General features: G+C 40.6%; 43 protein-coding genes and 9 pseudogenes (1 of these 52 running past the window's edge). 32 read left to right on the forward strand and 20 right to left on the reverse strand.

The annotated features are described in order from the left end of the window. A pseudogene (locus tag L3V35_RS23750) lies at positions 1–203 on the forward strand (hypothetical protein); the annotation flags it as partial. A gap of 310 nt (positions 204–513) precedes the next feature. Further along, positions 514–1086, forward strand: coding sequence for a DUF2913 family protein (locus tag L3V35_RS23755; RefSeq protein ID WP_237300742.1), 573 nt, complete (start codon positions 514–516; stop codon positions 1084–1086). A 932-nt stretch (positions 1087–2018) separates the two neighbouring features. On the opposite strand, the gene L3V35_RS23760 is transcribed toward L3V35_RS23755, so the two are convergent. The 5 genes and pseudogenes from L3V35_RS23760 to L3V35_RS23780 all read right to left on the reverse strand — a co-directional run bounded on the left by L3V35_RS23760 (position 2019) and on the right by L3V35_RS23780 (position 5765). Continuing rightward, positions 2019–2738 carry an endonuclease gene (locus L3V35_RS23760; protein ID WP_171388291.1) on the reverse strand — a complete coding sequence of 240 codons (720 nt, stop codon included), beginning with the start codon at positions 2736–2738 and terminating at the stop codon, positions 2019–2021. 187 nt (positions 2739–2925) lie between these two features. Beyond that, a pseudogene (locus L3V35_RS23765) lies at positions 2926–3562 on the reverse strand (IS6 family transposase); the annotation flags it as partial. A 148-nt stretch (positions 3563–3710) separates the two neighbouring features. Beyond that, a complete protein-coding gene (locus L3V35_RS23770) occupies positions 3711–4127 on the reverse strand; it encodes a GFA family protein (RefSeq protein WP_171388290.1) in 417 nt (138 codons plus the stop codon). 345 nt (positions 4128–4472) lie between these two features. Next, positions 4473–4694, reverse strand: coding sequence for a hypothetical protein (locus tag L3V35_RS23775; protein WP_171388289.1), 222 nt, complete (start codon positions 4692–4694; stop codon positions 4473–4475). A 150-nt stretch (positions 4695–4844) separates the two neighbouring features. Beyond that, positions 4845–5765, reverse strand: a pseudogene (locus L3V35_RS23780) (IS5 family transposase). 473 nt (positions 5766–6238) lie between these two features. Between L3V35_RS23780 and L3V35_RS23785 the strand changes: the two are divergent. Together L3V35_RS23785 and L3V35_RS23790 are read left to right on the forward strand one after the other, a co-directional pair. Next, positions 6239–7843 (forward strand): hypothetical protein, encoded by a 1605-nt coding sequence (locus tag L3V35_RS23785; protein WP_237300743.1) that lies wholly within the window; start codon positions 6239–6241, stop codon positions 7841–7843. Between the two features lie 1496 nt (positions 7844–9339). After that, the gene (locus L3V35_RS23790) at positions 9340–10350 is read left to right on the forward strand and encodes an AbrB family transcriptional regulator (RefSeq protein WP_237300744.1); all 1011 of its coding nucleotides are present in this window, start codon (positions 9340–9342) and stop codon (positions 10348–10350) included. Between the two features lie 102 nt (positions 10351–10452). On the opposite strand, the pseudogene L3V35_RS23795 reads toward L3V35_RS23790, so the two are convergent. Continuing rightward, positions 10453–10584: pseudogene (locus L3V35_RS23795) on the reverse strand (GNAT family N-acetyltransferase); the annotation flags it as partial. 522 nt (positions 10585–11106) lie between these two features. Here L3V35_RS23795 and L3V35_RS23800 point away from each other — a divergent pair. Further along, positions 11107–12903: an FAD/NAD(P)-binding protein gene (locus L3V35_RS23800; protein ID WP_237300745.1), complete on the forward strand. Its 1797-nt coding sequence runs from the start codon at positions 11107–11109 to the stop codon at positions 12901–12903. A 19-nt stretch (positions 12904–12922) separates the two neighbouring features. Further along, positions 12923–14095, forward strand: a complete 1173-nt coding sequence (locus L3V35_RS23805) for a YbfB/YjiJ family MFS transporter (protein WP_237300746.1) — start codon at positions 12923–12925, stop codon at positions 14093–14095. 119 nt (positions 14096–14214) lie between these two features. Here L3V35_RS23805 and L3V35_RS23810 read toward each other — a convergent pair whose 3' ends face one another. Further along, positions 14215–18489, reverse strand: coding sequence for a beta-prism lectin domain-containing protein (locus tag L3V35_RS23810; protein ID WP_237300747.1), 4275 nt, complete (start codon positions 18487–18489; stop codon positions 14215–14217). Between the two features lie 1449 nt (positions 18490–19938). On the opposite strand from L3V35_RS23810, the gene L3V35_RS23815 reads away from it, so the two are divergent. The 8 genes and pseudogenes from L3V35_RS23815 to L3V35_RS23850 form a co-directional block, all read left to right on the forward strand. Beyond that, the gene (locus L3V35_RS23815) at positions 19939–20529 is read left to right on the forward strand and encodes a winged helix-turn-helix domain-containing protein (protein ID WP_237300748.1); all 591 of its coding nucleotides are present in this window, start codon (positions 19939–19941) and stop codon (positions 20527–20529) included. Positions 20530–20973: 444 nt separating this feature from the next. After that, the gene (locus L3V35_RS23820) at positions 20974–21981 is read left to right on the forward strand and encodes an ABC transporter substrate-binding protein (protein WP_237300749.1); all 1008 of its coding nucleotides are present in this window, start codon (positions 20974–20976) and stop codon (positions 21979–21981) included. After that, positions 21974–23035, forward strand: a complete 1062-nt coding sequence (locus tag L3V35_RS23825; RefSeq protein WP_237300750.1) for an iron ABC transporter permease — start codon at positions 21974–21976, stop codon at positions 23033–23035. Before L3V35_RS23820 ends, L3V35_RS23825 begins: the two co-directional genes overlap by 8 nt. Continuing rightward, positions 23035–23802, forward strand: coding sequence for an ABC transporter ATP-binding protein (locus L3V35_RS23830; protein WP_237300751.1), 768 nt, complete (start codon positions 23035–23037; stop codon positions 23800–23802). Before L3V35_RS23825 ends, L3V35_RS23830 begins: the two co-directional genes overlap by 1 nt. Positions 23803–23822: 20 nt before the next feature. Beyond that, entirely contained in the window at positions 23823–24611 is a 789-nt protein-coding gene (locus tag L3V35_RS23835) for a nicotianamine synthase family protein (protein WP_237300752.1), read from the forward strand. Continuing rightward, positions 24608–25882, forward strand: coding sequence for an opine metallophore biosynthesis dehydrogenase (locus L3V35_RS23840; RefSeq protein WP_237300753.1), 1275 nt, complete (start codon positions 24608–24610; stop codon positions 25880–25882). Before L3V35_RS23835 ends, L3V35_RS23840 begins: the two co-directional genes overlap by 4 nt. Before the next feature lie 10 nt (positions 25883–25892). Continuing rightward, entirely contained in the window at positions 25893–26726 is an 834-nt protein-coding gene (locus L3V35_RS23845; RefSeq protein WP_237300754.1) for a DMT family transporter, read from the forward strand. A gap of 77 nt (positions 26727–26803) precedes the next feature. Next, a pseudogene (locus tag L3V35_RS23850) lies at positions 26804–27021 on the forward strand (IS110 family transposase); the annotation flags it as partial. A 490-nt stretch (positions 27022–27511) separates the two neighbouring features. Here the strand turns inward: L3V35_RS23850 and L3V35_RS23855 are convergent. The 4 genes from L3V35_RS23855 to L3V35_RS23870 form a co-directional block, all read right to left on the reverse strand. Beyond that, positions 27512–28810 carry an aromatic amino acid transporter gene (locus L3V35_RS23855; protein ID WP_237300755.1) on the reverse strand — a complete coding sequence of 433 codons (1299 nt, stop codon included), beginning with the start codon at positions 28808–28810 and terminating at the stop codon, positions 27512–27514. Positions 28811–29026: 216 nt separating this feature from the next. After that, a complete protein-coding gene (locus tag L3V35_RS23860; RefSeq protein ID WP_171388194.1) occupies positions 29027–29665 on the reverse strand; it encodes a ParB/RepB/Spo0J family partition protein in 639 nt (212 codons plus the stop codon). Beyond that, positions 29655–30911 (reverse strand): DUF3440 domain-containing protein, encoded by a 1257-nt coding sequence (locus tag L3V35_RS23865; protein WP_171388193.1) that lies wholly within the window; start codon positions 30909–30911, stop codon positions 29655–29657. Before L3V35_RS23865 ends, L3V35_RS23860 begins: the two co-directional genes overlap by 11 nt. 162 nt (positions 30912–31073) lie before the next feature. Then, positions 31074–32204, reverse strand: coding sequence for a carbohydrate porin (locus tag L3V35_RS23870; RefSeq protein WP_237300756.1), 1131 nt, complete (start codon positions 32202–32204; stop codon positions 31074–31076). A 236-nt stretch (positions 32205–32440) separates the two neighbouring features. On the opposite strand from L3V35_RS23870, the gene L3V35_RS23875 reads away from it, so the two are divergent. The 4 genes from L3V35_RS23875 to L3V35_RS23890 all read left to right on the forward strand — a co-directional run bounded on the left by L3V35_RS23875 (position 32441) and on the right by L3V35_RS23890 (position 36463). Then, positions 32441–33640 carry a ParA family protein gene (locus L3V35_RS23875; RefSeq protein ID WP_108167740.1) on the forward strand — a complete coding sequence of 400 codons (1200 nt, stop codon included), beginning with the start codon at positions 32441–32443 and terminating at the stop codon, positions 33638–33640. Next, positions 33640–34713 carry a ParB family protein gene (locus L3V35_RS23880; protein ID WP_105058899.1) on the forward strand — a complete coding sequence of 358 codons (1074 nt, stop codon included), beginning with the start codon at positions 33640–33642 and terminating at the stop codon, positions 34711–34713. The genes L3V35_RS23875 and L3V35_RS23880 overlap by 1 nt, the downstream gene beginning before the upstream one ends. Positions 34714–35532: 819 nt before the next feature. Then, on the forward strand, positions 35533–35709 hold the full coding sequence (locus L3V35_RS23885; RefSeq protein ID WP_171750932.1) for a hypothetical protein: 177 nt from the start codon (positions 35533–35535) through the stop codon (positions 35707–35709). Positions 35710–35824: 115 nt separating this feature from the next. Beyond that, complete coding sequence (locus tag L3V35_RS23890) at positions 35825–36463, forward strand: winged helix-turn-helix domain-containing protein (RefSeq protein ID WP_237300757.1); 639 nt, start codon at positions 35825–35827, stop codon at positions 36461–36463. Positions 36464–36531: 68 nt separating this feature from the next. On the opposite strand, the gene tnaA is transcribed toward L3V35_RS23890, so the two are convergent. Next, complete coding sequence (gene tnaA / locus L3V35_RS23895) at positions 36532–37947, reverse strand: tryptophanase (protein ID WP_237300775.1); 1416 nt, start codon at positions 37945–37947, stop codon at positions 36532–36534. 467 nt (positions 37948–38414) lie between these two features. Here tnaA and L3V35_RS23900 point away from each other — a divergent pair, with 467 nt between their 5' ends. Both L3V35_RS23900 and L3V35_RS23905 read left to right on the forward strand, forming a co-directional pair. Further along, positions 38415–39701 (forward strand): opine metallophore biosynthesis dehydrogenase, encoded by a 1287-nt coding sequence (locus L3V35_RS23900; protein WP_237300758.1) that lies wholly within the window; start codon positions 38415–38417, stop codon positions 39699–39701. Positions 39702–39792: 91 nt separating this feature from the next. Then, positions 39793–40221 carry a GNAT family N-acetyltransferase gene (locus L3V35_RS23905; RefSeq protein ID WP_171388189.1) on the forward strand — a complete coding sequence of 143 codons (429 nt, stop codon included), beginning with the start codon at positions 39793–39795 and terminating at the stop codon, positions 40219–40221. A gap of 120 nt (positions 40222–40341) precedes the next feature. Here the strand turns inward: L3V35_RS23905 and L3V35_RS25570 are convergent. Both L3V35_RS25570 and L3V35_RS23910 read right to left on the reverse strand, forming a co-directional pair. Then, positions 40342–40799: pseudogene (locus L3V35_RS25570) on the reverse strand (metal-dependent hydrolase). A 1455-nt stretch (positions 40800–42254) separates the two neighbouring features. After that, positions 42255–42596 (reverse strand): annotated as a pseudogene (locus L3V35_RS23910) (hypothetical protein); the annotation flags it as partial. 1322 nt (positions 42597–43918) lie between these two features. Here L3V35_RS23910 and L3V35_RS23915 point away from each other — a divergent pair. The 3 genes and pseudogenes from L3V35_RS23915 to L3V35_RS23925 all read left to right on the forward strand — a co-directional run bounded on the left by L3V35_RS23915 (position 43919) and on the right by L3V35_RS23925 (position 46420). Continuing rightward, complete coding sequence (locus L3V35_RS23915) at positions 43919–44944, forward strand: DNA mismatch repair protein (RefSeq protein WP_105058895.1); 1026 nt, start codon at positions 43919–43921, stop codon at positions 44942–44944. Then, positions 44941–45855 carry an AAA family ATPase gene (locus tag L3V35_RS23920; protein WP_171388188.1) on the forward strand — a complete coding sequence of 305 codons (915 nt, stop codon included), beginning with the start codon at positions 44941–44943 and terminating at the stop codon, positions 45853–45855. The genes L3V35_RS23915 and L3V35_RS23920 overlap by 4 nt, the downstream gene beginning before the upstream one ends. A gap of 135 nt (positions 45856–45990) precedes the next feature. Next, positions 45991–46420, forward strand: a pseudogene (locus tag L3V35_RS23925) (recombinase family protein). A gap of 3 nt (positions 46421–46423) precedes the next feature. On the opposite strand, the gene L3V35_RS23930 reads toward L3V35_RS23925, so the two are convergent. Both L3V35_RS23930 and L3V35_RS23935 read right to left on the reverse strand, forming a co-directional pair. Continuing rightward, positions 46424–46726, reverse strand: coding sequence for a type II toxin-antitoxin system RelE/ParE family toxin (locus L3V35_RS23930; protein WP_171388187.1), 303 nt, complete (start codon positions 46724–46726; stop codon positions 46424–46426). Beyond that, positions 46726–46986: a type II toxin-antitoxin system Phd/YefM family antitoxin gene (locus L3V35_RS23935; protein ID WP_171388186.1), complete on the reverse strand. Its 261-nt coding sequence runs from the start codon at positions 46984–46986 to the stop codon at positions 46726–46728. Before L3V35_RS23935 ends, L3V35_RS23930 begins: the two co-directional genes overlap by 1 nt. Positions 46987–47113: 127 nt before the next feature. On the opposite strand from L3V35_RS23935, the pseudogene L3V35_RS23940 reads away from it, so the two are divergent. Together L3V35_RS23940 and L3V35_RS23945 are read left to right on the forward strand one after the other, a co-directional pair. Next, positions 47114–47621, forward strand: a pseudogene (locus L3V35_RS23940) (recombinase family protein). A gap of 121 nt (positions 47622–47742) precedes the next feature. Further along, positions 47743–48687 (forward strand): hypothetical protein, encoded by a 945-nt coding sequence (locus L3V35_RS23945; RefSeq protein WP_237300759.1) that lies wholly within the window; start codon positions 47743–47745, stop codon positions 48685–48687. A gap of 760 nt (positions 48688–49447) precedes the next feature. On the opposite strand, the gene L3V35_RS23950 is transcribed toward L3V35_RS23945, so the two are convergent. Beyond that, positions 49448–49831: an ATP-binding cassette domain-containing protein gene (locus L3V35_RS23950; protein ID WP_237300760.1), complete on the reverse strand. Its 384-nt coding sequence runs from the start codon at positions 49829–49831 to the stop codon at positions 49448–49450. A 143-nt stretch (positions 49832–49974) separates the two neighbouring features. After that, entirely contained in the window at positions 49975–50256 is a 282-nt protein-coding gene (locus L3V35_RS23955; RefSeq protein WP_346730180.1) for a cysteine peptidase family C39 domain-containing protein, read from the reverse strand. 550 nt (positions 50257–50806) lie between these two features. Between L3V35_RS23955 and L3V35_RS23960 the strand changes: the two genes are divergently transcribed. From L3V35_RS23960 to L3V35_RS23970, 3 genes are all read left to right on the forward strand, one after another. Next, on the forward strand, positions 50807–50992 hold the full coding sequence (locus L3V35_RS23960) for a hypothetical protein (RefSeq protein ID WP_237300761.1): 186 nt from the start codon (positions 50807–50809) through the stop codon (positions 50990–50992). Between the two features lie 98 nt (positions 50993–51090). Continuing rightward, positions 51091–51591 carry a hypothetical protein gene (locus L3V35_RS23965; RefSeq protein ID WP_237300762.1) on the forward strand — a complete coding sequence of 167 codons (501 nt, stop codon included), beginning with the start codon at positions 51091–51093 and terminating at the stop codon, positions 51589–51591. Then, the gene (locus tag L3V35_RS23970) at positions 51566–53113 is read left to right on the forward strand and encodes a TcdA/TcdB catalytic glycosyltransferase domain-containing protein (protein ID WP_237300763.1); all 1548 of its coding nucleotides are present in this window, start codon (positions 51566–51568) and stop codon (positions 53111–53113) included. Before L3V35_RS23965 ends, L3V35_RS23970 begins: the two co-directional genes overlap by 26 nt. A gap of 153 nt (positions 53114–53266) precedes the next feature. On the opposite strand, the gene L3V35_RS23975 is transcribed toward L3V35_RS23970, so the two are convergent. Then, positions 53267–53629 carry an HlyD family efflux transporter periplasmic adaptor subunit gene (locus L3V35_RS23975; RefSeq protein WP_346730181.1) on the reverse strand — a complete coding sequence of 121 codons (363 nt, stop codon included), beginning with the start codon at positions 53627–53629 and terminating at the stop codon, positions 53267–53269. A 50-nt stretch (positions 53630–53679) separates the two neighbouring features. Further along, complete coding sequence (locus L3V35_RS23980; protein ID WP_237300764.1) at positions 53680–54240, reverse strand: hypothetical protein; 561 nt, start codon at positions 54238–54240, stop codon at positions 53680–53682. 537 nt (positions 54241–54777) lie between these two features. On the opposite strand from L3V35_RS23980, the gene L3V35_RS23985 reads away from it, so the two are divergent. From L3V35_RS23985 to L3V35_RS24000, 4 genes are all read left to right on the forward strand, one after another. Next, positions 54778–55026, forward strand: coding sequence for a hypothetical protein (locus tag L3V35_RS23985; RefSeq protein WP_237300765.1), 249 nt, complete (start codon positions 54778–54780; stop codon positions 55024–55026). Between the two features lie 19 nt (positions 55027–55045). Next, positions 55046–55873 carry a CPBP family intramembrane glutamic endopeptidase gene (locus tag L3V35_RS23990; RefSeq protein ID WP_237300766.1) on the forward strand — a complete coding sequence of 276 codons (828 nt, stop codon included), beginning with the start codon at positions 55046–55048 and terminating at the stop codon, positions 55871–55873. Between the two features lie 372 nt (positions 55874–56245). Further along, positions 56246–57031, forward strand: coding sequence for a hypothetical protein (locus L3V35_RS23995; RefSeq protein WP_237300767.1), 786 nt, complete (start codon positions 56246–56248; stop codon positions 57029–57031). Positions 57032–57333: 302 nt separating this feature from the next. Beyond that, positions 57334–57671, forward strand: the 5' portion of a protein-coding gene (locus L3V35_RS24000) for a Rid family detoxifying hydrolase (RefSeq protein WP_105058885.1). It continues 55 nt past the right edge of the window; 338 of the gene's 393 nt are visible here — the first part of the coding sequence; its start codon is at positions 57334–57336; its stop codon lies beyond the right edge, outside the window.

The following is a 57671-nucleotide window of genomic DNA, read 5'->3' on the forward strand; positions in this document are numbered from 1 at the left end:
ACCGTGACATATTTAATCAACAAGGATTTAAGTCTCAAGTCTGGAGACAATTCTCAGCACCAAGCAAGAAGAAGACACAAGCCAAAATGGAAAAGTATATTGAAATGATCGATGATTCGATAGTTTCATTGGAAAAACGAACAAGAAAAATCAACAATATCAATCAACTAAACAAATATTTGAGATCTCTTGCTTTCTATTGAGCCTGTGTTTAAAAAAAGAGGCTTAATCCTGACATTTTTAGCCAGTTTACAGTCAATCTGGCCCCTGTTTATCTCACGCAATTAAAGACCGTAAAAAAGCTCTCTAGGATAACGAAGTGATGTGACGGTATTCAGAGTTTAGAGCTATCTCGTTTTAGATTAGGGCTTTAAAGATTCAGTCCGAGAGGAGCATGGTGACTTTTAAATTATGAGTTTCTAGTTGAAAAGACTGACAAAAATCCCCTTTTGAAAAGATTAACAACACTTTTTTAATAAACTAAAACTTCCGTTAAATAGAAAGAATATATTCATGAGTCGAAACCTTAAACATTATCAAGCCTTTGATGAGATCGTGACGAATGCGCTTCTCGCCCTGTATTTAACGATAAGTCAGCAAGGGGGATATTGGACAGCGAAAAGAAGAAATGAATTTTTGGTAAAATTCATCAAACCAAAAATAAAACACCCTCAGTTTTCGATATGTAAAAATGAGCTAAAGACCATGCTCAGCATTGGCCGTAGTGCAACAGGTAACCTTGAAGAAAAACTATGGAATGCCAATCAAATGAACCTCGAGTATCAAGCCAAATTTTCGCAGGCTGATGAACTCTATATCATGTTAACGGAATTATTTGAGCAGCATCAGTTTCCATCTATGTTAGAAAATCTCGAAAAAGAAATGGAGCGGGATACGCTTTACATGAAAGAAAAAAGTATAGAGCAGGGGTTTGATGAAGATAATAACCAAATTAAACCACTGCCAATGAAGGTGAAAACCCATCGGTTGGAAGCGTTAATTGAAGCGCTGCAAGCCAAAGGCTTTTATCGCGTAGAAGTTGACCATGAAGATGAAGTCATTCACCTTTTATTGCATCGAGAGTGATAACGATTATGCAATTAAAGAGGGCCCTTCTATTTCTCGGTTTTACCTTGGGTAGACTGGTGCCCGACTAAATGCCCAACTTCAACCTTGAATGAAAGCTTTCCCATAGGACAACGCACCCCAAAGCTAGTCTGACCAAGTAGGTCATAACGAGGTAGAGTTTTTTCAATACGCAACTCTGGCTTACGCCTGAACCTTTTAACATTCGCATAGGGTCTTATTCATTTTGCCACCCAAATCCGGATTTAGGTCGAGTATAATGTACAGCGATACTCGCCATTAAAACAACCTGTAACACGGAGCCTTCCATCCTAATGGTAAGGTAAAAATTCACCCAAAACCTTAACGGACGCCAGTTTACAATGCAGAGACACAATCAGAGTTTAGGACTATTTATACTTTTTCTTTATACAGACACAAGTAATCAGCAATCTGCTCTTACGAGGCTGATGGTTATATGAGATATTCCGAAACACCCCCTTTGATTTACATTGTTACTGAAACTCAACTTGAGAGTGCTCTATCCTCTATAGCCACCAAGAACTTACATATTTACTGTGCATTTACTCAGAAAAGTTTGAACACTAAATTAATCAAAGATATTCAGTACAGCCACTTTAAATCCATAAGCTTTAGCGACGCTCAAACTCTCTACCCTCAAGAAACACTTTCGGTTAAAAACAGGGCAAAGTGATTGATGTTAATGAACAGTAAATTATGCGCCAGCTACACGCTAACAATAACCAAAGACTACTCGCTAACGCTTCCAAGCTCTAAATGTGAGGACTCTATGCCGTCCTACGGGCTACGCCCTACCTGCACAGCAGTAACAAAAAGAAAATACTTCGCACTTCCTTTTCCTTACCACTCGGTATTTTTTGATAACGTTAGATACGATTCGACAACTAAACCTTGGCATCATGTCGTGAAGATTAATGGCAGCGTTTTTTTAAGATAGTATTCACATTACCTTGAATAAGTTCGATACGATCAGCTCGTTTACATTCCCAGGTACTCACAGGAAATTGCTTATCCCATGCCATCATTAACTGACGTTGCTGCTTACTCATATTGTAACGAGCGTAAGTCTCTTCCATATACAAGTACGTTCGAGCAATACGACCACGAGCGCTCATCGGCGGCTCAACTTTACGCTCACTAATTTTCATCGCGCACAATCCGAAGTCAGACTGTTCGTTCGGTAGCATCGTAAAATTGTAATTGCTGCGCATCGCATTAACCGAACCAATTGCAGGAAACAAATTATACAAATCAGATTGCATCAGTCTGTATTCTTGATTCGCTTTGTTCGCGCAGCGTCGTCCTTTATAAGCCTGCCCTTTGCTATTGACGCATAACTCATCCCCTTCACGCCATTCAATAAATGTTCGGCCAAAGTTTTCGGCTGGGACGACATGTTCCCACTCCACTTTTTTTGCTCGCTTCTCGTATTTATCCGACTTAAAACCAGGAGGGGGAATGATGAATTTTTGACCATCAAAGCTGGCATTACAATACAATGTTTTTCGATGATCGAAATAAACACTCTGTTCTAACTGCTTTTTAGCCGTACTGAATGATTCAATATGGTTATTTCCTGCAAAGACATAAAGTGGAAATAACAACACTGTAGTAACAAAAGCTCTCTTCATACTGACTTCCTACCTTCCAAATTTATAATTTGACTCGGGCTTGAGGGGGGTCCCACCGCTCCCCCCTTCACGAGACAACAAATACCCGCCATGATCGGGCTTTTTTAACAATTGTATGGCTTGACGATAAGTGGTGCGCATCACGCGCCAATCGATTACCATCGAGCCGATAACCATCAGGGTTGTCGAGCTGCCCATTTTTAATCATCGACCACAGCTCCACACCAGCGAGTGTGGCTGTTGCACCTTCATTTGATTTCCATCCCAGGCACTAATGCATCTTACCTTTCACTTTCCGATGGCTCTGCTCGACAATGTTGTTCAGATACTTAACTTGAAGCACTTCAATCAGGTTAAGCATCTTCCCTGTCAGCCAGAGTTGAACATTGATGTTATGCAGCGCTAACGCGTTGGCAACACTCTTATCGATAACCACTTTTTCTGGTAATCCATTATAGCCGAGCCTTGGTAAAGAAGGCGCGAGCCGCTTTCTCATCACGGCGATTACAGAGTAAAAAATCAATGACATGACCGTACTTATCAACCGCTCGAGAGTAATATTTCCACTGACCTTTGGCGTTAATGTACGTCTCGTCCATTCGCCACGAAGAAGCGAAAGGCTTCTTTATTTTACGAACCTGGTACTCAAGCAAGGGGGCATATTTAATGACCCAACGGTTCAAGGTTGAGTGGTCAACATTGATTCCGCGCTCTGCTAACACCTCTTCTATTTCACGATAGCTTAGCTTATAGGAAATATAGTAACTAACGGACTGCAGGATGATCTCAGAAGGAAAATGACGGCCAGTGAACTTAATAGTCATAATGTTAAAGCCGATGAATGTTGAGGGTAAGCATAACCTACCACCCTTGTTTGCGACAAAACCGCCCAAAGTAAGTTAGTGCTACGAAACCCACTAAACCTCAATAGATTAGAAAAAGTATTTTAATATCTTAAACACTTGTTCACCGCTAGCTCGGCTGCTTAGGAAAAACCTTTACATTAGTTGATATTTGATACCAATCTAGCTTTTCGCTCACCCAAACATGTGCTTGAGGTTCGAAAATATCAGCTGCAGATAGCTCAGTTGGTTTGAGCTTTAATTTAACTGTTTCCGGTGCATCCGGATTGAAATGGTAAATTCTGTTTCCACAATTTGGACAGAACATCGCGCAATTACGATTGCCACTATCAGCTAAACGCTCCCAACTTTTCAGTTGACCAGAAAACTCTATTTTCTCGGCATCGACAACTGCTGTGATGCTAAATGGACTAGTAGACAGTTTTTGGCATTCTGTACAGTGGCAAGCAAAAACCATTAGTGGTTTTTCATATAAGTCATAGGTCACTTGCCCGCACTGACATGCTCCTTTAAGTGGATATTCCATTTATTGTTCCTCCTCGTAACATATGGCAGCTAACATCGAATTAAGTAACGAGCGACGCTACCGTCTAACCTAAGTCATTACACCGTAAACATAAAAATCAACTTGAATTGAAAAATCCGAGAAGTGTGTCTCTCCCCCTGTAAAGGGGAAATTTTAAATTTAATTTCAATAACTTAAGTGAGAATTATAGCCTAAAACCATTTTTATGTAGCTAATATGTAACTTTATAGTTCTACAGACTTAAACTTCACAACAAACTGTTTATGAAACATTTCTGGACAGCAATGAGCCAGCAGCCAAAAGAACAAACGCGAGAACTATTGGTTCTCGCGTAATCATTTAACCTTACTGGTGCGCTTTCTTGCTTATCGGCTTTAAAACTTTCATAACTAACGACTGTTTCCACATACCAATACCTGTTAAAGCAAGTGCTGGTATTAGACCCCATAGCGTAGCTGTAATATATGCTTCATAGCTTCCTAAGGGTGAATAGAAGGCCGCACCAACAAATAGCGCTAACGCTATGTGTATCCATCTCATAACTATTCTTATGTTCTTACCATTCATGACGCTTTCCTTCTGATGTTATTGTAAGTTCCATGATAAAGCTGCTTTATCTATAGTTCTTATAATTGCGACAAACGGTGTTTACAGAGCGTGAGTGGCTTTGTTGCGTAATTAAATTTAGAGATAGAGCCAACCCGTTTCGCGTATTTCTTAGTCAATACGACAAGTTTCAGGCATACCTAACCTAGTAAGCTTGTTCAACGCTTTTATCATCGCGTAAGTTTCACCCACCTGGGCATTGTAATTTCTTAAGCTCAATTTCCCTCCTAGCAACTCTTTAACTCGATACATCGCTGTTTCTGAGAGTGAACGTTTGTGGTACCCAGACCGCTCTTTCCAATACTTATTTGAGCCGTATAATTTCTGGCAACCCACGGCGAGATTCCGAGGGTGACCACGCTCCCAGAAGGCAGCCCCTTCTCTTGGGGGAATAAGTGCAATGGCTCCCTTAATCTTAATAGCAGCGTGACACGCTCTCGTGTCGTAAGTGCCATCACCAGACACCTCAAGGATACCTCGGCGTGTTTGTTTCAGTAAGTTCGGGAGTACTTCTCCATCTGTAACCGTCGATAAACTTAGCTCGGCAGCAATGATCTCATGAGTGTTGGTATCGACGGCAATATGGAGCTTTCGCCAGACTCTACGCTTGCCATCCGTAACGTGTTTTTTGACTTTCTATTCGCCTTCGCCATAAACCTTAAGGCCAGTAGTATCAATGGCTAGATGCTGTATCGCTCCTCTCGTTTTAGTCTTAAATGAAACCTCAACTTGCTTGGCTCTACAACTGATGCAGGTGTAATGCGGACAACTTAACGGTACATGGGCTAGCCTAAATATCGAGTCGATAAATCCTTGAAGCGCTCTCAATGGCATAGAAAAAACTCGTTTGACCATGAGTGCTGTCGTGATAGCTAAATCACTGAACCAACGCGGCCTCCCGCGCTTATTCTGTTTGCTTTGCGCCCACCCGCTTATTGCTTCTTCATCAATCCAAAAGGTCAGAGAACCACGGTTAATGAGTGATTGGTTGTATTGCTTCCAGTTGGTTGTTTTGTAACGAGGCTTAGGCATAGGACTACGAGAGAGAATGGAGGTAGCTGAGCAGATCGTAGGTTCTTGATTTAGTTCCATTGAATTACGCAACAAAGCCTAGGGAAGTTCAGGTTCAGATAGACGATCCGCATCTTTATGAACCTCTTCGGTTTACGCTGGATTTTATTTTAGATGTAAATAATATATTAATTATAAATTATATTATTTAATAAATTATCACTCACCACTCAAGGCAGGGCCATTAACGTACTGTATTTAATATAAAAATACCAAGATGAAAATTAATTACCAATAAATTTCACATTTCCCACCTTTTACCTACGCTATTTAATTTTTATATAATTATATAACATTAAAAAAGAACGAGGTCCCCTTCAAATAAAATTATTATCGAGGAGAGCTAGGGTTTTCTTAGCTATTATATCTCACTGACTTTATTAAAGAACGACCAATTAAAATTAAGTATTTTATTTATTATTTAGGTTGACGTAATGAAAATTATATTACCCCTTGTTAGTCTTTCACTTCTGCTTCTTCTTGGTTGTAAAGAAAAAGCGGGCTCTGAGGTGCAGAAGATATTTGCCGGTGAATTACTCCTCTCACCAAATGAAATGGTTGGTTTCTCAGAAATCGTGGAGAGCGAACCTCAAATACCTGCTGCAATGAACCCAGAGTTTGAGGTCATGTCAGGGAAAGAGTTCGTAAAACTGACCAAGGATAAAAAGATCGTTGCGCTCAAAAATGGTCAAGCGCAGCTAAAAAATAAACGGAATGGTGATTTATATCACTTAAAAATTGATTCAAATGACTTAGGGACAAAATTTTTAAACATAGCTTTCATCGATTTATACTCGGGACTTGTGCTGACTGAAGATGTACCCCTTACCGTAGGTCATCACTACGCCTTAGGAATGTCTAGCCGCTTCCCATTAAAGCAAAACGATGTGAAATTAAAGACCCCGATGGGGAAACTCGTCCAACAAGATGCCCTCGGTAATATCTTCCTTACTCCTACCGAGGAAAACCTTCAAGACAAAGAAGAGGAACTTTTAATACAAATCCAAGTGAACGGTCGGGAATACGCGAAATATTTTAAAATACAACAAAAACAGTTAAGTGGAAGCAAGCTAATTACTGATCCTCAAAAGCGTTTCTTGCCTGTCGGGGCAAAAGTCTCCCCTTTGGTTTCGTATATTAACGCGGACGGGAAGGTTCACCCTGTTAGAGCGGAGTTGTTAACTTATGTAATTGAAGGACAAAAACTATCTCTGGCAGAACTCCACGATTTTCTGTCAAATCCAAGGAACATAGGACGTCATGAGATCTTAGTTAAACACCCTAATATAGTCGAGACGGCGAGTTTAAATTATGAAATTGTAACGTTGGGCGATTTTGTGACAATGTTCGAAACCACTGTCAACCTGCCATCTTTACCAGAAGTATTACAAGCACATATCGATGTTCCATATCGTCTACTTATCACAAGCAACGGAGTAGATGTCACATCCTTAGTCGAAATCGAGGTAAGCCCTGACGGGGCTGGGAGGATTGAAGACGGTTTTCTTATTATGTCTGAAAACGCCTTAGTCTCTGTCTCGATTAACGGGAGTAAGCTTTCTTCGTACCTACCCCATCAGCCCGATTATTACAAAGTGAAGGTAGATAACACAGATCTACGTTTAAACCTTAATGTAGCAGATAGCCTCTACACGAGAAGGGATAAAGGCTTGCCCGTCCGTTTATTATTGAATGACGTTAATGTCACTAACCGTAACCTAGAAGTTGAATTCATTAACTCCAACGGTGAAAAAGTCCCCGGAAGTAAAGGAAAAAAAGCCTGGTCAACCTGTAATTTGAGTTTTTCTGAACCTCGGGCAATGGTTCTTTTTGATGACAAAATTTATGGAGTGCCAGGAAACCAAACGCATGAATCATTGTTCACGTTTGACTGCCGCGAAAGAGATTATATCAACCCCATCCAAGCTATAGATTTTGTGGCGATAAGCAGTATGGGGAGCAATGAGATAATAAACCGCTCTGGCGCACCTTCATTAAAGCACATCGAAGTAAATGGCGTTTATAGGATATCGTATTAATCACCTATAAGCTTGAGATTGATTACAACAACATCAAAACATCAGATACTCACATATATAATCAAAATCATCATTCAATGACTCTTGCCAAAAATATTGAATTAAATGGTCAACAGCTATCTTTCGAAGATATACCTTACCTAAAATTGGGGAGTCCAATAATGGTAAGTGCTATAAATGAAGAAGGTGAAAATACGTGTCATTCAAGGTCCACACTTAGATACGTCAATACCCGTAGGCTCAACTGGTCGCTTGGCATTTAAAAGAAAAGACGGGACAGACTATGAAATTAAATTCAATCGAACCACCTCTTTTTTAAGGTCTTATCAATACATGTCTACAATGTATGGTAATATTTTCTCGAAATCAGGGGGGAATATTTTACCAGTCCCGCTAACTGATTATCCATTGATTAACAAAAAAATAGACTAAGAATGTCGTCTGGAGCGGCATTCTTTTCTAAAAAATCACCTCAAACATCAAGATTAACGTTTAAAAACTTACACTATAAATAGCCTCCACCCTATTACATCGCACTTATCTATTTTTCGCTGATGATTCAATAACATTTTATATTCTTACAGATAACTATTAGATAAAACCTACCCCTCTATTGGAAGGGGTTGTGGTGTAAATTTTACCACGCGCTGTATCTAAATTAATACTCCAAGTACTGACAAGATTCTAGAACGCACCATCACATCAAGCAATCCCATAAAATAAATATCATTTAGAGACTGGAGGCATTTCGCAGACAGTATCTAACTCTAAATCCCATCATAAAATCTTAATGAAAATAAATTAAATTTAAATTATTACCAAATAGCCTTCATATTCGTTATTTTGATTTATATAATGATTTAAAATTTAACTAGAATCCCCTTTCTAAGGAGAACAATTTACTAGATTTAAATATATTTCCATTCAATTAACTTTAGTCGTTGAAATCATGGTTTTTCTTATAAAAAAAGAGTACGTTGCTATGATAAATAAAAAACTAGAAAAAACAATTCAAAAAAAAACGAGGTTTAGAGACTCTATTACGCTATCTTCGAATTAAGTTAAAAAGTAGAAAAAATAAAAATGCATCTCTCGATGTGAGATACCTTTCTGACCATTTAAAAAAAGACATTGGGGTATATGATAAGTACCGCTAACATAATTAATAAATCTTCGTCCTCTTGCTTACTGGTTATGTCGCAAAGTTTGGTTGACTACATACGCACTAATTTTTAGATGCAATTAGGCTGCTAGCACAAAATTAATCCCAAGCAGATAAGCCTTCAGGATTGTAGAGCTGTCTATTTTCATAGCTCCAGTTCTGCAAGCGGCAGAACTGGCTCCATCATCAGGTTCCTATCCCAGGCAAGGAGGCATCTTACCTTTCCGGTAACTTTGCTCAGCTATTAGACAATGGTCAATAACATAGATGTGATTAATAACCAAATTTCCGCTTTATTATCATCTTTCAAGCTGAACAAGAGGGAAACCAAAACATGTATCTAGCCTCATTCATAGCTTTGGTTGGCTCGCTATTATTTACATATTTCGGGATACCATTAGGTGCAATGTTCGGTGCTCTGATTGCTCTTTTATTAACGTCAAAAGCAGGGTTTACTCTAACTCTTCCCAAAAGCACATTGACTGGTGTCCAGTTAATCCTTGGGACCACAGTGGGCTCAATCGTCCCTGTACAAACTCTTTCCAAGGGTTATCCGATATTACTTTTTATAGGACTCGTCCTTTGTATGTCAGCACAAGTTCTCACCTCCTATATCTGGCTTTATAAGCGAGAGAAATGGTCAAAATATGAAAGCCTACTTGGGTCGGTTCCGGGAGCAATGGCCGCGGTTCTTGTCATTAATGAAAAGCACAATTCGCCTTCTAGTAAAGTAGTTTTCACTCACACAGTTCGACTCATATTCTTAATCATTGCTTCCGCTCTTCTTGTCTCAACGGACAAATCACCAATTCCTGGACCTGCTATTTCATTAGACAATCTTTGCATACTTCTCCCACTTTTCCTCGCCTACTTTTCAGGTTTACTTTTCGATAAAATTGGGACTCCTGCACCGTATATGGTAACTGGAATGTTAGCAACTATGTTTGTAAACGCAGGGTTACCGTCATACAATTTTCTTGTCCCGACAGAACTTGTATTTATTGCGACATCCGCTCTAGGGGCATTGATAGGGATCCGTCTAAAAGATATAACCGGTGCAGATGTCTTCTCTTATGCGCGAGCAGGGATCATTGCTACAACGTTAAGTCTTACAGTAACGGTTAGTTTTGCTTATATATTCAGTAAGCTAATTGATAAGGAGTTCCTAGTACTCTTGATGTCATGGGTTCCAGGCAGTGTTGAGTCTATGACTGTTGCTGCTATTTATCTTGGGCTAGAGCCTGCACTAATTATGCTTAGTCATATCATTCGCATGATAATCCTTCATTCTATTCCTCTCTGCTCCAATGTTTATAAACATTTACGAAGCAATTATGAAAGGTGACATTGGCTTAGTTTCATTAAAAAACCTCGGTTAATATTAACGCTATTCTCCTAGGTTAGTCCAAGTAACCTGAACTCTGTAAACGCATGCGAGCCTTTGGGGTCAATTCATATAGCCAAGCCAATCAATATGACCACTTCCCCATTCCTTTGCACTCATTGGTTTTATATAAAGCTCATCGACCTGTTCAACAGCAACACCATAATTCGTGTGTTCATGAAGCCTTAACCAAGAGTTGCTTCCCTTGGTTTACTCGCCACCTTAGGTATTTTAACTTTGGTGTCGTAACTCACACTTATTTACAGAACTCCAAGTGTGACTCACCAAAACCCTAGTCATAAAGTTTGGTGCACTTATGTTATTCCAAAAAACATTTTAATCACCATTCCCAAAAACCCACTTCATATCTAAGCCATTCAACCTCCTCATCGGCACCATGCCATTTATGTCAGTTAGGAGCCTCGAAGGTATTAATAACGAAAGAAGCCACCGAGAGGTTTTATGTCTAAATTTTTGTTCAGATTAAGTGCAACTTCGTTGAATTGATCACTACCGACCGAATAATTTTGAGAGAAACTCAAGAGCAAGGGGCATAAATTATTATTACTTCGATGTGTTTCTATTCTTACGCTGTTAGCCTAAAGATTTGATGGGGTAGAATATGACCCCGACGCTGATGAAAATAGGCCATTTGCTCGAAATTATCCGAGGTTTAAATCAGGCTCACCGTGACATCTTTAATCAACAAGGCTCCTTATGAAAAATAGTACGATTGGCATCATTGGTATTGGCCCTCGAGGACTAAGCGTTTTAGAGCGTATAATAGCCCTCTCAATAGATCCCCCCCATCAACCATTAGATATAAAAGTATTTGACCCAAACCTTCCAGGCTCTGGGTGTCATAATGTCAAACAACCGAATCATTTACTCGTAAATACAGTCAGCTCTCAAATCACTATGTTCGCTGATGAGAGTGTGAGTGAAGCTAAAAATATAATTTCAGGGCCTAATTTTTATCAATGGTTGTGCGAAAGACCCAAAGATGAGCTAAGTCCTAAAACAATATTGCCGAACGAATACTATTCTCGTGCTCTTTTTGGTGAGTATCTGAATTGGGTATTTCACTACCTTGTTGATATGTCCTTTTCACATATCACGATCGACTATGTACCTTCTGAAATTATTGATATCACCAAATTAGATGATAACTCTTGGAATTTGCTTGATGACCGAAGCCTTATCACCAATGTTGAATACCTCTACTTAACTACAGGGCACACGAAAGCCAAATATATAAACCCTGATACTGCCCAAGAAATTTTTAATCCATACCCATTAAAAGAAAAACTAAAAAATATCACTTCAAATCAAACGGTCGCTCTCCAAGGGCTCGGATTAACGGCTTGTGACATTCTGGCAGAGTTGTCGATTGGGCGTGGCGGAGAATTCATCCGCCCTCAAAAAGGTTGCCTTCAATATTTACCTTCTGGAAATGAGCCCAAAATCATCGCCTATTCACGCTCTGGTCTGCCTTTGTCCGGAAGAGCGGAAAACCAAAAAGGAACATCTAAGCAGTACCATGCTAAGTTTCTAACACCTGAGAAGGTCGCCAACTTTAGAGAACGAGGGGACGTCAGTTTTATAAAAGACATACTGCCTTTGCTTATAAAAGACATGGAGTATGCGTACTACGAAAGCTACCTAAGCCAAAAGAAAGGGCTTATTGCGGCCCAAAAATTTTGTAACCAGTTTCTATACTCACGACTGAATGAACAGAAAGTGCTCGTTGCTAAAACCATTTCGATTGAAGATAGGTTTAGTTGGGAGAAACTTACCGCACCAGTCCCAAGCTACGCGCTTGCCTCTCCAGACGTCTATATTGCTTGGCTGATAGATTTCCTTGAAGCCGATATTAAAGAAGCTAAAAAAGGGAACCTCAGTAGCCCAATAAAATCGGCTAGCGACGTATTACGTGACTTAAGAGATCTCATTCGAAGTGTTATCGACTTTAAAGGCCTGACGGAAGAATCACATCGTTGGGTTGATTCTGTGTTTATTCCTTTGATGAACCGGCTCGCCGTAGGTCCACCAAAAGAAAGAATAGAAGAGATGGTCGCTTTGCTAAAAAGTGGTGTACTCAAGTTAAATCTTGGTCCTTCGCCAGACGTAAGACATAGTTCGAATACAAACTTGTTCACTCTCAAATCAACAATGTGGCCTGAACTACAAGAACAAGCCAACATAAAAATTCATGGAAAGATCACAATACACAGCCCGGAAGACGATGGGACTGAGCTCTGGAAAAACCTTTTAGCTAAACAATATACAAGGCTTTACTTCAATGGAAATTATCATCCCGGTGGGATTGATGTAACACCAAACATGAATGTGATCGATGCAAACGGAATCGAGCAAAATAACATTTGGGCGCTGGGCATTCCGACAGAAGGCAATAAATTTTACACCTTTATCATACCTAGACCTGGTGTTAACTCTACGGCGCTTGTCGATGCAGGTAGGTCGGTCCGGGCTCTCTTTAAACAGTTGTCTTAGGCCCAGGCTTAAGATGAAGATGTCACAAGTTAAACTATTAAACCGCACCTCTTTCGCAGGGCTAGTTGCAATATTAGTCGGGAATGGCATTGGACGCTTTGCCTACATAGCCTTAATGCCTGTGCTCATTCAAAACCGTTGGTTCTCAAGCGAAGATGCCTCCATTCTTGGCGCTGCAACGCTCATTGGTTATATCTTAGGGCCCCCTGCTTCAAGTTTTTTACAGACATATTACTCAATAGCTACACTCATACGTGCCTCTCTGTTATTAAGTAGCTTTAGTTACCTTGGCTGTGCTTTGAATTCTGCTCCCTTTGAATGGTTTTTGACATTGAGAACCATCGCTGGAATATCGGGAGCTGTTCTTATGGTACTCGTCCCACCAATGATCGTTCGCCTTCACCCCCAAGATATGAAAGCAAGAATCAGTGGCGTAGTGTTTTCAGGAATTGGTTTGGGTGCGATGATTTCAGGCACGTTCACACCTCTACTTATCTCTCAAAGTGTCGAAAGCGCATGGCTTGGTATAGGAGCGATCGCTTTCCTCGCGACTGTCTTAACATGGAACACATGGTCTCTCGAGGTTAAACCAAATCACGGCGCTCAAAGTCCCTCTAGATTGAGTGCCTTATCTAAATATGAGCGTGTAAGTATTAGCTGTGTACTTTTAGCTTATGCCTTTAACGCCATTGGTTACCTACCGCATTCTCTCTTTTGGGTCGATTATCTTGTTCGTGAGCTAGGAATGAGTTTCGCGAGCGGGGGTTTTTATTGGGCAGTCTTTGGTATAGGAGCTGCGGTTGGACCAATCGTGACCGGTATATTAGGTGATAAGTTCGGACTTAAAAAAGCACTATTGGTGGCTTTTTCGTGTAAAGCTATAGGGGTAGCACTTCCCTTGCTAAATACCAATATGATTGCACTTTTTGCTTCATCTCTACTCGTTGGTATGTTTACCCCTGGCACCGTAACACTCGTATCAACTTACACCTTAGAAATTGTTGGGACACAACTCCATACGAAATTTTGGGGGGCAATGACAATGGCCTTTGCTATATCGCAAGGCGTAGGTGCCGTTGTGATGGCTCATTATGCCCCACAACTCAACAGCTATAACGCCCTATTTATAATCAGTGCGAGCGCACTCATTTTATCGATAGTCTGCATTACATTTACATCAACCAAAAAGTAACCATAACACTGCTCAAACGATCAGTTAAAAAAGAAATCGATCATGAAACTCTCCCCCATTTTTTTCTAGAGTTGGACGACCTTGGTATTATACGTCAGACGTAATAACTTTTATCGCTCTCAGTCTTCTATCACAGCAGACGGCAAAGCGTACGCTCCTTTCTGTATCACCTTTTCGGCATAATCAAAGCCAACCCTAAATCGAAAAACCCCAACTGGGTTAATCGACTTGGCTCCCAGTTTAGAGAAAGCTTTCCCAGCTTTGGTTCGAAAAGAAGAAGTCTGTGGATTGGTGGTGATACTGACCCGATTGTGACTGATGTCTTCCTCTGGAATAGAACCGGGTGCCTCTCCCACCAAGTAGTGAGCTCGCCCATCTTCGCTGTATTGGACTCGCCCTGAAGGAGCCTCTGTCGCGGTTCTCCTGCGGATCTTATCACCGCTTGTCGCGTATCGATATTCGAGCGATACTGGTAAGGTGATATTACCGTCGGCTTCAAAGAACATAGTCGGGCGCTTGTCCAATCCCTGAAAAGCCGTCTCTACCGCTTCGGTGATATCTGACAGAGCATGACACAGCGTCACCGGGTCTCTTTCGGCTATCACTCCCACCACAAAACCTACAGCGCATCCTGCCACTGAAGATACGATATCTCCGGCCAACCAAGCCGCAAAATCTTCCTTATCCTTGGTCGCAATTTCAACAACATAACTCCCAGAGGCGGGGGTCGCTTTTAATGATATCTCCGGTTTGAAAGTAGTGCCCGGCGTCTTACCTCTCATCACTTTTTGCGTTTTCCACAAATTCAGTCTTGCTACCAGGCTGCCGGTAAATTTTTTGTAATAGATATCGTGTGAGCCCATGTAGCGCCAGTCGGTACTGTTGACCGACGTGAGCTGAAATGGCAGCTTACCGCCATGCTTTCTCACCAGCATTGGCAGAATATCAAAGCCAGCTTGTGATGCCTTCGCGTCTTTAAATTGTGGCATACTCCCGCTGACCACCTTTAATGCATCTCGGAAAGCAACCGACATCCACATCGTTGGCATATTACAGTCAGTGTCTGTATCGGTTTTGCAGTAGCCGTTAGCCGATTTTTTCCACGGATTGCCTTTCAGTGCTGGGCTTGGGGCATTGATAATCACTTCCAGCTCAAATACATCAACCAATCCCCTGAGATCCTGACTAGACACATCCAGCCCTAAGCGCAACAGCCAGGAAAATTTGCCATTACCACCAATGTGCTCATTGACGGTGTAGTAGTCCGGCCAGCCCTCCAACGTCGCAAAGCTGTTATCAGCAAATTGTATTGTTTGTTTGTCGACATTAGGATGCTGAGGTAAGTCAGCCAGCAAGGACGGCAACGCAGCGGTATGGAGCGATGGGTCAATCAGAACCGCATCCCTAAAACGCGCGCCAGCATCTCCCGGTGATTGGCACTGACTGACGTTAACCTCAAAAATTTTACAACGCCACCAATTGACCAAATGACCCAATTCTTCGAAATAAAATTTATAAAAATCCGCACTGTTGCGTGATACCAGATCAGAATTCATAACGATCATCGCGTGTTGATCGGTAAAGACCAGACCGGCAGGACGCTTTCCTATGGCTGTAGAATCCACCCAATAGGGTTGGCGCTGCTGATAGTACGCTGGGTCAGCAATGACTTTATACAATTCGTTGGTGACCTGATCGCGTGTCCATGATGTATAAGCAGGGTTGGATTTAGCCACATCTTCATATCCTGTTCCAAAAGAATGATTGAAAATGTTCGCCAGTTTTGTGGCGAAGAGGCTGCCGCCACTCGCATACTCAATCTCAGTCAGAGAATTCGAATCAAAGACCGTCGGGGCGGCTAAGAACGAAGCGAAGTTGCTATTCTGAGGCGTAAACTTTTGCTGGACATTGATTTCCTGCTCACTATCGCCTTGCCAGAAGTCATAGTTAATACGTTGAGCTTGAGAACGCCAGTCAACCAGATTTTGATAGTCAGACTGGATAAGGTTTACTTCACCCGGTTTATCTCGCCACAGGCCCGCTTGACGAATGCTCTCAATCACCTCATCGCCTAAATCATTGATGGCATCGGACACGACGTCTTGTAAACCTTCGCCAATAGTTGAGTCATTACTTAAATCAGTCAGCACGTCGGTCAGAAACTTTATTTCCTTTTGGTTTAACGTCCCTGGTTCAGTGGTGAGCTCGACCACCCCTTCGACTGCTTCTCCCACTGGACCCGCTAACCCCAATAACATGCGTCTGAGATTTTTCGCAGAAGGGTGGCGAGCATAATCGACAATGTGTTTGATTTCTGGGCCAACTAGTGGCAGATCTTCAATCGTCTTCAACAGAACATGCTCCGGGCTGGCATCATTAAGGTACTTCGTCATTGCAGCCTGATAATCCGTTTTGGCTTGTTGCGCGCTTTTATCGTAGCCCGCTTTAAGTGTTTTAAGGTCATCTAAGGTCTTACTTTCTTCCAGAAGTAGACCCGCAAAATGGGTTCCATCATTCTGAGCCCATGTTTCATGTAATTTATGCCAACGGCTCCCACGCGCCAGTTGCACTTTTTCCCGGGATGATTCTAGAGTCGCTTCATACTCTTGATTGAGAGCGTCAAGTGCATCTCGTAAATCATTATACTCATCGGAAGTGACGCCACATGCTACCGCCATCCACCATACCCACGCCCACGCACATTGCTCCCTCTTATCACGTTTTTTACTGGCGACACGTTCTTGTAAGGACGAGATGCGCGGTAGGTAAATGTCTTTAATCCTTTTCGCTTCATAGGCTTCCATCGTCGTGAAAAGGGTCTCCATATTGCTCAATGTAGCGTCGATGTTGGCTTGCACTGTCTGGTGGCGGAATGTTTGTCCCAATGAGGTCGCTTTGGCACACCAGTGCCCGGGTATATCGATTAAGGTTTGATTGCAAGTGACGGGCCGAGCACGACGGACAATGTCTGGATAGTCATTAATATTACGTCCTTCCTCAAACCACTCGCCGCCAAGGAAGGTCCAGATTTTCCTATCTCCAGTCGAAAGTCGATGGACTTTCCCGTTGGGTAAATAGACTGTCACTGGTGACTCCGTCAAGCTAACATCCACAATGACGCGCTTGCCTTGTTCGATAGGTGAACGATGTGTGTAAGTCTCACCCGCACTTGTTCCTGGTGGGATGAACAGGGCTTGCCCGTTAGATGCTAAAGCCTGTATATAAGCTTGTGAATTATTTGATACGGAATAGGTCATAGTCTGTTCGAAGGCTTCGGGTAGCACTAGACTCGCTAAGGTTCCTGTCCCTTGAAGATTCCCATCGAATTTAAGAATTAATTGATTGATGTTGCTAAGATATCCCGCAATCCGATTGGCATTGGTTCCCATGTTTTGCAAAATGAAAGGATTAGTAATCTCGTGCTGCTGGGTGTAATCAAGCTGAGTGACACAGAGTTCTCCATCTATAGAGTAACATTGGGGCTCCCCTTGCAAGCTATCCGAATACCACGAATTGAGCTCCGATGAATTGCCTGCAAACCATTTAAACTCGCTGTTTTTGGCCAAATGGCATGAGTCATCCAGGCTTTCATAGCCAGTGAAACCTAAGACGTTTTCATGGTTTTGCACTGCTGGGCGAGTAACAAAACCGTTATGGCTCCCACACTCAAGAATGGTCAGACGATCGTAATTTAGCTCGTGCGTTGGCACATCAATGATCGTTGTCCCATCGTAGGTCAATAAACCAATCCGTTTTGAGGTCGGCATAACTGCATACAAAAAACCCTCGCCAGCCTGACTAAGTGCTCTTTTTATTTTTAACTGAGGAAAATTTTCAGAAAAATCGTCACTTGGAGGGGCACTGTCTAACCGGGGATAGTTAAATCTGAGGCCATCAATAAGCCAGCCATTAGACCAGAATGAGATACTAATTAAATCTGGTTGAATCTCGTGTTCACTTTTGACAATGTTGGACGAAAAATCAGAACTGCCAAAGGATTTTTTATCTCCGTTGTTATAATGAAATTCGATTTTTACTATCGATGGTTCATCAGCACTTCCCCAATAAAAGTTGCCGCTATATATGACCATTTTATTTAAACCAGCGGTATCTAAGGACGAAATGATGCCGCCCTCACCACCGATCTGATAGATTTTTTCTTCAGAGTCATAAGTGTAAACAAATCCATCAATCGCGGCCCCGTGACGAATTGACAACTCATTGAGCTTACTCATCTCAACATTGACTGCGTATTTGGCATCAGTTCTGCCAAATTCATAGTGAAAAAACCTTTCGTTCGGAGGCTGAAACGCTGAAGAAATAGTGCTGAATACCAAAAAAAATATCCCAAGAAACGTCTTTGTTCCTAAGAGAAATCTGCGTTCAATAACCATATGTCCCTCCAGCTTCCCCGTAGGGCGAATAACATAACTTTATTGATAATGAAATTAGAATAGCGAACAAATAAAGAGACATAATTTATACATAATTATGTCTCTTTATCATAAATCTTAGTTTTCTCGTAAGCGTCTTCAAATCATTGAATTCCTAATATCGACACAGATATCGCCAAATAAGGCGGCATCTATCATTCTGAGTGGTATTCGGTGAGACGGACTATTTCTTCGATTTGAAGGCGCATTATTGGTCAAGCGGCTGCAATTCTTACCGGAAGGGAGCGAGGTAGTAAGCGATAACCCAACCTATAAAACATGGGAAATCAGCAAAAAAGATTTAGAATATAAAGATTTCCAAGAAAACAGCACTTCCTCATAGCTTCTGCAGAGAGAAAGTACTGTTATAGTAATCAATTATAAACAACCTACTCTCGTAGGTTTGATGCTAGGATGAATAACAGTCCCATTAGTATGAGCTAAATATATTCGTTCATTTTCTAGAACGCATACAAATTCTGATGATGGTTCAACTTGGCTTCTACAAGAAGACGGGTATTTTATCATCAATGGAGAATGTACAATCAGCGGCACTGCAACGAAATCTAATTTTTACTATAACGTTGTTAATGCTGAAGCAACAGGTTGTACTGATTTAGCTAAAAATGGTACTAATTATAATGGGGTTGTAGTTGCCTTCAATTATAAAGGTCAAAGATACCTCAATGGTCTGTTCAAGAATAGTTCAGGAATTCTGCAAGCAAATGTAACCTCAAGCTAAATTTTCTCCAATATACGAATGTAGTTGTCAGGTGAGGAGTTAAACAACTACATTCACTGCGTATCGGAACCTTTTACTTGATTATCGTCACAAAAACTAATTAAATAATAAATTATTCACATCTTGCCAAGTATCGAGCTGCCATTTTCATCAAAATGAGCGACTTCCACGCTTGATAAAAAACCTTTAGAAGTTTCAGTGACCCTGATGTAATCGTAGAACTTCACCTGTGTCCGGCTCTCTCTTCACTGATTTGTATAAAAACTCATTAAATCGTGCCGAAACCAAGCAATTACTCTATATTTATTTTTTATAAAAAATAGAATAATGTCTCTTGATTAGTACCTATATATGTATTAATTTAAATATTATTGTCACACGAAGAAAGGAGATTAAAATGATGAAACTTAGCCCTTTTTACTTCTTTATCTCCCCGAGAATGTCTTGGTATATCCTTGATCCATCAATAAAAAACAACTCAGAAACCTCTAATAACTAATTGGAGTGTAAGTATTTAGCATTATAATCTATGGTTATTTAGCCTACATTTATGCCAAATAAATTATAATCTACATTCATCTCCTTGTTGATAACTTGAAATCATCATCAAAAGACGGGGGGAACTAACTTCGAATTTCACTGATGATGTCATATTAGATGGTAAAGTTATGCTACGACCAAAACTTGAAAACTTAAACGCCTCTATTGGAAACTGTTTATTACAACGTAATGAATCAGGCGCAGAATTAATTCTTAGTAATAAAAAATCATTTTCTATCACAGCACCTGAGAGTTGTATACTTGAGACTCTCATTAAGAATGATAAGCTCATCTCTACCAAAGAAGAGTTGGTCATTTCCGCTTGGGGGAGCCCGGATATCATTGGTTCCAACTCTTTACCAGTTGCGATTACTAATCTAAGAAAAGTCTTAAAACTTGATAATATCAAAATCGTTAATATTCCAAGAAAAGGTTACAAACTTAATATCCCTGAATCTGAAGCTTCGCTAGACTTACCTAAACAGATAAAATTAAATCACTACCCTAAATACGCATTTTGGAGTATTTATTCAACGATCTTAATTACAATAATAATAGGTGGTTATTTCTCTTTCTGGCATGAATTTGAGATTGTCAATGTAAATGTCAATAATCAATCTAGTCAAATATGTTTAACTAAAAAAGATGAACTAGAATTAATCTTAACATCTTCTGAAAAACAAGTCGCTTTTACCGCAGCCTCTCAGACGGTTCCATAATCTCTCGTCATTTATAATTATGCTAAAGAGTACAACATATAATCACTGGCTCTAGTGTACGATTTATTTAAGGTAATTAAGTAAATCGTACAACCCTTTATCACTCTCTAACAACAAGGTAAAAAATTTTTCAAAATAATTTTATAGTTAATGACACCTATATACTAAGGCACAGTCCTACTCTCTTAAAATAAAATGGCCATTCACCTCAAGCTTTGCCTCTCCGACTTCCTTGGAATTAATTATCAATAATTAATTTAAAACGTTATAACATAACAATTAATGTGAGTTGTGTTTTATTAATTAGAGATAATATCAATGAAATGTAGTTGTAGTTATCACTTGAACTTGAAATACCTCAGCATTGCAATTTTGGCTTTGAGCTGTATTACCAAGGCTTTTGCTTCGATTCACGTCAAGGACGTACTCGGAAGGGAGATAGATTTGGAAAAACCAGCAAGCAATATTTTCCTAGGGTTTTATTTTGAAGACTATCTGGCCATCGTGGGACCAGATGCGTACAAAAAAGTGGCTATTTTCCCAAAAAATTCTTGGAAAGATTACCGTCAATCTCAATGGGCAACATATAAAAAAATCATTCCAGAGTTAGAAACGATTATCGATTCAGGCTCTCTTTACACTGGTACTTTTGATTTCGAGAAGCTCTTATTAACTAAGCCAGATGTTGCGCTTATTGCGGCATGGCAATATGAGGCTCTTGATGAAAAAGTTGAAATCCTTGAAAAGAGTGGCATCAAAGTTGTAGTTGTGGACTTCAACGCTCAAACGCTTGAAAACCACGTTGCTAGTGCACGTATTATAGGTCAAGTAATGGGCGCAGAAGAGCGCGCAGAGACTATTGCAACAGAATACGAAAGCGCCATTAACCTGGTAAAACAACGTGTTATGAAACATCTGGAAAACAAAAAAGTACGCAGTGTGTATGTTGAAGCGGGTACAGGTGGGCCGAGTGAATACGGTAAATCTTACTCAACGACAATGTGGGGCAACCTTTTGAACATGGCGGGTGCCGATAATATCGCCAGTGGGATGTTTGAAGGTTCTGCTCAGCTAACGCCCGAATATGTTTTGAGTCAAGATCCAGAGGTAATCTTTATATCCGGAGCCCACTGGGCTAAGCATAGCGACAGCGCACTGCTTGGCTTCGACAGCACAATGGAAGAAGTGCAGGCTAGATACCGCCCATACCTAAACCGTCCTGGATGGAAACAACTCACTGCGGTTCAAAATGGTGACGTTTACGGTATGTACCACTCAGGAACTCGTACTATTTACGATCACGTCTTCTTATTATACCTAGCGAAGTCGATTTACCCAGAAGCATTTAAAGACATTGAACCTAAGACATTACACCAAAATTTTTTTAAGAACTACATGCCGCAAGCGCTCAAAGGCACTTTCATGATTCAGGTGGAAGTAAACCATGAATAAAAGCATTAAAATGACGTCTAACCTTAATTCCAGCGGCGGTATTTATCAACGAATGCAGAAGCAGCGGAGTAAGATTTTGCTGGTCACCTTTCTGGCGATGAGCCTTTCCGCTTTGTTTGATATTGGTACTGGATCATCGTGGCTCGGTGTTGAGCAAGTTCTTGAAGCTCTCCTTGGTGGCCCCTCTGGTGACAACTTATCAACACTCATCGTCTGGCAACTTCGGCTCCCCATCACTCTCACCTGTATCATGGTTGGTGCCTCACTCGGCCTCGCTGGCGGCCTGATGCAAACCCTGCTAGCCAACCCCCTAGCAAGCCCCTATACCCTTGGCATCTCCGCCGCTGCTGGATTCGGTGCTGCCATGGCTTTATTAACCGGTTTTTCAGTGTTTGGTTTGCATTGGTTAGGCGTGCCGTTTGCCGCGTTTTTGACGTCTGGATTAGCGAGCCTAGCGATCTACCTTATTGGTAAGAGTCGAAATATGGACACCAAAGTACTCATTTTATCGGGTATTGTCGTTCTGTTCTTTTTCCAAGCTCTCCAGTCATTAACCCAATATTTAGCGTCACCAGAGGTGCTACAACAAATTGTTTTTTGGTTATTTGGCAGTTTGTTGAAAGCGAGTTGGTTGTCCTTCTTTGTTTCAGGAGTCGTTTTCATGTTCAGTTTATTCTTTGCGCTGTCGAAAGTGTGGGCACTTACCGCCCTCACTTCGGGCGAAGATCGCGCACTGGCTTTGGGGATTAAGGCAAGCAAGTTAAGGCTACAGATGTTTCTGCTTTGCTCCTTATTAACTGCGGGCGCAGTGTCGTTTGTCGGAACCATTGGTTTCATTGGCTTAGTAGCCCCTCACCTCGCAAGAATATTAGTCGGCGAAGATCAGCGTTTCTACTTACCTTTGGCCGCATTGATGGGCGCGTTGCTTTTATGTACCTCGTCCCTTGTTGCTAAGTTGATCGTACCAGGCACTATCATTCCAATTGGTATCGTCACATCCTTGATAGGTGTCCCGATACTTCTTTATTTTCTAATAAGCAGGAGGTTTATCTAATGAAGTCACTTTCAATAGATAATCTCGCCGTCACCGTAGGAAGAAAACTCGTTTTGGAGAAGGTAGAAGCGCACTTTTGGGGCGGAGAATTTTCTGCTATTTTAGGCCCAAATGGTGCAGGAAAGACGACCTTACTCAAGGCCGTCATGGGCATTATTCCTTCTGATGGGAAGGTTAATTCCAGTGGAGGGGACGGAAAAAAGTTAGCACCTAGCGCCTTCTCGTACCTGTGTCAGCTCAACAAATCATCCTGTCAATTAACTGTTTTTGAGTTTGTGTTGCTTGGCTTTGTGCATCAGCTGGGCTGGAATGTCACATTTGAACAAGAACAAAAAGCAGAATCCATCCTTATCTATTTAGGTCTGATAAATCTCGCTCCAAGACAGTTTTCTCAGCTCAGTGGCGGTCAGCAACAGCTAGTTTCCTTGGCACAAGCGCTGGTTGCTGAGCCCGACGTCTTGCTTTTAGATGAACCAACAAGTGCCCTAGATCTTAGGCATCAAGTTCAAATTTTAGACCTTGTTCGTCAATATACACGAGCAAGAGGTATCATCACCATTGCAGTACTGCATGATCTCTCTCTTGCAGCTCGGTACTGCGACCACCTTCTTTTGCTTAGTGATGGCGTCGTACAACACAGTGGTAAACCACAAGACGTGCTCGATTCTGAAAGGCTCAGCCAGATATATCAGGTTCAGGTGAACGTAGGTTGTTGCGTACATGGGCATACTCACGTCACCCCAATTCGGATCCTTGACACTGATTAAAAGCGTAATTGGAATTTATTATGACAATGACTAACAGGCATTATCAATTATTACTCGCTATATCTACATTTGAATCTCAGATCCAAGCTCTGACGCACTACAGTCTTGAAAATTGTGAGTGTTTTGCCCTTTTGCAGGAGAAACTGGATGAATTATCTTCTTGGATTTTGCAAGAAAAACCTCAGGCCATTAGCAAAGAGTTGGAGGTTACCCCTGAGCATGACCGTCGAATTAAACAACTTCGTGAAACTACCATAAAAGCCTTGTGTATGTTGGAGAAGCATCAATCCCAATGTGCCAGAGAGCATCAGCTCAATCTCAGTGAATATTTATACCAACTGTCTGAAAACACCAAAATTGAACTAAAGAACGCAGGGATTGGAAACAACTCACGAGTGCTGTTTATCGGCTCTGGTTCGTATCCGATTTCTGCATTCACTATATCTCAGTTTACCGGTGCTGTAGTTCATGGCCTCGATATTGATGAGCAAGCAGTGACGATGGCGAATCAACTAGACTTATCTCACTTGTCGACCACTTTTAGCTGCAAAGATCTAATTACTGAGTTCGTCTCTTTTCGACCAACCCATGTCGTAATCGCATCTTTAGTAGAACACAAATGGGAACTACTTAAGCAACTTCAACCCCACCTTAACCGCTCTCACCGTATCTTAGTCCGGTTTGGCAACGGTTTGAAATCCGCATTCAATTACCCTTTTAACCCTAACCTCATTGAAGGATGGGGAACAAAACTGATCCCAAACGATACAGCTATATATGATACCGTTTTGATGGAGCGAGCAGAATGACGGCTTCATTAGGAAAAGTATTAATCGTAGGCACAGGTCCAGCCGCATTTCAGACAGCAAAAATCATTAAAAACCAGTGCGAACAATTAGGGTTAGTAAACCGCTCATCCGAGCGCTGGAAAGCCATGTTCGAAAGTTTACACAACGAAAGTATTGCACATGTTATTGCTGCAAAACCCTCTTTGGAGCCACTGGCTGGACAAGTGATATTTGATGCTATTTTTGAAGATTTACGAGCAGTAGGTGGAGAATGGGATACATTAGTTATAGTCACACCATCTCATGCTTATGCAGATGTTCTGGTAGCTTTACCCAAATCTTGTTTAAGCACTATAAAAATAGTGGTTCTCATTTCATCCTTATTTGGAGGGCACCAGCTTGTAAAAGGTTTTTTTGCAGAGCTGAGTTTAGCCCCTAATGTGCTAGTGTTTTCCAATTACTTTGCAGCCACTAAATTCATAACTGGACAAGCTGGGATTCGTGTCATTACAAAAGCAGTAAAAAAACGTATTTATGCATACTCCAGTCAAGCTGAATGTGCAGTCCTGAATCTGTTGGCTCAAACTTTAGCAGATGTCAGTGTCGCAGTTGTCGAGTTGGAAAATGGATTTAGCGTCGAGGGACGAAACATTACCTCTTTCGTTCACCCCGCATTTTTCATTACACCATTCTCGCTCAATCATATCTTAAGTGAGACGAGAGAAGTTAAGTACATGTACAAACTTTTCCCTGAGGGGCCGATCACAACCGAAACCATTCACACTTTGGTTGAACTATGGCGCGATATATCAAGATTGCTGCTGCACTTTAACGGAACACCATTTAATTTGTTACAATTTCTCAATGATGACAACTACCCTGTGCATCCAGAAACCATCCATCGTAGTCAAATTAAAAAATTCATGTCGCTCACACCAATAGAGCAGGAATATTTAGTTTACGTACGATATAGTGCGATTCTGATAGATCCTTTTTCTAAACCGGATACCAATGGATGCTACTTCGACTTCTCTGCCGTGCCCTACACCAAAGGCAAGGTAGAGGAAGGCGAATTGTATTTACCTCGAATACCCAGAGAAGATATACAGACTCTTTACTGGCTTCAAGTATTGGGTATAGAACATGGGATTGCATTACCGAGCATCAACCGTGTATTAGCCATGTTCGAATCTTGGTTAAGAGAGTCTCAACTCCCTAACCTCTTGATTGAAGAATGTCACACTCAAGCGCAAAAATACCTCAAGTGGGTACGCCGAGCAAACGAGCTTTAGAGAGAGACTCATGAGTAACGGTGTAACGTTAGCTATATTTTCTGCTTTTATTTTTAGTGTTATGAACGCACTTATTAAAGCGGCCAGCTTAACGATTCCTAGCTCTGAAATTGTCTTCTTTCGAAGCGCCATAGGAACGGTTCTGATTTCGTGGTTAATGTGGCAAACAAATATCAGGTTTTCTACCACGGGTATTCCATTGCTTCTGCTCCGAGGTCTGTTTGGGGCGTTTTATCTGCTGGCTTTTGTATACACCATTGCCCACATGCCTCTAACGGATGCCATCATTTTGGCTTACCTGTCCCCGTTCTTCGTTATATTGCTTTCCAGCCTGATTCTAGGCGAAAAGCTGCCTAGAAAAGCGGCGCTCCTTTTGCCTCTCGTTTTAGTCGGAGTCGCTTTAATTGTTGATCCTTTTAACTTTGACACGTTTAATCTCTACGCACTAGCAGGGATAGCAAGTGCTTTTTTCGCAGCGGCAGCCTCTATTACTATTCGCCACCTAAGCAAGACCCACCATATTTACGAGATTGTTTTCTACTTTCTTTTCACTGCTATGCTGGTATCAGGTTACTTAATGAAAGATGAGTTTGTGATACCACAGGGCCTTGCCTGGATTTATCTGATTGCCATTGGTGTTGTATCACTGATTGGGCAAGTTTTTTTAACAAAAGCATTCAGTCATGAAAATGCTGGAGTGGTTGCAGTCACCCGCTATATCGGTCTGGTCTTCAACTTACTTTGGGGGGTTATTTTTTGGCATGAGATTCCAGACTGGATGACGGCATTAGGCAGCATCACTATTGTATTCGCATGTATATACCTTTCTTTGAAGAAACAATAGCTCACTTAAGTAATTAATGGCTCCTTGTATATAAAACAAGCCCAAATAGATAAACCTTCGTGGTGGTTGATTTAACTGAGTTATCCCACGTAATGAGAAACTTACTGCAAACCTTATACTGTGACTTTATCAACATTAGCGGCAAAATTCAGTGCATCACTACACCTGAGCCAACAGAGTCCGAGTGACAAGGCGATTAAGAATATCCCTAGCTTTGACCCGATCTTAACTGCTTCGATTGTTAGTGAAGTTAGTTCTGGTGAAAACATTTCAGAATGGTCGGCAATTTTCGGCATGTTTTAGTCACTGATTGTGAGTACGACGTTAATCGCCTTTCAAGCCTATGTAATTGAAAAGGTACTTATTGAATACGCAACTGAGTACAATAGCTGATGAAAAACGATGAACTACCCTTACGACAATCTTATTACGTAACAAGTTCATTGAAACCGTGACTTTGAATAGACACTAAGGAGCGGAATACATCATGGCGCAGGTCGCACAGATGACCTAGAAATAGTTCGATATATGTTACAACTTGCTTTGCGCCCAGCCATACTGCATCTTCATCAATCTAAAAGGTCAGAGAACCACGGTTAATGAGTGATTAGTTATATTGAACCCAATCAGTTGTTTTTTTAAGAATTTTAGGAATAAGGCTACGAGAGAGTGTGAATGTAGATGAGCAGATCGAGGTTCTGAATTTAGTTTCAATAAATGACGCAACAAAACCAGTTTTAATGCGGGTAGTTAAGTGGCACGGTGTGCCACTTAAGTAATTAAGGTTAAACTCCCTCAAAAACGGGCAGTGCTTCGAACATAACTAATATATTGATCACAATGATGACCACACCGTAAATAAATACACCAACCAACACCAACTCTCCTCCCGGTACTTGGTAAGGCTTTGATTTTTTATGACCTTCTTCATTATCCTCAAAATTGTGAGAGGTTACTTGCAGCCTCGATTTCCTTGCTAACAAGGCCGGTACTATACATGCCCAAATTGCAGCGGCCGATGCAGCATAACCAATTGCAGCAAGAAAGCCGAAAGGAAAGAGAAGAGAGAAAATCAACGGCGGAATAAATGTGACCGCCCAAGTTTTGGTTCTGCCTTTCGAAGTGGCATCAAATTGGAATAAATCGGCTAAAAAATCGAATACCCCCAAGCCAACTCCTATAAAACTCGACAAAATAGCGGCCGCGGAAAAAGCGCTAATGACATTTGATAACGTCTCTTCTGCTAATACTGCTTTTAGGCTAATGAGTAAAGTATCTATATTGCCACCTTCGGCAATGATAGGTCCGAAACTTACTCTTGGTAAGTTCCCATAAATACTCATTAACCAAACGGTGTAAGTAAAAAGAGCGATGATCGTTCCACCTATGATGGCTTTTTGTGCGAGCCTTTCCTCACGGTAGTAATCTCGTAATGTTGAGACGCTATGGTGGTACCCAAACGCAGTCAAGGCAATGGGGAAAAAGACCCAAACGTATTGCGCATACTCAAATTTCAGATGAGCAGTATCAAGCAAAGTACTGAGATTAACATTAAACCAAAGGCCTACGGTGCCAAAGCTAAAGCTAATGATCATAAAAAGCATTAGCACAATCGAAATACGGTCGACCATTTTTGTTGAATGCCAAACTAGCCCGGAAAAGATAAAAACGAAAAGGATGGAGGCTAGTTGGGGGGCAATACCAAAATATTCATTCAAAATTAGTCCTGAAGAGGTGATATAGGCATACAGCAAGATCCCCCCAACAAAGTAAATCATTAGGTTATTAAAGAAATTAACCTCTTTACCTAACAAATCTTTCGTTATGGAAGAGAAAGATGACCGGTAAGGGTAATCTTTTAAAACTTCGAGCAATAAACAACCACTGGTTGTCATGATAATCATGGTGAAAACCAAAGCCATTAAAGCCCCGATGGTCCAGACTCCAGCCCCAGCGGCTGGGAGCCCAAGCATACCAGCACCAACGCAAATACATGCGACGATGCAAGCACCTCCAATAAGTGAAGGCGGCTTGGTTGTTATTGCTGGTTTTGCACTGTCCATAACCTGTTTTGTACTATCCATAAGTGGTTACCTTTCATTAGTCCGACATTGCTTTTATGTATGAACATCACCCCATCCGTTCTATCTAATTCTTCTGAAGGATGACTATTAAAAAGCGCTAGAATCTGAACTCTAGCGCTTAAATCTTAGAAAAAAATAATAATTACATACTAAATTAGGCACATAATCTGACTTAAACAGAATAAAGTTCGTCTTGGTTTTCATCTTACTAAAGGATTATTCCCATGAGCGGGAAAAATCCTGATCTTTAAAGGCTGCAGCCAGGCCTGTGACCTGCTGCAATCGTAAAACCTCGTCTTGGTCCATCCCAAGTTCGTAACAAATTTTGTTATTCGTCCAACCCATTTCTTTAAGCTGAATGATAAGGTCTGCAGTGAGCTCTACTTGATGGGAGCCTCGCGCAAGGTTATGACGAACAGATGCCGACATACACTTTTCTTCAGGTAAATTAAGTACCACTGCGGGGATATAACCTTTTAAGGCTTGTAACTCTGGGTTATTTAACAGTAATTGATAACGATGGAAGCCATCGATAACGACGTATTTTTTCGCTGCATTCTTTAAACGATTGACCAAAATAGGCATAGTTACGCCATTTTTCTCCATCGACGTTTTTAGGAGGTTACTTTCTGGAGGCGCCATTTTATTCGGGTTGTATTGGTTAGCTTCTATTTCATCAAGTGGAAGCATTTCAACATGACAAGCCGGCGGTAAATCAGGAATAAGCTCGATGAGTACTTTGGCGGCTTTATTGTAAATTGCTACCTTATCAATTACTTGTTTGTTCGAGTGATTGATAGATTTCAAAGGCTTCTTGGGACGATGCTGATAAGCTAGAATAGGCTCACTTTTCATTAGTATTACTCTCTTCTCCATAGAGGGCATGGTATTGCTTTGCTAAGGACTTGTTGTACCCAAAAGAGAGTCCTCGGCACCAATAATCATTTTTAATCAGTACTTTACAAATTCTTCTCCAACTAGGAACTTGCTTCCTAGATTCCAATTTACTCTCTGCGTAATCGGGGATGCAGGTCACTCCTTTTTGAGGACCGTTTTTACGCCACCATTGTAAGAATTTAAAAATTCGATCACGATAGTGTTGTTCAACATGTGGCGGCATAGTTTTTAGAAGGTATTTACTGTATTGCCGGTAGCTAAGCCCCGGTGGTAATTCAAAGCGATAATAACCAAGGATACGGCCCTGATTTTTTGAATACCGAGCGCCAAAGTTACAGCCTTCAACTCTGGCTACTAATTTTTGCCAGGTATGAGGCTCCAAAATTTGATATAACCAAAGCCCTTTTCTTTGCTCATCCCCAAAAGGTTGGCAAAGCCGTTGCTGTGAAAGAGGAACGCCAGCCTTATGCATTAAGTCGTAAATACAGTTGTAATCCCAATTGAAGCGCGAGTTAGCGATCCAAATATCTGGAGTTCTCCAATCATAAAGAGGGTAAGCCATGTAGACATCGCTCTGCATTTGAGTCGTCCAATATTTATCATCTAATTTCTTTTTGGCACGATTTTTAATGGTTTTAAAACGATGTAAAGACTCATCCGCTCGTATACCAATGAGCACAGCAATTGGCGAGTCTTTCTTTTGTTGGTACCAACGAGCAAATTTAAAGACGAAATCCTCAAACTCCATACCTTTTTTAAAAAACGGAAAATACTCCAGATCGGAAATCACGCCTTCATGTTGTGGTATCTCTCTGACCCATTGCGCTTCCTTATCAGGATCCCAACAAAGCCATTTAGGCTGAAATTGTGAAATTGAATTTCTTAAGCTCAGCGGTAAACAAACCCAGTATGGATTTACTTCACCACGAAGTACCATACGCTCAATAAAAGCATGAGTTTCATGGTATTGGGCTTCGAAATCGACAATGAGTACATCAACAGGTAATCGACCACGTTTTTTTGATTCTTGGATAGTTAAATTTAAAAGAACACCAGAATCTTTCCCACCGGAAAACGAGACATAAAAGTGGCTAAAGTTATCGAGAAGGTACAATATTCTTTGGCGCGCTCCTTCGAGCACATTGTAATCCAGCTGAATCTTGTCTCGAGAGAAGGAACCTTTTCTTCTGCCCTTGGTAATCATAGGTCCGCCAATTTATTAATATTCAAATAAAAATATATAAATCCCGTGCCTTTTATAAATTAATTATTGGTAATTAATTTAATTTCTAAGCACCGATTTAAAGCTTCACAGTAAAGGGCCTCTCTTCCGTTTGTGGTGTAGGGAAGAGCGGCTTGGCTTACATTAAAAACTGAAGTGAATATTACCTCTTAAACCAACAACCCAGCTGTCATCAGCTTTTGAGTTATTCGGTAAAGAATAAAGATATTGCACGTTAGGGGTTAGGGAAATCGGCCCCCAATTCATTCGGTAATAAATTTCTGAGTTATAAGATTCGTCCACTACCCTAGGGCTATTAGGTTTAGCCCAACCAACAGCAATACCAAGCAGACCAGGCCCTACCCCACTATATCCGGTGCCCAACACGACAGAAGATTTGTATAGAGCCTCAGGTCCTTGCGCGACACCGGCTCTGAAAAATGGTATCCATGAGCCCGTTTTATATATGGACGACCAATTTGCGCCATAGTTTTCGCTAGCTTGCTCTTTTCGCCCATCACTGTGCCAAACGGTTAGGTGTGAATTCTTCAAATAAAAATCGTCTTTCGACTCCACCCAACCTATTTCTAGGGACTTAAAGTATTGATTATCATTAATGAACTGTTCAACACCATCGAAAGGCTTAGTCGAATCAGCTTTTGCATCAGAGAAACTTGCATAAAAATAATAATTTTCCGACATCATATGGCGTAGAACGCCGCCGAATGTTGATTCATCTGGGATTGGGATGGAACCGGAACCGGTACTAAACTGTAAGTTAGAAAAACCATAGTAAGGGTTACCCAACTGATAAGTATCAACATAATCAGTCGCATCTAAAAAACCAACCATCATATCGGTAGATTGTTTATTAAAGGTTTGTGTCCAATAAAGATTCGTTAACCTTAAACCTATATCACTAAAAGCGGGTTGGATTAAACCAAACCCTCCGACATTAGCCATGACAAACTCATAGGGCGTACTATCTGTATAACCGTGCTTATGATCGACCCTCAGCTGCAAAGCTCCAGTATCACTCTCTTTTTGATATGCAAGCCAATTTAATGTAATGCGTGCTATGCCAGCCGCTGCGCTGCTCTCCTGATCCGACAAGTTTTCACTCGACGTTAAACCAAACACATAGTAATCCACCGCACCCTTTAGAGCCTTCTCTTCAGCAGCACTCGTCCACGTTGGTGTGATAAAAACGCCAGCACCGACAAGCGTTAACCAAAAACGCTTGGCTTTCTCCGTAAATGGGACTTTTTCTCTCATATCAATAACTTCCTGTTGTTGTCATGGGGTTGTACGACTCAGCTCAACTTTATTTTTATTCAGTCGATTATTAATACGGATTTGGAAAATGAATACTTGTAATTAATAAATAATTTAAGTGTTCTGCTTTATTGATTTGTCATAATCATTTGTTAAAATAAAAAATCCCTCAATTTTAGATACCAACATCAAAAAATGAGGTATATACTATTTCTCATTCCTATATGGAGGCAGAAATGGAAAACCAACACACTACAACCACGTTTCAAGCGCTTAAAACCGGTGCAGACGCTTATATTCAACGTCGCAATCAACGTTTACTGGCTAATCACCGCAAAGAGTTGCGTAACTTCACCCGAGCAGAGGCATCAACCTACCTTGGCATTGATGCAAAAACGCTTGATCGGTACGTTACTGCCGCTGAGATAGATCCTCGTCGTCATGAAGACTCCCAATGGTCGATCGATATCGCGGAAATGTACAAGGTACGTAACCTACTGCCAAATAATCTACGTAAAGACGATAAGTTTATACGCAGTGAGCAGCAAAAAACGCAAGTGATGGTTATCCAGAACCAAAAAGGCGGGGTTGGCAAAACCGTTTCTGCCGCAACTATCGCATCAGGTTTAGCGACCGAGTTTCACCAAGAGTACCGTATTGGTTTAATAGATATGGATGGCCAAGCCACACTTTCAATGTATTACGCCCCCGAAGCCGAGCAAGAAGGTAACTTGTCTGTTGGTGATCTGATGATGAAAACCTTCGATCTTGATGAAGGTGAAACCGTTGAACAAGTTATCTCTGAAGCCTTTCTTGAAACGACTATCCCAAACTTACGCATTTTACCTGCAGCACAAAGTGATCGGGCGATGGAAGGTTGGTTTCATGAGCAAGTGTTCGGCCAAACCTTAGCTTCACCTTATTCACTACTAAAAGACATCATAGATAACGTTAAAGACGAGTTCGATATCATCATTATCGATACCCCACCTTCGCTCGGCTATGCGACCTTTAACGCGTATTTTGCCGCAACGAATGTAGTGTTCCCTTTGTCGATTACAGAGAATGACATTGATGCTACCTGCTCTTACTTCAGTTACATTCCACAAGTGTGGGCGCTGTTAGAGAACGCAAACCATGAAGGCTACGACTTCATGAAAATACTACTTACTAACCATCGTGATAGCTCAACCACGACCGAATTAATGAATAACCTGTACGATCAGTTCTCTCCTTACTTGTACTCTAAAGAGTTTAAGCACAGCGAAGCTGTCCGCCAGTCATCTTCCCTACTCTCGACCGTGTTTGACCTGTCCAAAAGTGAATACCCGAAAAGCAAAGCAACCTTCCAAAGCGCGCAACAAAACAGCTATGAAGTGACAAGCCAGATCTTGCGCGATCTTCTCAACGTTTGGCGTGAACAGGAGAACAAATAATGGCGAAAAAACGTGGCGGTAGCCCTCTAGGCAATGCTCCTGGTTCAGCGCAAGCACAACAGTCCGCGGCCAAAGCTAATTTAGACACACTCACAAATCAACTCAGCACTGAGCTAGAAAAAAGTGGACAAAACGCTGAAGATTACCTTAGAGCGACATTCGGATTAGAGTCCGTTGGCCAAAAAATGGTTTGGCAACTAGCTTCTGGTTCAACAGCGACCTTTAACGAAGTGACATTGTCACACGATCAGGTTAAGCAGAACTCTTTTGTGACTTTTGATGTTAATGGCCGTGACCAATCTTTGCTAACCAAAGAGTCATTGGAAGATTTAAACTCGTTAGAGTTTCAACAGTTTTACCCTGCTGTTGGTCGCGAAATAGATGGTCGTATCGATGTGCTTGATGGCTCTCGCCGCCGTGCTTGGTTCTTATTTCAAGAAGGCCGCGTAAAAACATTTCGAATTCTCGTCACCCAAGACGAACTGTCTACTGCCGATGCCAAAGCACTAGCAAAACAGTTGCAAACCGCAAAAGAGCACAACCAGCGCGAAATTGGATTACAGTGTCAAACTCTCATGAAGAACGGCGAACTCACTCAAGAGGATACGGCAAAAATCTTAAATATAAGCCGCCAAGCAGTAGGTCGAGCGCTAAAAGCAGCCAGTATTGACAGTAAATTGATTGCACTATTCCCTGTCGTTAACGACTTGTCTCATACTGATTATTCACTGCTAGCTAAAGTGATGAAAGCCTTTACCAATGATAATAAAGCTTTGAGTAATTTCATAAAAAAAATAACCAGTAAAGCTGTCAATGCTCAGCCTGAGCAGAGCCAAGAAGACGCCAAAGACGAGCTGATTACTTGCATTAAAACTGAGTTAAAGATTGTTGAAACCAAACAACAATCAGACAAAGCTACCGTGACTTTGTTAGCTGAATTCGACAGCAAAGGTATGTTCGCACGTAAAAGAGTGAAAGGCCGTAACTTCTCGTATGAATTTGGGCGATTATCCAAGGATGTTCAAGCTGAACTTGATGAAGCTATCCAATCAATACTAGGTAAACATCAGTAACCCTCTCAAAAAAGGCTCTATTTCCTCGGAGCCTTTCTCCTTCTCTATAATCACTAGAATCCTACAAAAAATAGGATGACTACAAGTAACACGACTAAGCCATTAATAACAAAATAGGTTTGGGGAACTTCATTATTAGACTTAGCATGACTTCATCCTCTATATCCAAAAAAATTGGCTAAGTGCAGAGTGCTTGACTCGAGGTGAGCCAACGTTTAAATGGTGGTTAAAACCTGACAAAAAAACCATTAATTTATGGCTAATAAATGAACTCAAAGACCTTGAGTTAATCCCACCCTAAAACAATCTATATTTCCGATTCTTGCGCTACAAACTGGGGAAGAAAAGCAAAATAATGCTACTTTCGGGTTGAGAACATCGACAAACACGCTATCCCAAAAGATTTTACGAGGGAAGTGACTAAAAACCGTAGCAAAACCGTCTGAGCGACACTATAAAGCATAGCTGGAAGGCGTAAAGAAGAACCACCGTAACAAACATCAACAACTGATTATTTTCTAGTATTCTCACCCTCCTTTTATTTCCTACTACACTAAAAAAAACCATGACCTCATAAGGACTGCTCTTTTGAAGGATTCTATCCTATACAAATAAAGAATTTATAATTTCATATACTCACCCAGCTAATAACGTATAAGTTAATGTTATTATACTGGTTTATCTATAAATAATATAAATCAGTACAAACTAATGGTTAAACACGTTTATTAATAATCATTTTTTATTAAAAATTCAGAATGTATAACTATAAATTGAAAGGGTACGATATGAATACATTCTCAAAAGGAGTTTTGGGGTATGGAGACACTTATATGCCGTTCTTTCCAATCATTTATCGACTTCTGCGACAATGATATCGTTGAGGGCAAAAATGTTCATTGCACCTTTAAAGCCTGTAAGGATAAAGACTGGCGTTGGATGCAAATCTACTTAGAAGAAAAAAGAGGTAAAGATCTCACCTTTAGCTTAATATGAAATTGGTGGCACAATTTCATTTTTTAAAAAACTCACACTTCAATTCAAAATATGAAACATTATATTAAGTCTAGATATAACCTAATAACCCCCCCTAAGAATATGGAGAAATGCTATGTTAAGAGCACAATTGGACAACGTAAAACTACCTATAGGTAATTGCGTATTGCAAAGAGACGAATCGGGGGCTCAACTCATTCTCAGTAATCAAAAATCATTTTCAATCACCCTGCCTGAAAGCTGCATATTAGAAACTCTGATCCAAAAAGAAGAATCTATCTCGACTAAAGAAGAGTTAGTCATTGCTGCATGGGGTAACCCGGATATCATCGGCCCTAACTCTTTGCCAGTCGCTATTACCAACCTCAGAAAAGTATTAGAACTTGATAGTATAAAGATCGTTAATGTTCCAAGAAAAGGTTACAAGCTCCATATCCCTGAGTTTGAAACTTCTCTAGACCCACCCAAACCGATAAAATCACTTCATTCTAACCATTTCAAAAGAACATCCAATAACTACCTAAGACTCTATCAATGGGCTCTTGTGGTCTTATCTTCTACTACCCTCTCTGTACTAATAATCAGCTATTTCTACTTTTGGCACACATTTGACATCGTCAACGTCAACGTCAACGTCAATAAGCAATCGAGCCAAATCTGCCTAGCTAAAAAAGATGAACTTAAATTCATCATCTTAGCCTCTCAAAACAACTTAGTTTATCAGCCCCTAGAAAGCTATCACACTAACCCATAACCCTCATTACTCTTTAATTTTTCAGAAAAAGAGAAACAGCCCCTTTGCTGTATGCAAAGGGGCACGACTTAAAGTGCAGGTTCAAATGTAGCGTTAAAGTGTCTCAATACCTTAGGCTCATAAGTAAACTTTAAACCTGCAATCGATGAAGCACGTTTCTTTACTTCTTTAAAAGCGGCAATAATGTAATCAAGGTGGGCCTGTGTATAGGTTGCTCTGGGAATAGCTAAACGAAACAATTCAGCTGGGCAAGGAAGCTGCTTTCCTGTTTCAGGATCACACCCTAGTAATAAAGAACCGATTTCTGCACCTCGAATTCCTGCCACCTTATAAAGCTCACAAGACAAAGCATGTCCCGGAAACTGTTCTGGTAAAATATTAGGTAATAATGCACCAGCATCAACAAAGGCAGCATGCCCACCCGCTTGCTGGCAACGAACCCCTAACGCTTCTAAGCCATTAACTAAATATTCGACTTGCTGCAAGCGTGACGCTAACCAGTCTTCTTCCATTCCATCATAAAGCCCAACAGCCAAACGTTCCATCGCCCCACCTTCGAGGCCTCCATATGTTGGAAAGCCCTCCAATAACACACATAACGTTTTGCATTCCAACTGCACATCTAAGAAGCTATCGTCTTTGAAAGCGAGTAGCCCCCCAATAGGAACCATTGCATCTTTTTTTGCTGACATAGCAAAAATATCGGCATATTTAAACACTTCTCTAGTGATCTCTTGAATACTCCACTCTGAATAGCCTACTTCACGCTGCTTAATAAAATAAGCATTCTCAGCAAAGCGGGCGCAATCCATAACAACAGGGATATCATAAGATTTCGCTAATTCATAAACAGCCTTAAGATTTCCAATAGAGACTGGCTGGCCACCTGCAGAATTGCAAGTAATCGTGCTCACAATATAAGGCACGTTTTTAGCTCCAACCTCTTCGATTCCAGCTGCGAGCGCTTTCAAATCAAAGTTACCTTTAAAGTCTGCTTTAATTTTAGTATTAAAAGCTTCAGGTAAAGGCACATTGATCACTCGACAGTTATTGTGTTGGGTGTGCCCTTGTGTGGTATCAAAAAAGTAATTTGAAAATGCAGCCATTTTGTTTCGTTCTAGCCCCTTATCTCGCTCACATTTATTGATCAAAGCGGGGACATATAGCTGTTCAGCTCCCCGCCCTTGGTGTGTGGGGATGGTAAAATTATAACCAAAAATATTTTTTACCGCTTGACTAAGTGTCCTGTAGCTTCGACTGCCACTGTACGACTCATCACCTCTCAACATTGCAGACTGCATGGCTTGCGTCACTGCACCTGTACCACTATCAGTCAGCAAATCGATAAACACATCGTCACTCTCTAATAAAAAAGGGTTGTACCCTGCTTTCATCAGCGCCTGCTCTCGTTCTCGCTCCGTTGTTCTTTGAACTGGTTCAATAACCCTGATTCGATAAGGCTCCGGCAAATAGTGTGAATCCATCGGATGTTCTTGATTATTGCTACTTACTGACATAGGTATTTCTCCAGACATTTTTATTATTAAATGAGTGCTTGGGGAAGGCATAACTAAAACTCTGTAGTCAGTACATTCCACCCTGGTTAATTACGGATTAAGGCGCTTCTAGCTTTTCTCAATCCAACCTCATTAAAATTAACCCAAAAAATGGGTTTGGATATTAATTTCAGCGTAAATTAACTATTAATAAACAAGGTATATTAAGTAAAAAATGGAACTGGAGAGGCCAAAAAATTGCGCTTTCCCAAGAAAGAAAATATTCAAATTCACGCGCAATTGGCAAGAAGGAGAGTAAAGCTAAGTCATTAATTTTTATTATTAATAATAATTAAATAAAAGATATATTCTCTATAGTTTTACTATAGAAAATCATGGTATTGATAAAGAAAATAAAGATACCTTTCTGGTAAAATAGAGATAGCGATTTTATTATGATTCTAGGCAATACATTAGTTGTAGGCGCAGGACCCGCCGGCATTCAAACCAGTCAGATTCTTTCTCCTTTTAGCAAAAAAATAGCTCTCATAAGCAAAAGTTCTCATCAATGGGAGAATAGAAAAAGACTAATGCGACAGCACGAAAACGTTGCTAACTGTGAAGTAAGTAATCCACAATTAGCACCACTAGTTGGTCTTATTAAATTTGATGAGCTTTATACAGACTTATCTCCCCTTCCCTCTTCCTGGGATACGTTAGTCCTAGCGACTCCCGCTCACGCTTATTGTGATGTGCTGGCTTCTTTTTCTGAACTCTGCTTAAAAAATCTAAAGCAAATCATCCTTATGTCATCCATGATCGGTGGGTGTCTTATTCTAAAAGGGATGTTAAAAAAGAAAGGGGCATCTCCAAATATCATTCTTTTTTCTAGCTACTTTGCAACGTCTCATTTTTCATATAATCCAACAACACAGCACCCCCTTACTGTCACGACTAAAACTGTGAAAAAAAGGGTGTATATTTATCTCTCCGAACCCAATGAGGTATTGTTTAATGCTTTAAGAAACGCCTTAGAAAAAGTTGAAGTTCAAGTCATCCTATTTGATAACCCATTTAGTGTAGAAGGCAGAAACATCGCAACTTATGTACATCCTGCTTTTTTAATCAATACGTTTTCTTTAGATCATATTATTTCAAACGAAGAAGACATTAAATATATGTACAAGCTCTATCCCGAAGGCCCTATCACCATGGGGTTGATCAAAGAATTACTACATCATTGGAAATCAATTTCTCGACTACTAGAGCATTACTCAGCGGAACCAATCAACTTGCTTCAGTTGCTCAATGATGAAAACTTCCCTATACATGAGGTTACAATTCCAAGGAATAAAATAGATTCTTTCAATGAACTTAGTGAGATGGAGCAAGAGTACCTACTCTATGTCCGATATAGCACAATACTGATAGACCCAGACCCTTTTTCAGAATCCAACACAAAAAAAAACACTTTTGAGGTTTCAGCTAAACCTTATCTCAAGGGAAAGGTTAGGCAAGGACGACTACAACTACCTAGAGCACCATTAGAAGATTTGCAGACACTTTACTGGCTTAATCACTTAGTTCAACAATCTAGCCTTGTTTCTTCTATCACCTTTCAATCAATAGAAGTATTTGAATCTTGGGTAAAAGAAAGAAACCTACCCAGTACATTAATCCAAGCCTTAAAACAACGCGCTTATGAATACTACGTTTATGCGACACCTTCTCTCAGCCAATAAATTATCCTTAATTACTATAAGCATAGAAGGTGTTTGCTTAGCATTTTACTGTTTTGCTTCACAAGAAGTAACGAAGGAAAAGGAGATTAAGGTGCGAATAAGAAAAGCAACTATCAACGACATATCCTCTATCAATGCTCTATGTCATGAACAGCTGGCAGGCAGCCACAGTAAAATTAGGCATTACAACAGAGAGCAAAACGAATACAGCTTGAATGATTACAACTTAAGTAATCTAAGAATTATTGACTTACTTTTCACCGAATCCTTGATGAAAGAAAAGATCGAGAATAAAAACATTTATTTTTTTGTCGCTGAAACAAAAAAGAAACAAATAGTAGGCTACCTAATAATCAGTGTTCATTATCCTAAAAAAAAGCCAGTAATCCAACAACGAGCTCCATCTTTCTATGCTTATATCGAACGGTTCTATGTATCGTGTCAATATCACGGACAAGGTATTGAACTAGCACTACTCAATAGTTTTGATTATTGGAAAAAACACAAATCAACCCACTAATATTATCTTTCAAAATACGGGGAAAAGTTGTCAATGCTCAGGCTGAGCATTGACAACTTTTCCCCGTATTTAAATTAGTCTAAAACGATTAGCTTTCCATTCAAGCGCCTCAATCACACCTTATTGATACATGCATCCCCAATCAAAAAAGAAAAGGTGAAAACCAGTCCCACAAGTAAGGTGGGAGAGGGTAGTACACACCATCACCCCTCCGGCCGAAATAGCATATTCAATTGGGTAGCCTGTCCGAAATATTCCTCCAAACAAATAAAAACTTCTGTCGCTGTAAGGCTAGAAAGGGACCCCAGACACTGTCATCACATCAATCAAGATATGGCTAGCGCCGCCCCAAGCAAATGCCATCCCGATCCCGTAGGAATCCTAAACCGAAATAAAGGCGAGGGCAGCGAGTAACCATGAGTAAATACATGCGTAGAGCCTCGATGCTTGATGTGTCTATTACCAAGCTTAAGCACGTATTCAAACCAATTGGGGGCAGTTACACCTTCAACACAATGAGGCGATGAAATTACAGCGCAAATAGCGCCAACAATTAATGTGTGATTGAGCCATTTAATTGTGAATAAGTATCGGAAGTAGAGCGGAGAGGAAAGCGAGTTTTTGAAGGTAAAGGTCAAACTTGGTTGTTACCACCGTATAATTGGACTCATTCCTAATTACTAAAGAATTAGAAGTGAGTCCTTCCATGGTATCTAAGTGGATAAATGAACTTGTTGAAAGCGGTCTATTATCAACAGAATCGTCATTAGAAAATAACACAACTGATTATTCAACAGAGCAGCTATTTTTCATCGTAATTGATACTGCAACAATGTCTGAACGAGAGTTGGCTGAATACTGTAAGCTAAAGGGTTATTTGTCGATGACGTTAAAGCCAGGCGAACACTATCAATCAAGGCACAGAGTACAACATCGGCCTCCTCATTATCACACAATGAAAATAAGCAACTACGTGAATATCGCCGAAAAATAAAAACTCTAGACAAAAGAATTAGCACGTAAAGAGAAATCACGCACTGAAACGGCTTTATTACCTGATTCTGCGGGAAAAGTTCAATGCCCTCAGGGAAACCAGCGAGGAAGACTGATTCCTATTCCAGAGCGGCTTAAAATTGTCACTATTGTTGACGAAGCTGTACGTAAGGGGACAACAAAGACAACAGCTTGCACTACCCATTGGATTGTCCATACGAACGTTTCAGCGCTGGACACAGAATACAGGAGAAATCTCAGACGACAAGCGACAACACCTTCATAAAAATGAGCCTCACAACAAGCAATCAGAAACAGAAAGACAGCAGATCTTAGATACCTGCAATGCTCCAAAGTATGCAAACCAAATCAGGTCTGGAATTGGGGGAATAGGAAGCAGAGTTACTCCAAAGGACAATATGGCGAGAAAGGTGCGTTCATAGGAGCACTGCACTCTGACAACGGTGCTCCTATGAGAAGCTACACTATACTTGCAAAGATGTATGCCCTTGGAGTAGTAGATCTTACCTTACTCTAGGCCTTGAGTAAGCAATGACAACCCATACTTAGAGTCGTTGTTTAAACCAATAAAGTATTGCCCTTCTTGGCCACTTGATGGGTTATCTTCCATTGAAGAAGCTCAATGTTGGATGGATAACTTTGTAGATTGGTAAATAATGAGCATAAAGTATATAACACCTCAACAGAGACAATGCAGCGAGGATAACGAGACTCTCCGTCAGCGTATATAAATCTACGGCCAGACTCAATTGGCTCATCCAGGCAGAATCGGCAAACAAGAGACTGGAGTTATATCTATGAGGTGTACTTGACCCTAAAAAGTGCAGCGTAACCATTAGTGTTACTGAATTGTAAAAAAACGACAACTTGCTTGAAAAACAGCGGGAATCAGTGATCGGTTTAAACCTAAATGGATTATCAGAATGCTCCGATATACACAATCCAATCGGTATATGTAGCTTCACACATCACCACCAAAAAGAGATAAAGCCCCATTAGTTTCTATCGATCGATAGCTTGCTTGCTACTGAGGTAACTGTGGCGATACGACGTTGATACTCCCATTCAGCTCGCGAGATTGTTCAGTTGTCGAGTAAAACGGCATCTTGCCAATAACCCCAATGTAATGCTTTGTGGCTTCAAGCCATCCTTCTGGGTCATATTCATCGATATTGAATTTCATGCCAGCACCAAGCTTACTCTTCTCTGGGTAGCACTTAAGTACAGTATTAAAAATTAAATCCGGATCCACTTTTGGTGCCGGCGGGAGGGTATGGGTTGAGACATTATAGTGGGGATCTTAACCTTTTAACTTTTAAAGTAGGGGGGGGGTCGTAAGACTTGATTTCTGACGGAAGCAACTCAGCTTCTTCTCAAGGGATACTCATCCCCCAATCATTGGCGTAAGCAGCACTGAACCCAAATAAACTAATCCATATAAGGAAAACATTAATCAACACGCGTTGACCTTCTTCCCATTCCTAACATCTGTAAATCACCAAGCACCCACAACCATAAACCAAATCAAGGTTTTGCTGTGTCTAACTTACATCGCTTACTAAGTTAATTAACTGTGAAAAAGACGTGACAATAGGCCAAAAAGATAGAAGAAGTAGTCCTTGCTTGACGCCATTAACCACACTTTGGAAGATAGTAAACATTTACGTACTATCTGTGCTTTCTAGTCAGTTTATGCGTATCATCGAAGTAAAGCTTGAGTATCAAGAAGATAATCAGCCAAGAAATCCACTTTTATCAAATTGAGCCTCCTCCAAGGCTTATAATGTTCTGAATGTACTTTGTTGTCTTGGGACCATTTTGCAATGTATTTCATCTCCCTACCTAAATTGTACACTCCAGTAATTGTCTGACAGCAAACTGGTTTCTTTACGATCACAATTTGACGGAAAGCATCTTGGATCATTAACAATCAATGATCCACATAACGTGTTTCCATCTAGACAATGTGACACTGTTACTTACTATTTTTACCAAGCTAAAAACTTAGTTCCCCCCATTTATTTTATATCACTGGTGAATACCTACAACGATCAGAGTAGTAATCCCCTAAGATGCAAGTACATAACAAAAAGTTAATGGATCAAATAAGATTGTTAGAGTGTTAACACTTACTTAATGAGCAACGTCAAAGCTCCCTAGAGATTTGACGTTGCTCGTTAAGTCACCGGCTGAACCTAAGTGAAGTTGGTATTGTTATAAAACTAGATCCTAAAGGTTCTAGTTTCTTAGTACCCGCCTAAAAATATGAACATTTGCCGAAATAATATAGATATTCACCGAAGGTATATCAATATTTACCGAAGACATATTGATATTAAACGATCAAACATATAAACATTTACCGAATTAAAGAATTTCACTGTTAACATTAACCGATCTAGAAGATAGGGAAGATCATGATTTAAATTTAATTTATGGTTATTAGGCAAAGTTGTCTAAAAAACGATCAAAACATAGGCTTGATTATTAATCCAATAGTTAGTTTGATCCTTAACACTCAAGTAAACATTTACCGAAGTAAGTGGTTATTTACCGATATTTATACATAATTTATGTGATGTACTATAGATATTTACCGAAATCATATAGACATCTACCGAAGTTAGTGAGGTAAGTAAGGTTATCTGTTAGAATAATACTATCGCGTTATTAGGTAATGATCATGACTTCAACATCTAGCTCTAGTTTGACGGTTATTAATGAAGAAGACCGTAAAAATCGGTTTATCTCATCCATTTTATTTTCGAGAGCTACCATCTTTCATCCAGCTTCACGCTTAACATCCACAATGCAATCCAAACTCATTGAGATTGCACAAAGCGGGGGGACTGATCCTAACTATCCATTAGAAAGCGTGAATATTAACAGTTATGGAAAAAACTTCAGAGTTGATCTGCATGTTGATTACCTACTTCAACCACATCGAGATATCTTAGAAACCATGCTGGCCTATGCCCAAACTATTCAATTGGACGACAATTCTTATGATGCTGGCTCACGTTTAACTTGGTCTCAGGTATACCAAACCATAACGGACGGTGATATCTCTGATACTCAACAAGATGGTTTCGATTCATTTATTGATCGAGATGCGACTGTTCTGTCAATGGGTATGTATGAGTTAGCAACCCGAATGGGTATGGCGACCACTCGCGCGAACTATGATCAAATAGAGCGTCGTATTACTCAGTTAGCAACGGCTCACTTGGTGATAAATGAACTTGATGAAGAGCAGAATGTAGTCAGCAAAAAGCCGTTAGAGTTTGTTCAAGATTACCGATTTTATTGTGATCGAAGTAAATTCAAAACAGGTCGTAAGAACAGTAAGAACCTCACTAACCACGTGTTCTTAGTGCCAGATATGCGTTTACTGCAAGCAATACGCGACCATGGTTACTACTATCGATTAGAACAACACAAAATGACCAACTACAGTAAACCGTCGGTTCGTTCATTCTTAAAATACATTACTACGCATAAAGCTGAATTCTTACACAACAAGAAGTTTGAGTGGGCACTCGATAGCTACATTCAATCTATTGCTTCAAAAGTCAGCCATAGCTTCCGTAGTGATCTCAGAAAAGATTTGTTGGCTAATGCCGTACAAATCGAAAAAGACTTTAGCCTTCAATTTCGCGATGTAGGTAATGGTATACAGATATTTTATATAGGGGAGGGTGGATCATGAACACTCAATCTCTTGATAGCTTGATGTCTTCATCTGCAAGTCAAAACCTAAGCTTCAGCCTGAAAGGTTTACTTAAAGGACATGTAGGCATGTTGATTGCTGCGCCTAATGTCGGTAAGTCTCATCTAGCATTGTGTATTGCAATGGAACACGCTTCTTCAATGTCTTTACTCGGGATGAGCGCGGCCGGAAAACCCGCAAAAACTTTGGTATTGAGTTCAGAAGACGGAGTTGGCGTGATTCAATCTCGCATGAAAGAAAAGCTGACTAATTGCACTGCCACTATTAAGTCAGAGCTAAAAAATAATCTCCACTTTCTAACCGATATTGAACCGATAGTGATCCCGCCAGATAGCTCTGCACAAGAACAGGCAGAACATAAGCAGTATTTAGCACAACTCAAGCAAACCTTCTCGGAATTCGACTTAGTGATAGTGGATACGGTGACGGAATCAATAGGCCGTTGTGAAGAGGTAAAACACGATCGCTTAATCAAAAATGTTTTTCAGAGCCTTGCCAGTGAATCAGGTGCCAGTTTGTTGCTTGTCCATCATGTAAATAAAGATGAGATCCGCGGTAACCAAGAAATTACCATGGCATCAGGCGCAGGTTTAACATCGGTAATGCGACTAACAAAGTGCTTGTTTACGTTAAAGAGAAACAAAGAATCTTTGTCGATTAAATATCTTAAGAGCAATTATTTACCTGAAAATGAAAATCAAGAGTTTGCGGTTGAAGTGAGACAAAGCCTCACTATTAATCCACAGGTATTCAGTTTAAAATCTAAGGCGTCTAAGCCTGCTCGCTCAGCGCAAAGCATTAAGCAAAACCCAAAAAAAATCACACTGCCCGGAACTATTCCAGAGCAAAAAGAAATTGAAGAGCGAAAAAACCTTAGAGACGTCTTGTAAGTAACCTATCACACTTTGAACAGCACCGACATCCGGTGCTGTTTTCTTATCTGACACTGTTCGCACTTTCTGTTACTCGTTCAACTTTTTCGCTCAGCTTGTTCAGTTTGGATCGCTTTTACTTAAGTAGAAAGCATGGCGAACTACGCGTATTTAAGAGTCTCCTCAGACAGCCTAGATGTGGCAACAGGAAAGAAAAAATGGCGGTAACGTAAGTTAGTCGAGGGTATGACGAACGGAGATTACATCGTGTTTATTGAAGTCATTCGAATTGCTCGTTCGATGTTACAAGTGCTTGAGGTACTTGAAGTGCGTATGGAAAAGAAGATCAATGTTTATATAGCTAAACATAACTTACCACTGGATGGTTTAATGCAATCTTGCATAACCGCTACGGTGCTAGGACTTACGGCAGAAATAGAGCGTGAGTTTATCTCGATGAGAGCGAAGGAAGTACTTAAAGATGGGCTTGGGGATTAGTCCCACAGAAAAATTGTTCGATGAAGCGCCGAGTACGCTGCGTGACTATATTAAGCAACGCAAGTTAACCCTTAAATTAGCTTGAGGGTTAAGAGATTTGTGAAAAGTGCTTAGCTGGAGATATGTGTTTACTCAGAACGGCTGCAATAACTATGTGCTCTTGTTTCTGGATGTAATAAATTACATGGTGCTTTAAAGGAAACCGGAAGTAGTTTTGGCCCAGTTCAAAAACTTCTATGCTGAGCAACTTGTTGTTCGCCAGTAATTCCATAGATTGCTTTAGTTCTGAAAAGTAAGTAGTCCATTGTATTTGCCCCCTTCGCTCTAATGTATAGCGACGAATCTCAATGAGATCAGATTGCGCTGCAGAAGAAAGCTTATAGTGCATCATTAATCAAATTTACCTTGGTCAAATGCATTCATGAAGTCGTTACCGTCAACTAGGTTATCTGATAGAGCGTCGGCTTCTGCTTGTTCGAAGCGTGATTTAACAACCATCAATTTCAGAGCTTCAAGTTGCTCATATTCTTCACAAGACATCATCACCGCAACTGGTGAGCCGTTCTTATTGATTTGTATGGGTTCACGTTGAACTTTCATCAACAAATCGCCAAATTTGGTTTTAGCTGTATTAGCTGTAAGTGATTGCATAATATTCTCCTTTTCGTTCATTATAAACGAATCGAACGATTTAACCAATTTGTATGATTCTGTGATTGGAGGCAATATGAAACAATGTACATAAAGGTATCTTAATGTTCACTTTAAGGTTCGTTTTATGAAAATCAGTTATGCCTGTGTTAGTACTCAAGACCAAACGTTCAACTTGAACAGCTTAAAGCCATAGGCTGTGAAAAAATTTACCAAGAACAGGCGAGTGGTAAATCCTCCTATAGAGAACAGCTTAGTCTGTTGTTGGACTTTGTGAGGGAAGGGACGTCATTCACGTTACTAAAGTCGACCGTATTGCTCGTAATACTATCGATGCATTGCAAATTGCATCAGCTAGCGCAAAAGAACGCAGGTTTGGTTTTTCATTGATCTAGGAGACTTGGACATCAACAGTGATGTGGGCCAGGTTATCTATACCACCATTTCGGTGTTCGCAGAGATGGAAAGAAAACGCATCTTACAGCGCTGTAACGAGGGTAGGGAGCGAGCTCGCACACCTCGGACGATTTCCTAATAAGCAGTTTCAACAACGCATTCAAGAGCTTGCAGAGCAAGGGATGAATAAGCATACGCTCAGTAAAGAGTTAGGGTGCAGTCGCACAACTTTTTATTAAGGTACTAGATTGAAGGATTGGGTAGTGAAATAACAAACGAGCATAAATTTATAAATTAATATTCGAAAGAAGTGAGCGTAATTTTTCTGAAAAGGAGATTAAATAAAAGTTCGGACAATACATGCTCATTGTTTTAATAGGGATTGTGCTAGCAGGCTGTAGCGACAAGGAAGATGCTATCTGTGGAAGATGTATCAACCTCACCCTCAGAGCCGAAGAACCCAATGCCTTAGGTAATTTAGTCGAAATAAAAATACTTCCCCCCGAAGGGCAATTATCTGTTCCCGCAAATAGTAAGATGAAATTGCGGATAATTGGTGTCTATGAAAATGGGGAAGAAGACCTTACTGAACAAGCCGAGCTGAGAATACTAGATAATGTATCAAACATTACATTCACAGAGGATAACCAGGTACAAGCCGGTGTTTGGGATCCATCAGGTGCTTCTTATAATAACACAAGGATAGAAGCCGAGTTTGAAGGCATAAAAGCTGAGTTAATCGTCAATGTTATGGAAGGTGTATGTGATAAAGCGCTGACGTTAGCCCAAGTAGAGTCCTTGGATGGGACTTGTGTGATGTCTCATTCATATGACGGCAAAGAGTACCTATTTGTTCCACGAAAAAAATTTATGGACAGGCTAGGGTACACCGCTTCTAATATCGAAGAAAACGAAGGGCGAACTTATGCGATAATTCATAATGATAGTTACCCTTATGCACTGTTTAGAAGAGATGGTAAAGGAATAACTTTGGAAAATTACGAGAACGAAAATAATCCATACGGCCAAGCTGAAAGGTATTGTAATGACCTCGTCAAAATGAGTTTTAATAATAAAGATGGCTGGAAAATGTCAACCTTTGAAGAGCTGGAAGAGCTTATATTCCACCATGAAAACAATAACTTATTGATTTCTGGAGGCTTACCTCTGGACTACTTTAGCATCTGGAATTCGGACAAACCTCCTTCAGGCCTATTATATGGTTTTCTAAATAATGTAAACAACGTGGAGAAGGTCCCCCACTATTTATCTAGTAGACATGCGATTTTGTGTAGGTCTGAATAGATAGAACCGCACACGGCACGTGCGTGCTGTAAGGCAGCCAGACAAGCTGCCTTTACCTCCTATTACTTTTTCAACCTTATCCAAACTCAATTTTTCCATATCCATATCCCTCTTGATTAGTTTGCTTTTTGTACATCAACATAACGATTACCACTAAAACCGTTACTCACTCAAGTAGACAAATTCCTTTTTATTCAGAGTGGGATATATCTATCGATGATTAAATAAATAACCTGATTATTTAAATAAAAATAGACCTTGAGAATTTGTTTAATAATAAAATTGTCACATATCTATAAATAATGGAATTAAAGGAACTAAGATTATTGTATTTGGCAGCTCTGATTTGATAGGCGAATAGCCCTGTTTAATTTGGTACGACCAATGCTGCGCCCCATCCTTTGGTTTAATAAGCTTTGTGGCTGCTGTTGTTCTATCTGCTTAAGTTGCATTATCACGTGTAATTTATTGGCGCAGCGGTGGTCGTGTCGTGGTGTTATTGTCAAATTTTACACCTATTGGGGCTTCTCTAAATGAATGGTTCGCGTAGCTGAAACTATGGTTTCTGCTCGGTGCGCAATGATGATGCGAGTGATATTTAGTTGCTGCACGTGTTGGTTAATATTAGCATCAAGGTGGCTCGTAGATTCATCTAAGCAGAGAACTTTGGGCTGATTATAAAGCGCTCAAGCGAGGCAAAGACGTTGTAATTGCCCGCCGGAAAAGCTAATTCCCATTTTTCTAACTAAAGAATAAAAGCCTAAGGTAGTCGTTGAATCTCGGCTAAAATGTTAGCGTGGCGGCAACTCTCTTTTAATCTTTCCTCATCATATGGGCTATCAAACATGGTGATATTTTCACTCAGTGTTCCTGAAAGTAGAGGATCATTTTGCATTACACTTCCTAGGTGTGAACGATAGGTTGTTTTATCTAGCTTTTGGATATCGATACCATCTAGGTAAATGGTTCCAGTCGTCGGGGAGAGTAACCCAAGAAGGAGTTTAAGTAAGGTTGTCTTGCCGCATCCATATTCGCCTGTGATTGCGATACTTTCTTCGGGTTCTATTTCAAAACTGAGTTGGTTTAGCACCCAAGGTGCTTGGTCAAAATAACGAAAGCTTACGTTATCAACTACCCACTGCATGTAATAAGGAGCTATTAATGCGGCGGATTGAATGACCACTGATAACATTAATAGTGTAACTAGGGTGCGTTTTAACCCATGAATCTTCTCCCACAGTTGGCTAATTCGCCTGGTCTCGCGTTTGTCTTGTTTTTTTAAAGTTACTACTGGGGGGGTAGTTCGAGTGCGATCCCGGTAAAGCAGCGAGCAAATTCAATTGTAGATAACTGGCGCTTATCCTGAGCGGGGTCATTGATATCAACCTTTCCATTACACACTTTCGTTAGCACTACAAAATGGTTTAAGTCCCAATGAATAATGCATGGCAAAGTAAGCTGATCTAACTCTTCTATTTCACATTGTACCGCTCGTGCTATGAGTCTTATTCGACTAGCTAATTCCATGACCTGTTTTAAATTCATGCCCTGTGCACCAACCCTTACCATGCGTCTAAGTGATGCGACATTATCCGGAAATCATCGCGACGTACGCTAACGCGCATTCTGATACTTCGGATTGCATCACCAAAGGTACGTGTTTTAGATGTGTGTAATGTAATCGATGAAGAAGGTTATGGGGAGTTCCTGACATACTCTGTTTTCTTTGGTTGTGAGTGGTCCTGGGGGCCTGTGCATGCTTTTTATAGTTTGAGCAACGAGTTGCTGTACTCTTTTTTGATTAATTAAATGCCACTCAACCTTATGAGCGTTTACGGCTAATGACATGTTATTAAAGGAGAAATTACGATTGATTATCTATGAGGGAGTCGGGGGGGGGGGGGCGTGGTTTTTTATGCCCCTGGTAGATAAGCCAATAAGAAGTGAGGGTTATCAATAAATTAACTCATAAATTAATTGTGGTACTGATGGAATTTAAGCCTTGATAAAGCTAGGGCTAAATACCTGTAGGCCTTACGTTTACGCAAGAGCCAAGATCTATTGCTGCGTTGTAAAGGCGTTATTCAGGGAGAAATATTGGTTACGTTAAGGATGAGTAATGAAGAAAGTTATGTGCCAACAAGTAGCGTCATTATCAGAGGATATGCTTGATAAAGTTGTGGGCGGGAAGGGATACGACGGTTGTACCTCTAAACCTAAAAAGTTGCATAAAGCAGCGACGAAAAAAGGAAATTCATCAAAGGGTCGTGATTGGAGCGGGGGCTACAATAGCCGCTCTTCCTAAGTCTTGATTTTTTAATGATGGATGATGGTTTGTGAGGTAGGCCGCTTACTTACTTCACTTTTTCCTCATGAAGATGTTTCCTATTCACGGATCACATTATGAAAACGTATTTGTTATCACTGTTTGTAGCTCAATTCCCGTTGCCTATGGCTGACAAGCCTTCTCTTGTCTCTATGTCAGATAATGCCATCGTATCTATTACTCGGCAGGTGCTGGTAGGTTGGTGGCAGTGTTGGTTTACTTTCCCGTTGATTGGTGACCGCATTCTCAACGAACATTTGAGGTTGGATAAAGATGGCAGTTTTTCATCGCAAGGGACGTTTGAATACTTTTTGAGTAATCATGACAAGCCAGCTATCTTCTCTTTTTCAGTTCAAGGAAACTGGGACTTTTATCAGCATCAACTTCGCCTTGAGTATGCCCCTTTTGATATCGAACCAATGGGCGAGTTGAGCGAACAGTATATAAACGACATCAAAAAAATCTACCTCTCTCCATCCTATAAAGGGACGCGTCGCACTGTGTTTGATGTAGAGTTGTTACGCAAAAACTCCATGACAATTGGTAATGAATATGACAGCTGGCAGTGCGTTAGATAACAATCTCCAACTTGTTTTTGAGCTTATCAATAGTTCTGATTCCACGCTGTTTGATAAGAAAAAAGCATGTGGCTTCGTAGAGAAGTTACTGGCGTTTCAAGGGCAGATAAATCAAGAATCTGTGTCTATTTTCATTCGGTTATTGGACGAATTGCTTTTAGCTGACAAGGAACAATATCTTGCTCGAGATGTGTTACAGCGTATTAGTTGGCTCGAACCAAAGGACCTTGTGATGTTAGATAAGGTATTTTTTGTTTGGATCGGTTGTTTGAGTGAGCGCCAGCTTGAATATTTTGATGTGTGGGAAGAAGTTTGCCAAGACGATACATTCATCTATTACGATAGCCGCTGTTTACTTGCTAGTGAGATTAAGGATGTTCTCTGTCGAATACACAACTGCAGTCATGAAGATGTGGCCTTTATAAAGCACCAAAGTGACTGGTTTGAGGCGTTTGTAGAAAGTAAGGAGAGACACCTCGATGAATGGTTAATTGATCATACTAGAGTCTATGATGCCGACATCGCAACTGAGCTTGAACATAGGCTCTACCGTGTTAGGCATCGTTACTACCGGCTAACGAAACTAGTCACCTTGATAGATATTGCGTCTATTGACTCATTATTTGTATTTAGCGGCTTTGATTTAGAACCTTACTACCTGTACGAAGTACTTCTGAGAAATAATTTAGCTGCAGCAAGTGATATCGTTCGGTTGTTGGTTCTTTATCATCAAGGGGGAATGTACGTTGATTTCGACACACTTCCAAGTTTTGAGCACTGTTTTCCTAAAACAAATCGGCGCTTTCCTGAATGGGTGAGTAATAACATGGTCGATGTACTTAAAGCCGAGCTCGTTATGAATGTGTTTCGAACTCAGCAATTGACTCGTTTTGCACGGTGCCAAGGTGATCATCAGCTAGTAGAGAATCTCGTAGCGACGTTTTTTGATGATGATAAAGAGCAAATCAAAAGTTTGCATGAAGATGTTGCTGCGATAACTGAAGATAAACTTTTTCACCCTTTTATCTTGCCTCCCGTTCACAAAGAGGGTTTGGCATTAACGAAAGCCAAAAATAGTGTGGGCGAATTCAACAACAATGTGCTGATAGCGCCTAAGGGATCCAAGTTAATAAGAATTGTCTTAACGATGATGAGCAGTCGTTACCGTTATATGGAAGATAATGGCATTATATTTGATGATATTTTCACCTCTCGCGACTGTGACGTTAACAATAGAGTGATGGAGAGCGAGGAGTATTGGCTTCGTTTTTCGGACTATCGGTATGACCATTTACGGTCAAGTGATAATGTAACTCTCTTCTTGTCTGGGCCTTCATTGGTATTAGAGGTACTTATATCGCTTGCTTATGAAGTTTTTGACATTGAAGGCTGCAGTCCGAACGCCGTCGCGTTCGCAATGAGCCACCCAGGCTTGAAGATGGCATTTGAGCATCAAACTCAATTTACAGTAGAGCATATGCGCTCAACTTGGCTTCGAAACCAAAACCTCTTTTCTGATTAGTTCGATTTTAGTCATTGTCTAACATTTAAGCTGACTTTTTAGTACGGTTCGCTCATTAAAGCTTACCTTGGATCGCGTATGTTGGGTCAAGTAACCATTCTAGGAGCGTGCGCGTTTCTAAAATATTATCAGCTTCAGCTAACATGCCTGTTTTCAATGGAAATTCTTCACCATAGGCGTTCTAAATTGCTCTGGTAAAGAGGCTGTTACTCGATACATGGTTTGTTCTGTCTGAATGGGGAGGGCTTTGTCACTTGGCAAGATCAAAGCTTTGTCAATGCTCGTGATAGCATCAGTCATTAAACCGAATTTCTGATACGGAAAAGCATCAAAGCGGATATTGACGGTATCACCTTGTTGAAAAAAACCAGCAGAGCGTGTGGGTAGGAGTAATTCTAACTCAAGGGGCGAGTTGGTGGGGATGATACTTAAAATCGGTGTACTTGGGGATACTTGGCTCCCTACTTTAGCCTGAATAGCTGTAACAGTGCCTTGCTTGGACGCTTCTGTGTAAATTCATATTCGCCGTTTAGTTCTACTTTTTGGGCCTGTAATAAAGAGATATATTATTGTATCTCAAGTAGTTTTAAGTTGTGTTGTTCAGGCAGTAACTGTTGTTGGGTTTGTATTTGTGCTATCTCGACCTGAAGCGAACTCACCTCTTTATCTATTGTTTGATTCGCTTCTTGGTATTCTAATAATGCTTCTTGAGCTTCTATTAAGGCTGTTGCTGAAAGGTATCCATCTTGAGATAAGGTTTGTCGTTTTTCATAGAGTTGGGTTTGTAGGTCAAGGCGTATGGTGTTGGTTTGTTTGGCTTTGTTAATTGCGCTTAAACTTTGATTCAGGCGCTCTAACTGGTGCTGCAAAGTGAGAGTTTGCTTGTTAAACAGGGCGTCAGAAATAGTTCGCTTTTTTTCCAACATTTTCAAATGTGTGTCTATTTCTTGGATGAGAGCTGTGGTTCGCTCTTTTCCACTGCTTAATCCTTGGCTATTTTGAATCCGTGCAATCGGCTGACCCTCTGTGATTTCTAGTCCTTCCTCTCCCCAGAGCTGATTGAGTACTCCTGAACGAGCAAAATATAAAGTGATGACGTCTTTTTGTGGAGCTAGGTCTTCCTTCACAGTCTCTTTACGTGCGAACTCAAATTGCGAGAGATAGAACAAGATGAGAACAAAGAGAGCGAAAAGTGACGCACTGATACCATACAAGGACAGTGACTGAATTAAAACGATGCGACCTGTTAGCGTTTGTTTTTTGCTTCAATAACTTGTCGAAGAAATAACATAATAATTCCTTTTTCTTTTTTATTCCTTGGGTTTTTAGGTCAAATGGCAAGTTTATGGATGGTTAGGGGGATCTCTCCATGCTAGAAGGAGTGGAGAAAAACTCAGCTTATTAAACAGTAATTACGAGTGATTTTTGGGGGATTGAACTCTCTTGATGCAAAGGAAAACCACTTGAATAACCATGAACTAAGAAACTCAATGCCTCATCATTAATTAACCATAATTAAATACTTTCTCCCAAATAAGCACGTTAATTTTTTAACCTCCAAGCAGGGAGGTTTAGGTCTGAATGCAACAGATTTTAAACCGACAGGTCAGTTGTCCGTCCGCTCTCTCTTGGAATCGTGGATTTAATTGAGGGAGAGTTTAACAATGAAAGTATTAGCTACTGTTCATGAGATTGAGCAAGTTGTTGGAGGGAGTCCTAGTCGTGGAATTGGAAGCTGGATCCGTGATTCGCTTGATAGAGCACACACACCAGTTGCAAGAGCTCGTTATAGTGAGTATCGCCAGCGAAGAGATCGCTCGGGAGCTCGTGCTGCACAGGCTCGTTCTCGTTTGCGCAATGATATGAACGACCGCCAGGACAAAGGTGGCAGTAATCGTATTGGGGGCCGTTAGGTTTTCGGAGTAATTTACGATGCGGTTAATGATATCTGCTGTGGTGGTAGTCTATATAGGTTATTTTTTTCCAAGTTATATTCTGCTTGATTACTACCTGAGCATTACCCGAGAGTGGATACTTAATCCGAGTTTGGATCGAGTGCTCTACTCAGCTATCGCCTACTACTTGTTACCCGTTAGCGCTTTTTTCGCGCTGTTTGTTGGTGCTCGACGAGATAAGCATTGGAAGCAGTACTCAACCTCCTGGCCTAGAAATACATGTACATGGGGTGAAGGCGTATTGGTATTGCTTGGTTTGATCTCATTGAATTCTGTATCAAATTATATTCAATATATTGTTTTTGATTGGTTTTCTCCAGGCTCTTGGCAGGCCCAAGCCTACAATTTCACTCCTTTGTTTTCAGCCTATGATGGTGTGATTGATTGGTCGAGTGTGTTACGCAGCGCTATGGACGGTGTGTTTATTTCTCCCGTGATAGAAGAGCTTATTTTTCGTTATTTGTTGTTTGTTATTTTCAGATCCGTTTTGGGGGTTACCGGCGCCGCATTACTCTCAAGCTTAATATTCGCTTCAATACACCAGTGGGAACTGTACGCCTTTATGTCAGGGGTATTTTTATGTTGGGCCTTTGAGCGATATCGCCGCCTAGAAGTGGTTATTGCCATTCATGCTGGTCATAACCTATTTATTTTACTTTATGACCTTGTTTATTACTCGATCACACAGTTTCACTTTAATCCTTGGGAGGTGGTTGATATTAATATTGTTGCACTACAATCGGGTTATCTGGTGCTGTTTTTGCTCTTTATTGATTATCAGCGAAGAGAGTTCAGGAAGGAGTAATGCTAGCAAGAGGACTGTTTCTTTCACTTATTTACTTAAATATCGCCATACTGTTTTTAAGCGTACTTTGGTTGTTAGTCCCATCTTTCAAACAGTATTCGTTAAGCGATTACTACGCCTACATTGCCATTGTAATCTTCGTTCTGAGCGCTCTAGTCTCTCAAGGTGGCCGAAATAGTACTGAAGTGACTGACAATAAAAATAATTACCGTGCTGTTGTGTTCTTGTTAACGTTGGGCTTGATATTAATGATTAAAAGCTTCGTGTTAACTTTGATTTAGGGGAACGAACATAATCCATCATTGTCACCATCAAAATAGTGGTTCGTACAAGTTTTGGTTGCTTAAGGTTGGTTTGTAAGAAGAAAAGTTTATGTTAAAAAACAAAAGTATTCTCGTATGTGGCTGTGTGTTAATCGTGTTTGCTATCATGATCAGCCAGCGCAATCTTAGCCCGGAGTTAATATTTCCTAAATGTGAGATTAACAAGCCAGTTCAATCAAAGATAACTTTTTATCTTGATGAGTCCGTTGTGTATAAAAGTGAAATTGTCGGAAAACTGCATGAAGCAGTAGCAATGTCTAACACAATATTGGCCAACTCTTGTGTACCTATTATTCGCTCTTTTAAAGAGAGCCAATTTATATCTATGCCAAAGAGTGTTTCATCTGTTTCCTCTCTACATTCTGCCTTACAAGAAGAAGTAGGCGCTTCCGAAATTGACCATCTTAGAAGTAACCCAATAGAACAGTATGTGGTGGTTCTTGGTGAGAATCACCCTGTCGTCATTGCACAAGAAATTCATGGCATGACGATGATGAATATGAATGATAGCTTTATTGTCTTATCGGAAAGATTTCCTATTACCGTTTTAGAACACGAATTTGGGCACTTAGCTTGGGCTATGCATGAGCAGCCTGATACTGAAAGTGGTAAGTTTTGGGTTAATGAGCAGGTTTTCCCTGACAATAGAAAAAAGGTAAAGCCTTACGCGGGAGCTTACCATTGCTCGAATTACGGCACTGTCATGAGCTATGCTACGCAAGTAGTTCCTGCCTACTCAAGTCCCTTGATTAGTAACAACGGAGAGTTCTGTGGTCACGGAGTTAAGGGTGATAATACTAGGGTTATGCAGGAATACGCTGAAAGTTTAAGATGATTCATTCTAAACATATTTGCCCTTCACTTAGAGCACCCTTCTGGCTACCTGCTTTATCTCGTGAACCTTCTCGTTCGTTCCTTACTCTTTGGTGGTTCAACCAAGCCATATTATCTTCAATCACAAACAACGTGCTTTAGCTTGTGCCCTAGTTGTCCTTTGGTTGGGTTTTAACGCTTCGTTGGCATCAGTTCTGATTCAATAAGGTTAAAAACTGATGAAATTATGATTAAATAATAAGTGTTTTTTCAGTTAATCCTCTAATTTTGTTGGGCATCTAAAACTAATAGGATTGAGAAAATATGCGCAAAATCATTGATACTCAAGCGGCCCCAAAAGCGATTGGCCCATACTCCCAAGGGATCATCACCAGTGGGTTAATTTTCACTTCTGGTCAATTACCACTGAGCCCCCAGACTGGGTTTTTGGTGAAAAATAGTCTTGAGAAGCAAACGGTGCAGTGTCTAGAGAATATGAGAGCAATTTTGCTCCATGCAGACGCTGACATGTCAGACGTAGTGAAAACAACTGTTTATATTACCGATATGATGAGCTTTTCAGTTGTAAATGAAATTTATAATGATTTTTTCATTAAGCACGGCGCCAATTATTTTCCTGCGAGAACCTGTATTGAAGTATC

The sequence above is a fragment of the Vibrio sp. L5-1 genome (assembly GCF_021728315.1).
Taxonomy (GTDB): domain Bacteria; phylum Pseudomonadota; class Gammaproteobacteria; order Enterobacterales; family Vibrionaceae; genus Vibrio; species Vibrio splendidus_K.

Bases quoted from the DNA above. Each gene is read 5' to 3' on its own strand.
- L3V35_RS23755 (WP_237300742.1), top strand. From the start codon at position 514: ATGAGTCGAAACCTTAAACATTATCAAGCCTTTGATGAGATCGTGACG.
- L3V35_RS23760 (WP_171388291.1), bottom strand. From the start codon at position 2,738: ATGAAGAGAGCTTTTGTTACTACAGTGTTGTTATTTCCACTTTATGTC.
- L3V35_RS23770 (WP_171388290.1), bottom strand. From the start codon at position 4,127: ATGGAATATCCACTTAAAGGAGCATGTCAGTGCGGGCAAGTGACCTAT.
- L3V35_RS23775 (WP_171388289.1), bottom strand. From the start codon at position 4,694: ATGAATGGTAAGAACATAAGAATAGTTATGAGATGGATACACATAGCG.
- L3V35_RS23785 (WP_237300743.1), top strand. From the start codon at position 6,239: ATGAAAATTATATTACCCCTTGTTAGTCTTTCACTTCTGCTTCTTCTT.
- L3V35_RS23790 (WP_237300744.1), top strand. From the start codon at position 9,340: ATGTATCTAGCCTCATTCATAGCTTTGGTTGGCTCGCTATTATTTACA.
- L3V35_RS23800 (WP_237300745.1), top strand. From the start codon at position 11,107: ATGAAAAATAGTACGATTGGCATCATTGGTATTGGCCCTCGAGGACTA.
- L3V35_RS23805 (WP_237300746.1), top strand. From the start codon at position 12,923: ATGTCACAAGTTAAACTATTAAACCGCACCTCTTTCGCAGGGCTAGTT.
- L3V35_RS23810 (WP_237300747.1), bottom strand. From the start codon at position 18,489: ATGGTTATTGAACGCAGATTTCTCTTAGGAACAAAGACGTTTCTTGGG.
- L3V35_RS23815 (WP_237300748.1), top strand. From the start codon at position 19,939: ATGCTACGACCAAAACTTGAAAACTTAAACGCCTCTATTGGAAACTGT.
- L3V35_RS23825 (WP_237300750.1), top strand. From the start codon at position 21,974: ATGAATAAAAGCATTAAAATGACGTCTAACCTTAATTCCAGCGGCGGT.
- L3V35_RS23830 (WP_237300751.1), top strand. From the start codon at position 23,035: ATGAAGTCACTTTCAATAGATAATCTCGCCGTCACCGTAGGAAGAAAA.
- L3V35_RS23835 (WP_237300752.1), top strand. From the start codon at position 23,823: ATGACAATGACTAACAGGCATTATCAATTATTACTCGCTATATCTACA.
- L3V35_RS23840 (WP_237300753.1), top strand. From the start codon at position 24,608: ATGACGGCTTCATTAGGAAAAGTATTAATCGTAGGCACAGGTCCAGCC.
- L3V35_RS23845 (WP_237300754.1), top strand. From the start codon at position 25,893: ATGAGTAACGGTGTAACGTTAGCTATATTTTCTGCTTTTATTTTTAGT.
- L3V35_RS23855 (WP_237300755.1), bottom strand. From the start codon at position 28,810: ATGGATAGTACAAAACAGGTTATGGACAGTGCAAAACCAGCAATAACA.
- L3V35_RS23860 (WP_171388194.1), bottom strand. From the start codon at position 29,665: ATGAAAAGTGAGCCTATTCTAGCTTATCAGCATCGTCCCAAGAAGCCT.
- L3V35_RS23865 (WP_171388193.1), bottom strand. From the start codon at position 30,911: ATGATTACCAAGGGCAGAAGAAAAGGTTCCTTCTCTCGAGACAAGATT.
- L3V35_RS23870 (WP_237300756.1), bottom strand. From the start codon at position 32,204: ATGAGAGAAAAAGTCCCATTTACGGAGAAAGCCAAGCGTTTTTGGTTA.
- L3V35_RS23875 (WP_108167740.1), top strand. From the start codon at position 32,441: ATGGAAAACCAACACACTACAACCACGTTTCAAGCGCTTAAAACCGGT.
- L3V35_RS23880 (WP_105058899.1), top strand. From the start codon at position 33,640: ATGGCGAAAAAACGTGGCGGTAGCCCTCTAGGCAATGCTCCTGGTTCA.
- L3V35_RS23885 (WP_171750932.1), top strand. From the start codon at position 35,533: ATGGAGACACTTATATGCCGTTCTTTCCAATCATTTATCGACTTCTGC.
- L3V35_RS23890 (WP_237300757.1), top strand. From the start codon at position 35,825: ATGTTAAGAGCACAATTGGACAACGTAAAACTACCTATAGGTAATTGC.
- tnaA (WP_237300775.1), bottom strand. From the start codon at position 37,947: ATGGATTCACACTATTTGCCGGAGCCTTATCGAATCAGGGTTATTGAA.
- L3V35_RS23900 (WP_237300758.1), top strand. From the start codon at position 38,415: ATGATTCTAGGCAATACATTAGTTGTAGGCGCAGGACCCGCCGGCATT.
- L3V35_RS23915 (WP_105058895.1), top strand. From the start codon at position 43,919: ATGACTTCAACATCTAGCTCTAGTTTGACGGTTATTAATGAAGAAGAC.
- L3V35_RS23920 (WP_171388188.1), top strand. From the start codon at position 44,941: ATGAACACTCAATCTCTTGATAGCTTGATGTCTTCATCTGCAAGTCAA.
- L3V35_RS23930 (WP_171388187.1), bottom strand. From the start codon at position 46,726: ATGATGCACTATAAGCTTTCTTCTGCAGCGCAATCTGATCTCATTGAG.
- L3V35_RS23935 (WP_171388186.1), bottom strand. From the start codon at position 46,986: ATGCAATCACTTACAGCTAATACAGCTAAAACCAAATTTGGCGATTTG.
- L3V35_RS23945 (WP_237300759.1), top strand. From the start codon at position 47,743: ATGCTCATTGTTTTAATAGGGATTGTGCTAGCAGGCTGTAGCGACAAG.
- L3V35_RS23950 (WP_237300760.1), bottom strand. From the start codon at position 49,831: ATGCAGTGGGTAGTTGATAACGTAAGCTTTCGTTATTTTGACCAAGCA.
- L3V35_RS23955 (WP_346730180.1), bottom strand. From the start codon at position 50,256: ATGGTAAGGGTTGGTGCACAGGGCATGAATTTAAAACAGGTCATGGAA.
- L3V35_RS23960 (WP_237300761.1), top strand. From the start codon at position 50,807: ATGAAGAAAGTTATGTGCCAACAAGTAGCGTCATTATCAGAGGATATG.
- L3V35_RS23965 (WP_237300762.1), top strand. From the start codon at position 51,091: ATGAAAACGTATTTGTTATCACTGTTTGTAGCTCAATTCCCGTTGCCT.
- L3V35_RS23970 (WP_237300763.1), top strand. From the start codon at position 51,566: ATGACAGCTGGCAGTGCGTTAGATAACAATCTCCAACTTGTTTTTGAG.
- L3V35_RS23985 (WP_237300765.1), top strand. From the start codon at position 54,778: ATGAAAGTATTAGCTACTGTTCATGAGATTGAGCAAGTTGTTGGAGGG.
- L3V35_RS23990 (WP_237300766.1), top strand. From the start codon at position 55,046: ATGCGGTTAATGATATCTGCTGTGGTGGTAGTCTATATAGGTTATTTT.
- L3V35_RS23995 (WP_237300767.1), top strand. From the start codon at position 56,246: ATGTTAAAAAACAAAAGTATTCTCGTATGTGGCTGTGTGTTAATCGTG.